Annotated in this window: 58 protein-coding genes, 2 tRNA genes, 3 pseudogenes and 1 riboswitch (1 of these 64 only partly in view); of the genes and pseudogenes, 25 read left to right on the top strand and 38 right to left on the bottom strand. The window is 58.4% G+C overall.

Annotation, left to right across the window (positions count from 1 at the left end; genetic code table 11):
* Positions 1–1,112, top strand: the final stretch of a protein-coding gene (gene mprF / locus AB5Y76_RS12030; RefSeq protein ID WP_201986830.1) for a bifunctional lysylphosphatidylglycerol flippase/synthetase MprF. It extends 1,438 nt beyond the left edge of the window; only the last 1,112 of its 2,550 coding nucleotides appear in the window; the start codon falls outside the window, past its left edge; its stop codon occupies positions 1,110–1,112.
* A gap of 11 nt (positions 1,113–1,123) precedes the next feature.
* Positions 1,124–1,846, top strand: coding sequence for an AcvB/VirJ family lysyl-phosphatidylglycerol hydrolase (locus tag AB5Y76_RS12025; RefSeq protein ID WP_201986828.1), 723 nt, complete (start codon positions 1,124–1,126; stop codon positions 1,844–1,846).
* Between the two features lie 291 nt (positions 1,847–2,137).
* Here the strand turns inward: AB5Y76_RS12025 and AB5Y76_RS12020 are convergent.
* Both AB5Y76_RS12020 and AB5Y76_RS12015 read right to left on the bottom strand, forming a co-directional pair.
* A tRNA-Ser gene (locus tag AB5Y76_RS12020) sits at positions 2,138–2,225 on the bottom strand.
* A gap of 141 nt (positions 2,226–2,366) precedes the next feature.
* Positions 2,367–2,822 (bottom strand): YbjN domain-containing protein, encoded by a 456-nt coding sequence (locus AB5Y76_RS12015; RefSeq protein ID WP_005337119.1) that lies wholly within the window; start codon positions 2,820–2,822, stop codon positions 2,367–2,369.
* Between the two features lie 158 nt (positions 2,823–2,980).
* On the opposite strand from AB5Y76_RS12015, the gene AB5Y76_RS12010 reads away from it, so the two are divergent.
* Entirely contained in the window at positions 2,981–4,318 is a 1,338-nt protein-coding gene (locus AB5Y76_RS12010) for a flavohemoglobin expression-modulating QEGLA motif protein (protein WP_201986824.1), read from the top strand.
* A gap of 80 nt (positions 4,319–4,398) precedes the next feature.
* Here AB5Y76_RS12010 and AB5Y76_RS12005 read toward each other — a convergent pair whose 3' ends face one another.
* The gene (locus AB5Y76_RS12005; RefSeq protein WP_005337121.1) at positions 4,399–4,980 is read right to left on the bottom strand and encodes a thymidine kinase; all 582 of its coding nucleotides are present in this window, start codon (positions 4,978–4,980) and stop codon (positions 4,399–4,401) included.
* A 91-nt stretch (positions 4,981–5,071) separates the two neighbouring features.
* Positions 5,072–6,652 carry a Na+/H+ antiporter NhaC family protein gene (locus AB5Y76_RS12000; protein ID WP_005351177.1) on the bottom strand — a complete coding sequence of 527 codons (1,581 nt, stop codon included), beginning with the start codon at positions 6,650–6,652 and terminating at the stop codon, positions 5,072–5,074.
* An 88-nt stretch (positions 6,653–6,740) separates the two neighbouring features.
* Positions 6,741–6,912, bottom strand: a riboswitch (Lysine riboswitch).
* A gap of 302 nt (positions 6,913–7,214) precedes the next feature.
* On the opposite strand from AB5Y76_RS12000, the gene AB5Y76_RS11995 reads away from it, so the two are divergent.
* The gene (locus AB5Y76_RS11995; protein WP_139732008.1) at positions 7,215–7,619 is read left to right on the top strand and encodes an H-NS family nucleoid-associated regulatory protein; all 405 of its coding nucleotides are present in this window, start codon (positions 7,215–7,217) and stop codon (positions 7,617–7,619) included.
* A 70-nt stretch (positions 7,620–7,689) separates the two neighbouring features.
* On the opposite strand, the gene AB5Y76_RS11990 is transcribed toward AB5Y76_RS11995, so the two are convergent.
* The 5 genes from AB5Y76_RS11990 to AB5Y76_RS11970 form a co-directional block, all read right to left on the bottom strand.
* On the bottom strand, positions 7,690–8,265 hold the full coding sequence (locus AB5Y76_RS11990; protein WP_181269421.1) for a cob(I)yrinic acid a,c-diamide adenosyltransferase: 576 nt from the start codon (positions 8,263–8,265) through the stop codon (positions 7,690–7,692).
* Complete coding sequence (locus tag AB5Y76_RS11985) at positions 8,262–8,492, bottom strand: DUF3820 family protein (protein WP_201986823.1); 231 nt, start codon at positions 8,490–8,492, stop codon at positions 8,262–8,264. The genes AB5Y76_RS11990 and AB5Y76_RS11985 overlap by 4 nt, the downstream gene beginning before the upstream one ends.
* Position 8,493: 1 nt before the next feature.
* On the bottom strand, positions 8,494–9,165 hold the full coding sequence (queE, locus tag AB5Y76_RS11980) for a 7-carboxy-7-deazaguanine synthase QueE (protein ID WP_201986821.1): 672 nt from the start codon (positions 9,163–9,165) through the stop codon (positions 8,494–8,496).
* A gap of 61 nt (positions 9,166–9,226) precedes the next feature.
* Positions 9,227–9,934, bottom strand: a complete 708-nt coding sequence (gene queC / locus AB5Y76_RS11975; RefSeq protein WP_042013218.1) for a 7-cyano-7-deazaguanine synthase QueC — start codon at positions 9,932–9,934, stop codon at positions 9,227–9,229.
* 20 nt (positions 9,935–9,954) lie between these two features.
* On the bottom strand, positions 9,955–10,578 hold the full coding sequence (locus tag AB5Y76_RS11970) for a tRNA-uridine aminocarboxypropyltransferase (protein ID WP_201986819.1): 624 nt from the start codon (positions 10,576–10,578) through the stop codon (positions 9,955–9,957).
* On the opposite strand from AB5Y76_RS11970, the gene rrtA reads away from it, so the two are divergent.
* Positions 10,577–11,170 (top strand): rhombosortase, encoded by a 594-nt coding sequence (rrtA, locus tag AB5Y76_RS11965; protein ID WP_074042643.1) that lies wholly within the window; start codon positions 10,577–10,579, stop codon positions 11,168–11,170. The two genes, AB5Y76_RS11970 and rrtA, sit on opposite strands and share 2 nt — an antisense overlap.
* Here rrtA and pyrF read toward each other — a convergent pair.
* From pyrF to cmk, 6 genes are all read right to left on the bottom strand, one after another.
* Entirely contained in the window at positions 11,145–11,846 is a 702-nt protein-coding gene (pyrF, locus tag AB5Y76_RS11960; protein WP_201986817.1) for an orotidine-5'-phosphate decarboxylase, read from the bottom strand. The genes rrtA and pyrF overlap by 26 nt on opposite strands.
* An 18-nt stretch (positions 11,847–11,864) precedes the next feature.
* Positions 11,865–13,031: a lipopolysaccharide assembly protein LapB gene (lapB, locus tag AB5Y76_RS11955; protein WP_139463884.1), complete on the bottom strand. Its 1,167-nt coding sequence runs from the start codon at positions 13,029–13,031 to the stop codon at positions 11,865–11,867.
* Between the two features lie 9 nt (positions 13,032–13,040).
* On the bottom strand, positions 13,041–13,325 hold the full coding sequence (locus tag AB5Y76_RS11950) for a LapA family protein (RefSeq protein WP_005337143.1): 285 nt from the start codon (positions 13,323–13,325) through the stop codon (positions 13,041–13,043).
* Positions 13,326–13,483: 158 nt separating this feature from the next.
* On the bottom strand, positions 13,484–13,768 hold the full coding sequence (gene ihfB, locus AB5Y76_RS11945) for an integration host factor subunit beta (protein ID WP_005299934.1): 285 nt from the start codon (positions 13,766–13,768) through the stop codon (positions 13,484–13,486).
* Between the two features lie 92 nt (positions 13,769–13,860).
* A complete protein-coding gene (gene rpsA / locus AB5Y76_RS11940; protein ID WP_005337148.1) occupies positions 13,861–15,531 on the bottom strand; it encodes a 30S ribosomal protein S1 in 1,671 nt (556 codons plus the stop codon).
* A 94-nt stretch (positions 15,532–15,625) separates the two neighbouring features.
* The gene (gene cmk / locus AB5Y76_RS11935) at positions 15,626–16,318 is read right to left on the bottom strand and encodes a (d)CMP kinase (RefSeq protein ID WP_111901343.1); all 693 of its coding nucleotides are present in this window, start codon (positions 16,316–16,318) and stop codon (positions 15,626–15,628) included.
* A 247-nt stretch (positions 16,319–16,565) separates the two neighbouring features.
* On the opposite strand from cmk, the gene ribA reads away from it, so the two are divergent.
* Positions 16,566–17,159, top strand: a complete 594-nt coding sequence (ribA, locus tag AB5Y76_RS11930; protein WP_005351157.1) for a GTP cyclohydrolase II — start codon at positions 16,566–16,568, stop codon at positions 17,157–17,159.
* A 70-nt stretch (positions 17,160–17,229) separates the two neighbouring features.
* Here ribA and AB5Y76_RS11925 read toward each other — a convergent pair whose 3' ends face one another.
* Both AB5Y76_RS11925 and AB5Y76_RS11920 read right to left on the bottom strand, forming a co-directional pair.
* Positions 17,230–18,186: a LysR substrate-binding domain-containing protein gene (locus AB5Y76_RS11925; RefSeq protein WP_201986816.1), complete on the bottom strand. Its 957-nt coding sequence runs from the start codon at positions 18,184–18,186 to the stop codon at positions 17,230–17,232.
* A 63-nt stretch (positions 18,187–18,249) separates the two neighbouring features.
* Complete coding sequence (locus tag AB5Y76_RS11920) at positions 18,250–19,125, bottom strand: LysR family transcriptional regulator (protein ID WP_058058411.1); 876 nt, start codon at positions 19,123–19,125, stop codon at positions 18,250–18,252.
* A gap of 95 nt (positions 19,126–19,220) precedes the next feature.
* Between AB5Y76_RS11920 and AB5Y76_RS11915 the strand changes: the two genes are divergently transcribed.
* Positions 19,221–20,444 carry an MFS transporter gene (locus AB5Y76_RS11915; RefSeq protein ID WP_201986814.1) on the top strand — a complete coding sequence of 408 codons (1,224 nt, stop codon included), beginning with the start codon at positions 19,221–19,223 and terminating at the stop codon, positions 20,442–20,444.
* Between the two features lie 145 nt (positions 20,445–20,589).
* On the opposite strand, the gene AB5Y76_RS11910 is transcribed toward AB5Y76_RS11915, so the two are convergent.
* From AB5Y76_RS11910 to AB5Y76_RS11890, 5 genes are all read right to left on the bottom strand, one after another.
* Positions 20,590–21,144: a VOC family protein gene (locus AB5Y76_RS11910; RefSeq protein WP_201986812.1), complete on the bottom strand. Its 555-nt coding sequence runs from the start codon at positions 21,142–21,144 to the stop codon at positions 20,590–20,592.
* Complete coding sequence (locus tag AB5Y76_RS11905) at positions 21,138–21,902, bottom strand: hypothetical protein (RefSeq protein WP_005337161.1); 765 nt, start codon at positions 21,900–21,902, stop codon at positions 21,138–21,140. Before AB5Y76_RS11905 ends, AB5Y76_RS11910 begins: the two co-directional genes overlap by 7 nt.
* A 191-nt stretch (positions 21,903–22,093) precedes the next feature.
* Positions 22,094–22,819 carry an oxygen-insensitive NADPH nitroreductase gene (nfsA, locus tag AB5Y76_RS11900; protein ID WP_005351148.1) on the bottom strand — a complete coding sequence of 242 codons (726 nt, stop codon included), beginning with the start codon at positions 22,817–22,819 and terminating at the stop codon, positions 22,094–22,096.
* Between the two features lie 71 nt (positions 22,820–22,890).
* On the bottom strand, positions 22,891–24,456 hold the full coding sequence (locus tag AB5Y76_RS11895; protein WP_005346513.1) for an AbgT family transporter: 1,566 nt from the start codon (positions 24,454–24,456) through the stop codon (positions 22,891–22,893).
* A 143-nt stretch (positions 24,457–24,599) separates the two neighbouring features.
* Positions 24,600–26,552, bottom strand: a complete 1,953-nt coding sequence (locus AB5Y76_RS11890) for a bifunctional diguanylate cyclase/phosphodiesterase (RefSeq protein ID WP_013723827.1) — start codon at positions 26,550–26,552, stop codon at positions 24,600–24,602.
* 861 nt (positions 26,553–27,413) lie between these two features.
* Between AB5Y76_RS11890 and AB5Y76_RS11885 the strand changes: the two genes are divergently transcribed.
* From AB5Y76_RS11885 to AB5Y76_RS11875, 3 genes are read left to right on the top strand one after another with little or no spacing between them, the layout of a single operon-like run.
* Positions 27,414–28,352, top strand: a complete 939-nt coding sequence (locus AB5Y76_RS11885) for a LysR family transcriptional regulator (protein WP_005337171.1) — start codon at positions 27,414–27,416, stop codon at positions 28,350–28,352.
* A 54-nt stretch (positions 28,353–28,406) separates the two neighbouring features.
* Positions 28,407–29,429: a response regulator gene (locus tag AB5Y76_RS11880; RefSeq protein ID WP_042081918.1), complete on the top strand. Its 1,023-nt coding sequence runs from the start codon at positions 28,407–28,409 to the stop codon at positions 29,427–29,429.
* Between the two features lie 8 nt (positions 29,430–29,437).
* The gene (locus AB5Y76_RS11875) at positions 29,438–29,869 is read left to right on the top strand and encodes a PAS domain-containing protein (protein ID WP_005337175.1); all 432 of its coding nucleotides are present in this window, start codon (positions 29,438–29,440) and stop codon (positions 29,867–29,869) included.
* An 89-nt stretch (positions 29,870–29,958) separates the two neighbouring features.
* Here the strand turns inward: AB5Y76_RS11875 and ltaE are convergent, their stop codons facing one another.
* From ltaE to AB5Y76_RS11860, 3 genes are all read right to left on the bottom strand, one after another.
* On the bottom strand, positions 29,959–30,978 hold the full coding sequence (gene ltaE, locus AB5Y76_RS11870; protein ID WP_201986810.1) for a low-specificity L-threonine aldolase: 1,020 nt from the start codon (positions 30,976–30,978) through the stop codon (positions 29,959–29,961).
* Between the two features lie 112 nt (positions 30,979–31,090).
* Positions 31,091–31,792, bottom strand: coding sequence for a short-chain dehydrogenase (locus AB5Y76_RS11865; protein ID WP_201986808.1), 702 nt, complete (start codon positions 31,790–31,792; stop codon positions 31,091–31,093).
* An 87-nt stretch (positions 31,793–31,879) separates the two neighbouring features.
* Positions 31,880–32,287 (bottom strand): helix-turn-helix transcriptional regulator, encoded by a 408-nt coding sequence (locus AB5Y76_RS11860; protein WP_033137628.1) that lies wholly within the window; start codon positions 32,285–32,287, stop codon positions 31,880–31,882.
* A 147-nt stretch (positions 32,288–32,434) separates the two neighbouring features.
* Between AB5Y76_RS11860 and AB5Y76_RS11855 the strand changes: the two genes are divergently transcribed.
* The gene (locus AB5Y76_RS11855; protein ID WP_069528019.1) at positions 32,435–33,334 is read left to right on the top strand and encodes an aldo/keto reductase family oxidoreductase; all 900 of its coding nucleotides are present in this window, start codon (positions 32,435–32,437) and stop codon (positions 33,332–33,334) included.
* Between the two features lie 71 nt (positions 33,335–33,405).
* On the opposite strand, the gene AB5Y76_RS11850 is transcribed toward AB5Y76_RS11855, so the two are convergent.
* Together AB5Y76_RS11850 and AB5Y76_RS11845 are read right to left on the bottom strand one after the other, a co-directional pair.
* On the bottom strand, positions 33,406–33,687 hold the full coding sequence (locus tag AB5Y76_RS11850; RefSeq protein ID WP_005337180.1) for an RNA-binding protein: 282 nt from the start codon (positions 33,685–33,687) through the stop codon (positions 33,406–33,408).
* Positions 33,688–33,903: 216 nt separating this feature from the next.
* Complete coding sequence (locus AB5Y76_RS11845; protein ID WP_201906588.1) at positions 33,904–34,446, bottom strand: hypothetical protein; 543 nt, start codon at positions 34,444–34,446, stop codon at positions 33,904–33,906.
* 106 nt (positions 34,447–34,552) lie between these two features.
* Between AB5Y76_RS11845 and AB5Y76_RS11840 the strand changes: the two genes are divergently transcribed.
* From AB5Y76_RS11840 to AB5Y76_RS11785, 12 genes are all read left to right on the top strand, one after another.
* A complete protein-coding gene (locus AB5Y76_RS11840; RefSeq protein WP_127006476.1) occupies positions 34,553–35,323 on the top strand; it encodes an amino acid ABC transporter ATP-binding protein in 771 nt (256 codons plus the stop codon).
* Positions 35,316–36,113, top strand: coding sequence for an amino acid ABC transporter permease (locus AB5Y76_RS11835; RefSeq protein WP_069527972.1), 798 nt, complete (start codon positions 35,316–35,318; stop codon positions 36,111–36,113). Before AB5Y76_RS11840 ends, AB5Y76_RS11835 begins: the two co-directional genes overlap by 8 nt.
* Before the next feature lie 2 nt (positions 36,114–36,115).
* Positions 36,116–36,937, top strand: coding sequence for a transporter substrate-binding domain-containing protein (locus AB5Y76_RS11830; protein ID WP_201986806.1), 822 nt, complete (start codon positions 36,116–36,118; stop codon positions 36,935–36,937).
* The gene (locus AB5Y76_RS11825) at positions 36,937–37,842 is read left to right on the top strand and encodes an amino acid ABC transporter permease (RefSeq protein ID WP_201986804.1); all 906 of its coding nucleotides are present in this window, start codon (positions 36,937–36,939) and stop codon (positions 37,840–37,842) included. The genes AB5Y76_RS11830 and AB5Y76_RS11825 overlap by 1 nt, the downstream gene beginning before the upstream one ends.
* Positions 37,836–38,573 (top strand): penicillin-insensitive murein endopeptidase, encoded by a 738-nt coding sequence (gene mepA, locus AB5Y76_RS11820; protein WP_201986802.1) that lies wholly within the window; start codon positions 37,836–37,838, stop codon positions 38,571–38,573. Before AB5Y76_RS11825 ends, mepA begins: the two co-directional genes overlap by 7 nt.
* An 85-nt stretch (positions 38,574–38,658) precedes the next feature.
* Positions 38,659–39,249, top strand: coding sequence for a LemA family protein (locus AB5Y76_RS11815; protein WP_005346564.1), 591 nt, complete (start codon positions 38,659–38,661; stop codon positions 39,247–39,249).
* Complete coding sequence (locus tag AB5Y76_RS11810) at positions 39,246–39,971, top strand: YgcG family protein (protein ID WP_201986800.1); 726 nt, start codon at positions 39,246–39,248, stop codon at positions 39,969–39,971. The genes AB5Y76_RS11815 and AB5Y76_RS11810 overlap by 4 nt, the downstream gene beginning before the upstream one ends.
* Before the next feature lie 20 nt (positions 39,972–39,991).
* A complete protein-coding gene (locus AB5Y76_RS11805; RefSeq protein WP_005337196.1) occupies positions 39,992–40,609 on the top strand; it encodes a TPM domain-containing protein in 618 nt (205 codons plus the stop codon).
* A 145-nt stretch (positions 40,610–40,754) separates the two neighbouring features.
* Positions 40,755–40,842: transfer RNA gene (locus AB5Y76_RS11800), tRNA-Ser, on the top strand.
* A gap of 388 nt (positions 40,843–41,230) precedes the next feature.
* Positions 41,231–41,989, top strand: coding sequence for a flagellar motor protein (locus AB5Y76_RS11795; RefSeq protein ID WP_005351127.1), 759 nt, complete (start codon positions 41,231–41,233; stop codon positions 41,987–41,989).
* Positions 41,967–42,842: a flagellar motor protein MotB gene (locus AB5Y76_RS11790; RefSeq protein ID WP_120414068.1), complete on the top strand. Its 876-nt coding sequence runs from the start codon at positions 41,967–41,969 to the stop codon at positions 42,840–42,842. The genes AB5Y76_RS11795 and AB5Y76_RS11790 overlap by 23 nt, the downstream gene beginning before the upstream one ends.
* Positions 42,843–42,998: 156 nt before the next feature.
* Entirely contained in the window at positions 42,999–43,472 is a 474-nt protein-coding gene (locus AB5Y76_RS11785; RefSeq protein WP_201986797.1) for a transposase, read from the top strand.
* Here the strand turns inward: AB5Y76_RS11785 and AB5Y76_RS11780 are convergent.
* The 11 genes and pseudogenes from AB5Y76_RS11780 to AB5Y76_RS11730 form a co-directional block, all read right to left on the bottom strand.
* Positions 43,435–43,926, bottom strand: a pseudogene (locus AB5Y76_RS11780) (IS3 family transposase); the annotation flags it as partial. The gene AB5Y76_RS11785 and the pseudogene AB5Y76_RS11780 overlap by 38 nt on opposite strands.
* A gap of 71 nt (positions 43,927–43,997) precedes the next feature.
* Positions 43,998–44,633, bottom strand: a complete 636-nt coding sequence (gene maiA / locus AB5Y76_RS11775; protein ID WP_005361400.1) for a maleylacetoacetate isomerase — start codon at positions 44,631–44,633, stop codon at positions 43,998–44,000.
* Positions 44,634–44,772: 139 nt separating this feature from the next.
* The gene (locus tag AB5Y76_RS11770; RefSeq protein WP_201986795.1) at positions 44,773–45,768 is read right to left on the bottom strand and encodes a fumarylacetoacetate hydrolase family protein; all 996 of its coding nucleotides are present in this window, start codon (positions 45,766–45,768) and stop codon (positions 44,773–44,775) included.
* Between the two features lie 10 nt (positions 45,769–45,778).
* Positions 45,779–46,930, bottom strand: a complete 1,152-nt coding sequence (locus AB5Y76_RS11765; RefSeq protein ID WP_201986793.1) for a homogentisate 1,2-dioxygenase — start codon at positions 46,928–46,930, stop codon at positions 45,779–45,781.
* The gene (hppD, locus tag AB5Y76_RS11760) at positions 46,923–48,059 is read right to left on the bottom strand and encodes a 4-hydroxyphenylpyruvate dioxygenase (RefSeq protein ID WP_201986791.1); all 1,137 of its coding nucleotides are present in this window, start codon (positions 48,057–48,059) and stop codon (positions 46,923–46,925) included. Before hppD ends, AB5Y76_RS11765 begins: the two co-directional genes overlap by 8 nt.
* A gap of 224 nt (positions 48,060–48,283) precedes the next feature.
* Positions 48,284–48,979 carry a haloacid dehalogenase-like hydrolase gene (locus AB5Y76_RS11755; RefSeq protein WP_019445069.1) on the bottom strand — a complete coding sequence of 232 codons (696 nt, stop codon included), beginning with the start codon at positions 48,977–48,979 and terminating at the stop codon, positions 48,284–48,286.
* The gene (locus AB5Y76_RS11750) at positions 48,979–49,638 is read right to left on the bottom strand and encodes a TIGR01621 family pseudouridine synthase (RefSeq protein ID WP_201986789.1); all 660 of its coding nucleotides are present in this window, start codon (positions 49,636–49,638) and stop codon (positions 48,979–48,981) included. The genes AB5Y76_RS11755 and AB5Y76_RS11750 overlap by 1 nt, the downstream gene beginning before the upstream one ends.
* Positions 49,639–49,814: 176 nt before the next feature.
* Positions 49,815–50,507 carry an ABC transporter permease gene (locus tag AB5Y76_RS11745; RefSeq protein WP_005337302.1) on the bottom strand — a complete coding sequence of 231 codons (693 nt, stop codon included), beginning with the start codon at positions 50,505–50,507 and terminating at the stop codon, positions 49,815–49,817.
* Between the two features lie 3 nt (positions 50,508–50,510).
* Entirely contained in the window at positions 50,511–51,251 is a 741-nt protein-coding gene (locus AB5Y76_RS11740) for an ABC transporter permease (RefSeq protein WP_005352911.1), read from the bottom strand.
* Between the two features lie 211 nt (positions 51,252–51,462).
* Positions 51,463–52,236 (bottom strand): ABC transporter substrate-binding protein, encoded by a 774-nt coding sequence (locus tag AB5Y76_RS11735; RefSeq protein ID WP_005337307.1) that lies wholly within the window; start codon positions 52,234–52,236, stop codon positions 51,463–51,465.
* A gap of 49 nt (positions 52,237–52,285) precedes the next feature.
* Complete coding sequence (locus tag AB5Y76_RS11730) at positions 52,286–53,056, bottom strand: ABC transporter ATP-binding protein (RefSeq protein WP_005337310.1); 771 nt, start codon at positions 53,054–53,056, stop codon at positions 52,286–52,288.
* A 533-nt stretch (positions 53,057–53,589) separates the two neighbouring features.
* On the opposite strand from AB5Y76_RS11730, the pseudogene AB5Y76_RS11725 reads away from it, so the two are divergent.
* Together AB5Y76_RS11725 and AB5Y76_RS11720 are read left to right on the top strand one after the other, a co-directional pair.
* Positions 53,590–54,492: pseudogene (locus tag AB5Y76_RS11725) on the top strand (lysine exporter LysO family protein).
* A 115-nt stretch (positions 54,493–54,607) separates the two neighbouring features.
* Positions 54,608–54,894, top strand: a pseudogene (locus tag AB5Y76_RS11720) (IS3 family transposase); the annotation flags it as partial.

Here is a 54,894-nt window from a genome sequence, read left to right as displayed (position 1 = left end):
TCTCGCCCCACGGCGGGGCTGCCCGCGGCCTGCGCGCCATGGGGAGCGTGGTGGCCGTGCTGGCCGTGGCCGGGGTTGCCCAATTGCTTGCACCGCTGCGCATGGTCGGTGAAAAGCCGGACAAGGAGACGCTGGCGCGCGCTCAGGAGCTGGTGGTGCGCGAAGGGGGGATCCACGGCTATCTGGCCCAGCTACAGGACAAGTCCCTGCTGTTCCATCCCGCCAGCGACGCTTTCCTGATGTATGGCATCGAGGGCAACAGCTGGATTGTGATGGGGGATCCGGTCGGCCGCCCCGAGCAGATCGAAGAGCTGCTCTGGCAATTTCGCGAGCGGTGCGACGAGCACGACGCCAACCCGGTCTTTTATCAGGTCTCGGCACGCTATCTTCCGCTCTATCTGGAGCTGGGGCTGATCCCCTTCAAGCTCGGTGAAGAGGCGATGGTCGATCTGGCCACCTTCGATCTGGCGGGCAGCCGGCTGCGCAACCTGCGCCAGAGCCACGCCAAGGGCAAACGGGAAGGACTGACCTTCGAGGTGGTCGAGGCAAGTGCCGTGGCCCCCCTGCTGCCCAGATTACAAACCGTCTCCGATGCCTGGCTGCAGAGCAAGATGGGCAAGGAGAAGGGCTTCTCGGTCGGCCGCTTCGAGCCTGACTACCTGACCCTAAGCCCGGCTGCGCTGGTATGGCACGAGGGGCAGATTGTCGGCTTTGCCAACCTCTGGGTGAGCGATAACAAGGAGATGCTCTCCATCGATCTGATGCGCTACAGCCTGGATACCGGCACCGCCCCCATCATGGATTTTCTCTTTGTCGAGCTGCTGCTGTGGGGTAAGGCGCAGGGGTACGCCAGCTTCAATCTGGGGATGGCCCCCATGTCCGGCTTCAACGATCATCCGCTCAACAGCTATTGGGCCCGCCTTGGCAATACCCTGTTTGTGCGTGGCAGCCGTTTTTACAACTTTCAGGGGCTCAGACGCTACAAGGAGAAATTTTCGCCCCGCTGGGAACCCCGCTACCTGCTCTGCAGCAGCAAGCTGGTACTGCCCAGAACCCTGACTCACCTGATCACCCTGATTAGCCGCGGCCCGCTGGGGCTGATCAAGAAATAGGAGCATGGCCAATGAGAGCCCTGATATTGCTGTTACTCAGTCTCGTACTGCCCGTTTCATCTTTTGCGGCGCATGCCGCCCCGGTCAAGGATGACCTGAGCCTGATTGAGCTGCCGGTCAAGCAGCCATCGGACGCCCCCATGGTGATCTTTCTCAGCGGCGATGGTGGCTGGGCAGCGCTCGACAAGGGGTTGAGCGCCCAGTTTCAGCTGCACGGCTTGCCGGTCGTAGGCTGGAGCTCCCTCACCTACTACTGGAAGAAGAAAACCCCGGAGCAGGTGACCGCCGATCTGGAGCGGATCCTCGATGATTACCAGACTCGCTGGCAGCGCCCCCGCTGGCTGCTGGTCGGCTTCTCGTTTGGTGCCGAGATTGTCCCCTTTGTCATCAACCGGTTGCCGGAGCACTATCGTCAGGGGCTGGTCGGGGCCGTGATGCTCTCCCCCTCCACCAGCTCGGATTTCGAGATCCACGTCAGCGACATGCTGACCCACAAGGCGCGGAGCTACCCGACCGAGCCGCAGGTGAAGACCATCCGCGACCTGCCGATGCTCTGCCTGCAAGGAGCCGATGACGATGACGGCGACCGCCTCTGCCCCCGTCTCAACCAACCCAACGTCACCAGCGTCACCCTGCCGGGAGGACACCATTTTGACGATAACTACCCCCAGCTCTATCAGGCCATCACCAAGCATCTGAACCTGTCCCCGGATCCGCTGACTGTGGAGCATTAATCCGTATCACTACGGAATGCCTTTTAAGTACCGAGCAGGGCAAATCAGCGAGCAATGAAAAGGGCCTCTCTTTCGAGAGGCCCTTTTACTGAATTGGGCGGAAACTTTAAAAGGATCGACCAATGGGTTGGCCGTGGCGTCAAGGTCACCGAGGCATTTCACTGCGATTGCCCAAGCGGCTCGCCAGATGCTGGGCTATCAACAATGAGGATTTGCAGTCCTATGCTGACAACCGCTCGGGATTGCGCCATAAAACAAAAGCCCCGATGTTTCCATCAGGGCTTTGCAATTTGGCGGTGAGGGAGGGATTCGAACCCTCGATACGTTGCCGTATACACACTTTCCAGGCGTGCTCCTTCAGCCACTCGGACACCTCACCAAATTTTGGTCTGTGGTTTAACGTGTTCAGCAACACGGTGCTCGCTGCGCTGTTGCGCTGTTGCGCTGGAACGGGGCGTAATTTAGGGGAAAGCCCCGCCCGCGTCAACGGCTTTTTTCACCTGGCGAACCGTTCGAACACTTAATGCACAGATTCCGGTGCGACCTGGATTTCCGGCAGGTTGAGGAAGCCGGAACGTTCGCATTCAGCAACCAGTTCGTGGGTAGCGGCGATGGTGCTTTGCACGAACAGCAGGAACTGCTCGACGCTGAGTCCGGCCTTGGTAAAGACGGTGTGGCCGACCACCAGCCGCGGCAGGTTGTCATCGATGATATCGAGGAACACCTTGAGGGAGGGGTACTGCATATTGAGCCGGCCCAGTTCGGCAACCAGCGGCAGCATTGCGGAGGGGCGCACTTCCAGCTCGGAGGAGAACAGCAGGCCTTCCTCTTCCACGAAGATCCGGCTCTCCTGAATACCATCGACCGACTGCAAAGAGACAATGTGGATACCGTGACACTGGTCGCAGACATAGTGCTCGATACGAGCCTGTTGCAACCAACGCATTATCATTTCGGAGCTGGGGATATTCATCATTTCCACGACAAGATTGGGATCAAGGGGCGCAGTCTAAACCAATTTGCTATCAACAAAAAGCACGCCAACCCGATAACCCTGCGGCTCGCTTCTTTTTGGCAAGCGCTATGCATATACTCAGCCAAATCCACGATGACGCTTGCCCCACAGGGGGCCCCATGACTATCCAAGAAAAGTATCGCCTTCATCTGAAATCACTCTCGGATGAGCTGCTCACCCTGCAAAAACCCATCCGCATTCTGGATGCCATCAAATGGCCACGCCATCTGCAGGATCGCTTTCAGGCAAGCGGTGGCAGGGAGCTGCCCGCTATCGACAGGCACTTCTATGATGCCCTCCCCCTCGGCTTCGATCCGCGCAACAAGTATCTGGAGCTCAAGGAGCTGCGGGACCGGATCCGCAGAAAACTGGGGCCACAGGACGATCTTGGCCGGATCCTGCAAGAGACGGTCGATCAGTACATGGTGGTGATCGAGATGCTGCGCCAGCGCGGCCAACCCGATTTTCAGCGTTACAGCCAGCTGCTTTATGGCTCTGCCAGCGATCACCTGCGTGGGGATCGCAAGACTCTCAAGGAGCTGGGCTCCCGCCTGTGCGATATCTTCTCCCTGCCCGGCGCCCGCCATCTGGTGCGCCCCTACCCCAAGGAGTTCGAAGGAGAAGCCGCGGTCGCCAAACTGCAGGGCAAGCTGTCGAGCTACTTCAGTGACGGCACTGTGCAGGTGAAGCTGAGCGATGGCATCGTCTCCGATGCCGCTGCCGGTGGCGACTACATCAAGCTCAACTCCCACGCCCGTTTCTCCGAGCTGGACTTGCAGGTGCTGGAGGTACATGAGGGCTGGGTCCATGTCGGCACCACCCTCAACGGTCGCCAGCAGCCTTATGCCACCTGGCTGAGCGCCGGTTCACCGCGGATCACCGCCTGTCAGGAGGGGCTGGCGGTCCTGATAGAGACCCTCACCTTCAGCTCTTTTCCGGATCGGGCCAAGCGTATCTCCGATCGGGTGATGGCCATCGACATGGCCGAGCGCGGCGCCGATTTTATCGAGGTGTTTCAGCACTTCGTGCAGCAGGGCACCAGCGAGCACGACGCCTACAAGATCACCCAGCGGGTCTTTCGTGGCGGCATGGTGGGCGGCGGCGCCTGTTTTACCAAGGATCTCTCCTACGTGCGTGGCTATGTGGAGACGGTCAACTTCATCCGCAGCGCCGTACTGGAAGGGGTGCCCGAAATCCTGCCGATGCTGTTTGTCGGCAAGGTGACACTGGATGACATTCCGGTGCTCTATCAGCACTATCTGGAGGGGCTGATTGCCGCTCCCCGCTATTTGCCGCCGATGTTTCGCGATCTCACCGGCCTCTATGTCTGGTTCGGCTTTGCCTCCGGCATGTCACTGGTCGATATAGGCCGGGTACAGCACCATTTTCGCCAGCTGTTTCAACGCCTGCCGGTGGCCGACCCCATCATTGCGCCGGTGGATATCGAGATCGACTGAACCACAGCGATACAAGTTGGGGAAAATAAAAAGGGCGCCAGATTGGCGCCCTTCTCGACGATTCAAATATCGCAGCCGAATTACTTGTAGGCCCGACCTTCAAGATAGTGTTTGCGACAGAGCGACACATAGCGATCGTTGCCGCCGATCTCCACCTGTTCGCCATCACGCATCACCTGCCCCGCTTCGTTGACCCGGGAGTTCATGTGAGCCTTGTTGCCACACCAGCAGATGCTCTTCAGCTCTTCAAACTTGTCGGCCAGACAGAGCAGATGGTAGGAGCCCGGGAACAGCTCGCCGCGAAAATCGGTCTTGAGGCCATAGGCCATCACCGGAATATCCTGCTCATCGACGATGCGGGCCAACTGGTAGACCTGCTCACGGGTCAGGAACTGGGCCTCGTCCACGATGAAAACATCGATATGTTTCTTCGCATGGCGCTCTTTCACCATTTCAAACAGATCACAGCTGTCGCTGAACACGTCCACCTTCAGCTCAAGGCCAACCCGGGCACTGATCACCCCGACCCCAAAACGGTCATCGATGGCTGGCGTCATCGCCAGAGGATGCATGCCCCGCTCCAGATAGTTGAAGTGCGCCTGAATGAGCTGGGTGGATTTGCCTGAATTCATGGTGGCAAATTTGTAGTGCAGTGAAGCCATGATACTGTTCCGAAACTGAATTTATGGGGCGCATGCTAACCAAAGCCCCTGACAAAACCAAGGGGCCCGCGGGCCCCTTGCTCTATAAATGTTACGCGGTGGCCAGCACTGGCCGCGCTTTGGCCTTTTTCAGGTGATAGCCGGTAAAGAGCACGAACCAGAGGGCACTGACACTGAAACCGGCCAGGCTGGAGTGCATCAAGCCCATCGCCAGGTAACCGATGGCCGCGCCGAAGGCGATGGCCAGTGCATAGGGCAGCTGGGTCATCACGTGATCGATGTGATGGCAACCGGCACCGGTGGCAGAGAGGATGCTGGTGCTGGAGATGGGTGAGCTGTGATCCCCGAACACCGAGCCAGCCAGTACCGCCGCCAGCATCGGCAACATCAGGCTGATGTCGCTGGCGGCGGCCATGTCACCGGCCAGCGGCAGCATGATGCCGAAGGTACCCCAGCTGGTACCGGTAGCAAACGCCATGGCACAGGAGAGGATAAAGACCACGGCAGGCAGCACTTCGATCGGCAGGTTGCCGTTAGCCAGCGAAGCCAGGTACTTGCCGGTCTCCACGTCGCGCACCACGGCACCTATGGTCCAGGCAAACAGCAGGATGTTGATGGCTGGCAGCATGGCCATGACGCCTTGCGGCGCGGCCTTGATCCAGTTCTTGGCTCCCAGCTTCAGGCGCATCGCCAGACCGATGGAGACCACCAGACTGCACAGGGCACCGTAGACCAGCGAAGAACCGACGTTGGTATTTTCGAACGAGCCGAGCACGCTGAATGGCAGCCCTTTCTCGCTCAGCACCGCAGCACCGGAATCGATCATGAAATAGATGGTGGCAGCGGTCAGAGTCAGGATCGGCAGTACCATGTCGATCATGCCGCCGTTGCTCTCCTCCGGGCTCTCCATATCCAGACCGATGGGGCGGCCCTTGGACTCATCCCACAGTTTGCCTTCCAGCGCCCACGCTTCGTGCTGACGCATCGGGCCGATATCGAGCTGACAGGCGATCACCACCAGCACCATGATGAGGGTGAAGACGGCGTAGAGGTTCATCGGGATCATCTCGACAAATGCCGCGATGGGGCTCTGTTCGGTCAGACCGTGGGCCGCCATGATGCCGCCCACCAGGGCGATGATATAGGCGCCCCAGGAGGAGATGGGCATCAGCACGCAGACCGGCGCCGCGGTGGAGTCCAGCAGATAGGCCAGTTTGGCACGGGAGATCTGGAAGCGGTCGGTCACCGGACGGCAGATTGCCCCCACCGACAGGCTGTGGAAGAAGTCATCGATAAAGAAGGCAAACACCATCATGCCGGTCAGGGCTTTGGCGCCCTTGCGGGTCTTGGCACGACGCTCGGCCCACTCGGCAAAGGCACGGGTCGCCCCGGAGACGCTCATCAGGCTGATGAGGCCACCCAGCAGCAGCATAAACAGGATCATGTTGACGTTGTCACGATTGAGCGCGCCATCGACCCAGAAGATCTTGAGCACGGTATTCAACATGTAATGCAGGGATTCGAGGGGTGAAAACTGATTGAGCAGCAAACTGCCGGTGACGATGCCCACACCAAGGGACAGCAGCACGCGGCGGGTCATGATCGCCAGCGCGACAGCCAACAGGGGGGGAAGAACGGACCAACCGGAGTCGGCGAAATGACTAATGTCCATGATCTCTTTGCACCTAAAGATTACAGGTGGAGATCTACCGAGAGGATCTAAAGAAACAAAACCTATGGGGAGGTCATACTCCTCAGCCCCTTCAGGTAGCGCTCCATAGTGGATGACTATGGCAGTCCTGCACCTATTAGATGCAGAACCAGCAGCCCGGTATGATGGCCTGGCCACTTCGGCGCTGACTCCTTTCCTTGTGCATCACAGGCATCACCCTCCGCACAAATACTCATAGGCAGCGCGCCTCTACTTAAAGGTATTCGCCGCACATTTTATCGAGATGGCAGCTTATAGCAAGTTTTTTGATTAAATAGTCATGACAAACATATCAAGGTCGAAAAATGGTAGTCAAATGATGCAACAACACCAGCTTTGACGCTATTTTCACCTACTGCGGTTTCATTGGCATCCAATCACCAAGCCTATTGCTGGCCATATTAAATATCTGTATTGATGTTCCCCACGGATATAATATTTAACCCGGCTTGACTTATTTAAATCACCAAGCAAGAATCAGCTGGAACATAATATTTTTCTCTGACTCGACGTGGTAACTCCTATGAATGAATTTTTAAAGGTACTGCTTAATATCCGCAGTCTGCGTGCGACCTGCCGCGAGCTTTCTCTGGAACAACTGGAAGAGGCACTGGAAAAACTCTCTACTATCGTTGCTGAACGTCAGCAGGATGAAGCTGCCGAGCGTCAGGCCCGTGAAGAGCATCTGCGGAAAATTAACGAATATAGCGAAATGCTGAAAGCCGCCGGTATTGACCCGGCAGAATTGGTAAGCGCTGTCGCTACCACCCCCGGCAAATCAGAAAAAGCCAAGCGGGCGCCACGTCCTGCCAAATATCGCTATCAGGATAATGGCGTAGAGAAAACCTGGACCGGCCAGGGCCGTATGCCTTCGGCTATTGCCAGCGCAGTGGCAGCAGGCAAATCGCTGGAAGATTTTGCTATCTGACAGCGCTTGCGTTACGAATAAAAAAACCTCGCTAGGGCGAGGTTTTTTATTGCCTCTTAAATGTGACATATCAGATAGCCGATTGCGGGCGATCTGCTGCCTTGACCCACAGCACTTCACGATCCCCTGCTACGCAGATGAGATAGCGGGCAACGGTAAAGAACCAGTCACTCATCCGGTTCAGATAGGGCAGCACCTCGGGATTGACCCGCTCTTCCCGGCTCAATGTCAGCAGCAAGCGCTCGCAATGACGCACCAGAGTACGCACCACATGTGCTTGCGCCGCGGCACGGGAACCACCGGGCAATATAAATTGGCGCAGCGGTAGCAATGGCTCACTATAACGATCTATCTGCTGTTCAAGGCGAGTGGTCCAAGCGGCATTAACCTGCCAAATCGATTCATTCTGGGCGTCACTGGAGAATGCCAACTCCCCCCCCAGATCAAACAACTCCTGTTGCAACAGCTGTAAATCAGCCAATAAACCGATCTCTTGCGACGGCACGTCACAAATCAGCAAGCCTATATGGGAGTTGAGCTCATCGATATAACCGTAGGTCTCGACCCGCAAATGATCCTTTGGCAACTGGATACCATCGGCCAGCCGGGTCATGCCCTTGTCGCCCTGCCTCGTATATATTCTCATACCGACATCCTGTTAATAATGGGAATAATCATGGATTCGAGTCCATTGAGTTTGATTTCGTAAGTCAACGCCAGCGTCTGGCCCAATTTACCCGCCGGAAAACCGCTGCGCGCCATCCACACCAGATAGGGCTCTGGAATATCGATGATACGCCGCCCCTGATATTTACCGTAAGGCATCTTGTTGGTCAGGGTCAGCAGCACCTGTTCGTCGGATAGCCAATCCATATTAATCGATATCCAGATATTTATGAGTCTGGATTGAGAGTCGCCAGTTACGCGCGATACAGGTATCCATCGCCAATTGGGTGGCCCTTGGCTTCTGGCTGATCGGCTGCAAGGCAATGACCACATCAGGGCGCAGAGTAGCAGTAGCGAGCAGAGTATCCAGCTCTTCAATATGGTGCTCGGTGGCCACCGGATGCTTGATCTCGTTGGCCCGCTCCAGCGCCGAGACCAGCACAGGCAGCCCCCCTTTCATGCCAATTTTGGGGGAGACGGTCACCCAGGTCTGCTCATGGGTCTTGATCTCGCTGGTGCCACTGGTTTCAATCTGCACCTGATAACCCGCCGCCAGCAGGGCAGACGAGAGTTCGTGCAGATCGTAGAGGCAGGGCTCGCCACCGGTGATCACCACATGGCGCGCCTGATAACCCAGTTCGGTAAAGCTCTTGATAATCTGCGCGGTGCTAAGTTGGCTCCAACAATCGGATTCGTTGGAGCGATCCAGCACCGCCGCCTTGCCCACTTCACGAGCCGGATCAACAACCCAGGTATGACGGGTATCGCACCAGGGGCAGCCCACCGGGCAACCCTGCAGGCGAACAAAGATGGCGGGCAGGCCGGTAAAGATACCCTCCCCCTGGATGGTCTGGAAAATCTCGTTGATTGGGTAGTGCATCTCGATCACGGCTTGTTGCAAAAGTCGCGGATTATACCCCAAGCCACGGCAAGACGCAGGCTCACTCTGCGCTTTTCTCACCCAGCCCGGTTTTCTCAAACAGTCTGGCCATGATGCCCGCCTTGTCGGCCAGATAGTTGTTCAGGCCGCGACTGCGCAGTTCACACGCAGGACACGTGCCGCAACCGTCACCGGCAATGCCGTTGTAGCAGGTCAGGGTCTGCTGGCGCACCGTGTCGAGGTGACCATAGTGATCCGCCAGTGCCCAGGTCTCGGCCTTGTCGAGCCACATCAAGGGAGTTTCAAAACGGATGCCGCGATCCAGCCCCAGCGACACCGCCTGATTGAGGGCCTTGACGAACTCGTCACGGCAATCGGGATAGCCGGAGAAGTCGGTCTCGCAGACACCGGTGATCACCGCTTCGGCGCCCACCTGATAGGCATAGATGGAAGCCAGGGTCAGGAACAGGATATTGCGACCCGGCACGAAGGTGTTGGGCAGCCCGTTATCCTGCAGCTCGCAACTGACAGGAATGTCGTCACGGGTCAGGGCAGAGACCGCCAGCTCATTGAGCAGCGTCACATCCATCACCTTGTGGGCGGCAATCCCCAGTGCACTGCCCAGACGGCGCGCGGTGTCGATCTCTTCCCGATGGCGCTGGCCATAGTCGAAGGTGATGGCGTGCACTTCATCATACTGGGCCAATGCCTGCACCAGACAAGTAGTGCTGTCCTGACCGCCGCTGAAAACCACGACTGCTTTTTTCATCTTGATAACTCCTTCAAATGTCACGCGCGGCGGCCTTCGGCAAAGTCCTGCCACTGGGTATTCAACCGGTTAAACAGGGTCAGCAAGGGCGCATAGTGCTCCGGCCTCCCCTCCCACCGGGACAAGAGGTGATAGCCCGCCTCTATGGTAGAGAGGGCATCGGGAAAGGGTTTCTTTCGAATGGCATATTGACCGGCAATGGCACCAATGCCGATGCGGGGCAAGCGGGCCAGTGCCGGGTTGCTCTGCAACATGCGATAGGCTTTGCGCCAGGTGCCGTCAAGCAAGATAAAGGCGACGGATGCGGAGCTAGAGGATTCACTCTCCCACTGTTGGCGAAGATCGGTCAGCGAAATGGCATCCTCATCCGGCCAGAGTAGATAGCAGCGACGGGAAGGATCTGCAAGCAACCCATTGAGCCACTCATCGCGGGAAAAGTCCTCCCCCACATGGATCTCGCACTGTTGCAAAGAGGCCGCCAGCAGCGCCGCAGTCCCCTTGGGATGTGCCACCTCGTTGGGGTGCTGCAAGATGTAGAGGGGCGTGTGATTGTCAACCGGCACAATATAATCGCACAGGCAGGCTTTGAGGGCTCGGGTGCAACGTGTACAGTATCGACTGTTCTTGTCGTTGGACTGTTTCATGTTGTCAGACAAATCTGGATTGCTCTGGGTTATCACGCTCTCTCTCACCAGCTTGCTACTCTTCTTTACCGTTCCCAATCTTCAGCTCTCCTTCGATCGGCCCTTGATCGCCGGGGGCGAAGGGTGGCGGATCATAACAGGCAATCTGGCTCATACCAATCTGTGGCACCTGCTGCTCAATCTGGGCGGCCTCGCCATCCTCTATAGCCTGTTTCGCGACTATCTGGGTGGGGCTCGCCTGCCTCTGCTGATGTTGCTGCTCTGGTTGGCAGTGGGCTTGGGGATCTGGTGGTGGTGCCCGCAGACTCAATGGTACATGGGGCTATCCGGCTCGCTGCATGGCCTGTTTGTCTGGGGGGCAATGCAGGATATCCGCCACGGACGCCGCACGTCGGGCTGGCTACTGTTGGCAGGGATGGGGCTCAAGCTGGCGATGGACTTCTACAACGCAGGAGAGAGCCCGATATCCACCCTGATCAATGCCCGGGTACACATCGGCTCTCATCTTATCGGGGCCGGTGCAGGCCTGTTACTCGGCCTGCACCGCGTATCACTGAGTGAGCCTGTTACGCACCAGCCAGCTCGGCATTGATGCTGGCCAGCATGGCGGCCGGATCGGCAGCCTGCGTAATGGGGCGACCGATAACCAGATAATCGGACCCCGCCTCGACCGCCGCTTTCGGTGTCATCACCCGGCGCTGATCCCCGGCCGCTGAACCGGTCGGGCGAATACCCGGGGTCACCAGCTTGAACTCATCACCCAGCAAGGCTTTAAGCTCATGGGCCTCGTTGGCAGAGCAGACAACCCCATCCAAGCCGGATGCCTTGGTCAAGGTAGCCAGCAGGATCACCTGCTCGGCAGGGCTCACATCCAGACCAAGAGGGATCATGTCGGACTGCTCCATGCTGGTCAGTACGGTCACCCCGATCAACAATGGCGCCTTGTCGCCATAAGGCAGCAGCGCCTCTTTGGCGGCACGCATCATCCGCTCACCACCACTGGCATGCACGTTGACCATCCAGACACCGAGCTCGGCACTGGCTGCCACGGCTTTGGCAACGGTATTGGGAATATCGTGAAATTTCAGATCCAGAAAGACATCGAATCCCTTGGCCACCAGCTGGCGTACAAACTGCGGGCCAAACAGGGTAAACATCTCCTTGCCTACCTTGAGACGGCACTGGGCCGGAGAGATACGTTCAACGAACGCTAAGGCATCTGCCTCGTGCTGATAATCCAGCGCTACCAGTACTTTGGGATCTTGCATCTCACATCCTATTGCTTGTTATTCACCGTCCAGACCACGGATCGGCTTGATGGAACCCCACTGGCGACAAGACGGGCACTGCCAGAACAGCGAGTGAGTGGCAAAGCCGCATTGCCGACACTTGTGGGTTGACTTGATTTTTATCTGCTCGCCGACCAGCTGTTGCAGCAGCTCGAGGCTCTCCTTGGCAGGCCCCTCCTCCGCACTGGCCAGTTGAAAACCCACCAACTGGTAAAAACCTTTCATCGACGGATGACGACGCAGCTGACGCAGCACCAGCGAACGGGCCTGACTCAGGCCATCACGCTCTTCAACCAGCTTGGCAAGGGCCAGGGTCACGCTGACACCGGCGTGATCTTCCACCGCCTTCTCAAGCAGCGGGATCAACGCAGGCGTGCGCCCCAACTGCTGATAGCACTCGAGCAATTTGGGCATTGCCTCGGAGGCAAAGTCGATATCCTGCTCGAACACCCGCAGCAGCTCCTTGCTGGCCTGCTCATACTCCCCCTCTGCCATGGCGAGCTCAGCGAGGCGCAAACTGGCCCGGGCACATGCCGGATTGATATTGAGCGCCCGTTTGAGCTTGGCCAGCCCCTCCCCTTTATTGCCCTCACGAAGCGCGGTTTCGGCCTGTTCGCAATAGAAATGGGAGATGGGGTCGGCCAGCTTCTTGCCCTGGAATTTTTGCAGACGCACCGCCACATCGATGGCCTTGTCCCAATCCCGCAACTGCTGATGGATAATCAACAACTGTGCCAGCGCCGTCTCTTCAAAATCGCTGTCGTCACACAACTCGTTCCAGAGCGCTTCCGCCCGGTCGAGCAGACCGGCAGCAAGAAAGTCGCGAGCCAGCTCCTGCAGAGCAAGCTGGCGCTGCTCCCGGGTCAGTTGGCGGGTTACCAGATTCTGGTGGATCTTGATGGCACGATCGACCTCCCCACGCTGGCGAAACAGGTTGCCGAGGGAGAGGTGTGTTTCGATGGTTTCACTGTCCACCTCAAGCAGTTGGATAAAGAGATCCACCGCCTTGTCGGATTCATCGGACAGCAAATAGTTGAGGCCCGCCACATACTGGCGGGAAAACTGGTTACTCTGTTTTTGGGTGTCCTGGCGAACACTCCTGCGGCCCATGTACCAACCATAACCGGCGGCGATGGGCAACAGCAGGAAAAGCAGTTCAAGCATTGAGGAACATTATTCCTTACCCGGTGACCGGGCCAGCTCCAACTCGCGGGATTGACGACGCATGGTGCGGTTGAGGGTGCGGTTTTGCATTTTCAGGCGCAGGAACAGCAGGCCGAATACCAGCCAGCCCAGCAAAAAACCGCCAGCGAAGAAGAAGCCCAACAGCATGGCAAGCGAAAACTCACCCTGAGCGATCAGGTAATTGAACTGAACCAGCTGGCCATTTTGTGAGCCCAGCGCCAGGGTCAGAACAAACACCAGCACCAGCGGAATGAGGGCCAAAATACGCTTCATAAGAGCTCCCTGTCAGTATCTAATGAGAGGCTGATTATCCTTAAAATCGCAGGCAGACTCTAGAGTGAATGGGAAAAGAGTTTAAGAAACAAGACGATTGGCACAGGAATCGGTGCCAAAAAGAAAAAAGGCATACCCGAGGTATGCCCATTTCTGCATTATTCAATGATGTTGACGCGCTCGCGCAACTCTTTACCTGGTTTGAAGTGCGGGACATATTTCCCGGTCAGTTCAACCTTGTCCCCAGTCTTGGGGTTGCGGCCCACACGGGGCGCACGATAGTGCAGTGAAAAACTGCCAAATCCGCGGATTTCAATCCGGTCGCCGTTTTGCAAGGTCGACGCCATCTGCTCAAGGATCTCCTTGATGGCGGCTTCGACATCCTTGGCCGGCATATGCATGCGGCTGGCTGCCAGTTGTTCGATGAGATCTGATTTGGTCATAACGTTAAATCTCCTTCCCCGATCACATGCAATATTCATTTTGCCAGGATAAAAAAGGGCGGCGCAATGCCGCCCTTTTCTTGCATCAAGGATTACTCACCCTTGGCGGCTTTGAACGCTTCCATCATAGCATTGCTGAACACAACTTCTTCTTGTTGGTTCAGGTTATCGATAGCAACACGCTCATCAGCCTCGTCCTTAGCACGGACAGACAGGCTTACGGTGCGGTTCTTACGATCAACGCCCATGAATTTAGCTTCAACTTCGTCACCAACAGACAGCACCAGAGTGGCGTCTTCTACACGGTCACGAGCAGCGTCGGAGGCACGCAGGTAGCCTTCTACGCCATCAGCCAGTTCGATAACGGCACCTTTGGCATCAACCTCGGTAACCTTACCCTTCACGATAGCACCTTTCTTGTTGTCAGCCAGGTACTTGTTGAACGGGTCTTCTTCGATCTGCTTGACACCCAGGGAGATGCGCTCACGCTCCGGATCCACTTGCAGAACAACGGCTTCGATCTCGTCGCCTTTCTTGAATTCACGCACGGCTTCTTCGCCCTGGTTGTTCCAGGAGATGTCAGACAGGTGAACCAGGCCGTCGATGCCGCCATCCAGACCGATGAAGATACCGAAGTCAGTGATGGACTTGATCTTGCCGGAAACACGGTCGCCTTTGGCGTGAGTTTCGGCAAACAGCTGCCACGGGTTGGATTTGCACTGCTTCAGACCCAGGGAGATACGACGACGCTCTTCGTCGATGTCCAGAACCATCACGTCAACCACGTCGCCAACGTTAACAACTTTGGACGGGTGGATGTTCTTGTTGGTCCAATCCATCTCGGATACGTGTACCAGGCCTTCAACGCCTTCTTCGATTTCAACGAAGCAGCCGTAGTCGGTCAGGTTGGTCACGCGGCCAGACAGACGGGTGGTCTCCGGGTAACGCTTGGCGATAGCAACCCAGGGATCTTCGCCCAGCTGCTTCAGACCCAGGGATACACGGGTACGCTCGCGGTCGAACTTCAGAACCTTGACAGCGATCTCGTCGCCAACGTTGACGATTTCGGAAGGATGCTTAACGCGCTTCCACGCCATGTCGGTGATGTGCAGCAGGCCGTCAACACCGCCCAGATCTACGAATGCACCGTAGTCGGTCAGGTTCTTGACGATACCCTTAACTTCTTGACCTTCTTGCAGGTTAGCCAGCAGGCTTTCGCGCTCGGAGGTGTTCTCGGTCTCGATCACGGCACGACGAGAAACAACAACGTTGTTGCGCTTCTGGTCCAGCTTGATGACTTTGAACTCGAGTTCTTTGTTTTCCAGGTGAGCGGTGTCACGGATCGGACGCACGTCAACCAGAGAACCCGGCAGGAAGGCACGGATGCCGTTCAGTTCAACGGTGAAACCACCCTTGACCTTGCCGTTGATGATACCGATAACGGTAGCTTGCTCTTCGTAAGCCTTCTCAAGCTGCAGCCAGGCTTCGTGGCGCTTGGCTTTTTCGCGGGACAGCTTGGTTTCGCCGAAACCATCTTCGATAGAGTCCAGAGCCACGTCAACGGTGTCGCCGACGTTGATTTCCAGCTCGCCCATGGCGTTCTTGAATTCTTCAGCCGGGATAGCGGACTCGGATTTCAGACCGGCGTCAACCAGTACGAAACCGTTCTCGATAGCAACGACAGTACCCTTGACGATGGAACCTTGACGGGTTTCAACGGCGTTCAGGGACTCTTCAAAGAGTTGAGCAAAAGATTCGATCATTGTTTATGTCACAAATGAAACATCCACTTGCAATCCGGCACAAGCGGGGCTGTTTTAAATAATCTGCGCCATCCTTGGTGCAGACGACCGGATGTCAGCTTGCGCTGGCATCACCAAGTTGTTGCTCTGCATAGGCGAGTACTGTTGCCAGCACTTCATCTATGGTCATGGAGGTAGAATCTACCACCAGAGCATCTTCTGCCGGTTTCAGGGGTGCAGTAGCGCGATTTCTGTCGCGATCGTCACGTTCCCGAATCTCGGTTAAAAGACGCTCAAAGTTAACATCAAAGCCCTTATCTTGCAACTGCTTATAGCGACGTTGGGCCCGTTCTTCGGCACTGGCGTCGAGGAAAATCTTCACCTCGGCCTCGGGGAAAACAACTGTACCCATGTCACGACCATCGGCAATCAGACCCGGGGCCTGACGAAATGCCCGCTGACGGCGCAGCAAGGCTTCGCGCACACGGGGGAAGGCGGCGATTTTACTGGCAGCATTACCCACTTCTTCGGTGCGGATGGTGCGGGAGACATCTTCCCCTTCCAGGATGACCTTGACAAGATCGCCTTCTACCTGAAATTGCACATCCAGATTGGCAGCCAGCGGCACCAGTGAGGCTTCACTGTCCAGCTCTACATCGTGATGCAGGGCGGCCAGGGACAACACCCGATAGATGGCGCCCGAGTCCAGCAAGTGCCAACCCAGCTTCTCAGCAAGCAGCTGACACAAGGTGCCTTTACCTGCACCACTGGGGCCATCAATTGTCATTACGGGGGCCATCTGAGGCATAACTTTCTCCTGCACTGTGTTGCTCCCATCCCGAAAGGGTGGGTTAATGGGCGCCGATTATACCCGAATGTGGTGAGCCTGGCAGTCATCAATCCGCACAAAGGGCCAAAACCCCGACGGACAGCTGTGCTTGTATCTCATTTGGAAATTTCATTAAGCAATGCAGGGACTTGTTCTTATGGTCGTTCCTGACAAGGCGCGCTAAACTGGCCCCCTTTTTTGAGCCGTTAGTAGTAAGGAGCAACCTATGAGCAGCGTTACCCTCGTGGCCAAATCCAAATTGCCAACCCCCTGGGGCACCTTCACGCTGGTAGGTTTTCAGGAAACCGGCACAGGCAAAGATCACGCCGCACTGGTGATGGGCGACATTACCGGTGACGAGCCCGTGCTGGGCCGGATCCACTCAGAGTGCCTGACCGGCGACGCCCTGTTCAGCCTGCGTTGTGACTGCGGTTTCCAGTTGCAGGCGGCCATGGAGAATATCGCCAAAGCCGGTCGTGGCGTGTTGCTGTATGTGCGTCAAGAGGGCCGTGGCATCGGCTTGCTCAACAAGATCCGCGCCTATCACCTGCAGGATCAGGGGGCCGATACCGTGGAAGCCAACGTGGCCCTTGGTTTCGCCGCCGATATGCGCGACTACACCATCTGCGCCGATATGCTCAAGCAGCTTGAGGTCAAGTCTCTCAAACTGATGACCAACAACCCGCGCAAGATGAAAGCCATGGAATCCTTCGGTATTCCGGTGGCCGAACGGGTACCGTTGCAGGAAGGGCGCAATCCCCACAACGAGTTCTATCTGTCGACCAAGGCCAACAAGCTGGATCATATGCTGAAGAAGTGAGCCTGCATTGACGAATGCCAGATAGTCAAACGCCTCCCATTGGGAGGCGTTTTTCTTGGGACGACCCTAGCTATCGCTGTGGTACGGTCAGATTGGCCAGCAGAGCTTCAAGCTCTTCGCCAGTGCGGGCAGCACAGTATTGTTCGACCCGCTCGCGGGTCAATTGCGGCGCGAGACGTTCAATCAGATCGTAGAGATAGCCGCATAAAAATGCCCCTCTGCGCAACCCGATAGTGGCCACACCGCCTGGTAGCCAGGGCGCCGTTTTGAGCACCAGATCCCCATCGCGCTGGGGCTCCCAGGCAAAGGTTGCCATCACCCCAATGCCCATCCCTTGTCTGACATAGGTCTTGAGCACATCGCTGTCGCTCGCACAGCAGGCGATCCGGCTCTCGGCATGAGCGCAATCAGTGCCATGAGCGGCAGAGAGCGCCCTTCCATCGGTCACCAATGCAAACTCCACCAGCTCGGCCGAGGTCAGCGATGTTGCTTTGGCCAACGGATGATCCTTGGGTAGCACCAAGCCCCGTTGCCACTGAAAAGAGGGGAGCATGAGCAGATCGCTCCCCTCCTCCGGTTCATCCGCCAGCAGCAGATCGGCCGCGCCATCATGCACGGCTGCGCGACACTGCGCAGCACTCCCTTGCATCACAGTTACGGCAACTTTGGGAAAGCGGGCCATGAACCCCTTGAGGATGGCGGGCAGAATATAACGGGCTTGCAGATGAGTGGCGGCAATGGTGAGGGTTCCCTGCTCCGGATGCACATGCTGCCTGGCCATTACCTTGATGGTGGCGACCTTGTCCAGCACCTCCGCGGCCACTTTGATCACATCCCGACCGATGGGAGTGATTTGGGTCAAGTGTTTGCCGCTGCGCTCGAAGATCTGGATCCCCAGCTCATCCTCCAGCATCCGCACCTGTTTGCTGATCCCGGGCTGGGAGGTAAAGAGGCTCTCGGCGGTGGCCGACAGATTCAGCCTGTGGTTCGCCACCTCGACGATATAGCGCAATTGCTGCAATTTCATGGTGTAGCCCTCAAGCGAACTCACCGTTAATAGTAACAAACTTTCAGCAATGGCCCGCCGCCATCAGGCCGGGCGCTCCTTGAGTAGGAAATCACGCAAGGCACGGTTGGCCATGGAGAGTGGATCGCCACGCCGCCACGCCACGCAGAGATCGAGATAGATAGGCGGGGCGAAGGGCACGCCACTCAGATCCGGCTCCTCTTCCAGCACCATCCGCAAGAAGGTGGTCACCGCAAAACCTTGCCGCACCACCGCCTTGAGCAAGGGGATGAGATTGCTCTCGAAGGCGATGTCGGGCTCGACTCCGAGGCTCTGCGCCAGCGCCTCCATATGCTCCCGGTGATAAAAGCCACGGCGAAACAGCGCCAGCTCCTGAGCGAAAAACTGCGAGAGGGTGACGGCTGATGCGCCACGCAAGGGGTGATCGTCCCCCACCACCATCAACATCTCTTCGCTCAGCAGATGCGCTCCCTCGATGGCGGGGGGGAGATCACTGGTGATGAGAATGGCCAGATCGAGGGAGCCATCCACCATCCGGCTGAGCAGCTCGCGGGTACCGGCCTCCTCAACACGGATCTTGAGGCCGGGGTAGCGGTGCTTGAAGGCCATCAGACGAGGGGGGAAATAGTAGGAGCCCATCATATAGGGGATCCCGATCCGCACCTCCCCCCGCTCCAGCCCCTTGAGCTCGGCCATCTCGGCCTCGGCCTGATGCATCTGCAGCAACAGACGCTCGGCATGGCGACAGAGCACCTCCCCCTCAGGGGTGAGCCGTACCGCCCGGTCCTGTCGATCAAACAGCCGCAATTCGAGCTGCTGCTCCAGCTTGGCGATGGCCATGCTGATGGCCGGTTGTGCCACATGCAGACTGTTGGCTGCCTTGGTAAATGAGCCGGCATCCCTGACCGCCAGCAGATAAGTGAGCTGTTTCAGATCCATGTATCAATTCATCTTATGAGATGGATAACTTAAATATATTATATTTATAACCGCAAGGACTCTACCCTGACCAAAAGTAGTCAGGACAATACGCAATGATTGAAGTTGGAAGTCGCGAGTGGATACGTGCAACCCTGGCCCTCAGCCTGGGCTCTTTTCTGGTGTTTCTGAACCTCTACCAGACCCATCCCCTGTTACCCCTGATCGCCGAGGTCTTCTCGGTCAACTCCCTCTCGGCCAGCTGGACCCTGGCAGGATGCACTGCAGGCCTCGCCGCCTCCCTGCTGATCTGCGCCAGACTGGCGGATCGCCATGGCCGTCGGCAAGTCATGCTGGGTACCCTCACCCTGGCGATCCTGCTCTCACTGTTGATCCCGCTGGTTGAGCAGTTTGGTTCCCTGCTGTTGCTGCGCATCCTGCAGGGCGCGCTGCTGGCAGGGCTGCCCGCGACCGCGATTGCCTATATGGGGGAAGAGTTCAGCAAACGGGCGCTGCTCTCGGCGGTGGGGGTCTATATTGCCGCCAACTCCCTCGGTGGCATTGCCGGTCGGGTGGTCGGCGGTCTGTTGGCGGGCTGGTTTGGCGACTGGCAGCATACCTTTCTGGGGATTGGTGTAATCAGCCTGTTACTGCTGCCGCTGGTCTTCTGGCTGCTGCCCCATCAGACCCGCTTTGTGGCGAGCGCCCCCGTTCGCGGCCAATTTGCTCACGCCTTGCAACAACACCTGACCAATCCCTTGCTGGTAGGGGCCTATCTGATTGGCGGCCTCAACTTTATGGTGTTTCTGAACCAGTTCAGCTACCTCACCTTCTTGCTGGCCAAGCCCCCCTTCTCCCTGCCCACCCAGTGGCTCGGCATGCTATTTCTCACCTATCTCTCGGGAACGGTGGCCTCCTCCTTGAGCGGCCGCTTTGCCAACCGCTGGGGGGCACAACGCATGCTGCTGGTCGGGATCGCCCTGATGGCTATCGGCAGTCTGTGGCTGCTGCAGGGCAGTCTGCTCGGGATCCTGAGCGGCTTGCTGGTCTCCAGCTTCGGTTTTTTCCTGGCACACGCCTGCGCCAGTGCCTGGGTGGGTCATCATGTCGAACACAACCGGGCCCTCGCCTCCTCCCTCTATCTGGTGGCCTACTATCTGGGAGCCAGTCTGGGTGGGCTTTACCTGCACCCCTTCTGGGAGCAAGGCGAGCTGGGCGGTCTGGTCATGGGGATTGAACTGGTCCTCATCCTGACGGCGGGCTTGAGCCTCTGGCTCGGCCGTCTCAAGCAGCGAAACCAATCGCCACTGCCCGCCCAGCAACCCCACCGACACGGGTAACAGGCTCAGCGCAAACAGGGTCACCCACGAGCAGATGGCACTCTCGCAACCCAGCACCGCCAGATAACAAAAGGGGTCACACCGGTGACCCCTTTTGCTGCATTATTCAAGAGCCTGTCAGGCTCGCACCGCATTGAGCGCAGGATCATTCCTGATCGAAATAATCCGCAGGCACCGCGACCACAGCACCAGTCGCCACCTCTTCGGCGATCACCTCAGCCAGCGAGCGCAGATGAAACTTGATCTGGCCGGAAGGCAACATCAGGCCAATATCGGGGTTGCGGGTATCCTGCATGTTGCCGGTTTTGAATGGCAGCTCGGGATAGCGCGCTACCAGATCTTGCAGTGAAGTGACCACCAGCTCGATATGTTCCAGCCCCGCCTGATGGACGCGCCCCGGTTTCGGTGCAGCCAGCTCGATACAGGGTACCTGTACCTCACCAGCCAACAGAGGCTGATGCAACTGATAAGTGGCGATGGGACGTCCGCCAATCATACCCTCCACCAGCAAGGTGCCCGACTCAGCCAGCACAGCACATAGCGCGCGGTACTCCTGCAGGGTAGCCGCCCGATAACAGAGGTGATCGACCGTTGGCCAGGAAATTGTGACGCCAGTGGCGGCCAGTTCGGCCAACAGCTGAGAAACAAATGGGGCCATTGGCCCCAGTGTGGAATCGAGTGGGTGGGACATGCTTACCATTTCTTCTTGGGTTGAAACAGGACATCGAGCTCGTCGGCTTCCTTGTCCTTGATGTTTTGCAGATCCTGCGCGCTATTTTGCTGCTGCAGCTCTTCAAGCTCCTTGAGCCCCTGACGCATATCTTCTTCACGGGCCAGCAGATAGGGATCCTTGTCGCCCACGCTCGCCATGGCCGACAGCCCCTTGGTATAGAGCTGGCGGCATGTACCATATTGGCCCTGAATGCGGGCATCCATCGCCCGCTTGACCAGATTGGAGATGTTGATCTTGAGCTGCATCAGCTCGAGGCGGCGCTCTTCCTGGGCAAACCCCTGAGGGTCAATCTTGCCCTTGTTGTGCTCAACCCGCAGCACGGCACGCATCTTCTTGACCAACTGCAGCATCTGGATCGCCTGACGATCGGACTCCGGGGTCTTGAACTGACCCTCATCCTGCACGCTGTAGTTCTCCTGCACATTCTTGATCTGGGTCTGCACATCGACGATGCGCTGCTTGATCTGATTGTTCGGCATCACCTGGGCGATGGCGCGATAGGCATCGAGGATCCGGTGCTGCAACAGCAACACCATGTTCTTGGAGAAAGGCACCAGATTGACGTTCAGCAACACCTCTTCGGTCTCGTCAGCCACCGTCTTGTGTCTGGCAACGGCGTGACGCTTGTCCGCCTCTGCCTTCTGCTTATATTGCTGCACCACGTTATAGGCGATAACCAAAAACAGGAGTGCGCCAATAGACAGCAATACCAAAGTTAAAATCATAGGATGTCCAAACCCCTGTTCCTATCCAATTGCGTGATCCTACAACAGCTTACCCACTTAAGGTAGCCTGCAGATCCCCCCTTGCCCACGATTTGTCACCAAGCTGTGCCCCCGGTCTCAGGGAGAGATTGCAGGATCAGGGGATGATGACCATGACGGTCACCTCCCCATAGTATCGCCCATCAGCGCCATTACTTGAGGTTAAAGCCCCGCGATTGCAGGAATCCCAGCATGAAAGGGCGGGACTCCTTGCCCAGAATGGCGCGGATCTGGCCGCTCCAGGTCTGCTGCTTGTTGTTGCTGCTGCGGGCCTGATAGTAGTCCGCGATCTGCTGATCGTACCGGGCCAGCAGGTCGCGATCCAGCTCGTGCTGGTAGCGCTCCTGATGCACCACCAATCCCCTGGGCAGACGGGGTTTCTGCTCCGGCTGCTGGGCAGGATGACCAAGGCAGAGGCCAAACAGCGGGATCACCTGATGGGGCAAGCCGAGCAGTTCGCTCACCTCGGCCGGATGGTTGCGAATGCCGCCGATATAGACCCCGCCCAACCCCAGCGACTGCGCCGCCAGCAAGGCGTTTTGCGCCATCAGAGCGCCGTCGATGGCTCCGATCAGCAACTGCTCCGCATAGCCGGTCTGGGCCTCGGGCACGATCTGGGTGTGGCGGTGGTAATCGGCGCAGAACACCAGAAACTCGGCCGCCTGCACCACATAGGGTTGATTGCCCGCCAGCATGGCCAACTGCTGACGCGCCTCGGGCTCGCAGACTCGCACAATACTGGTCACCTGCAAAAAGCTCGAGGTTGAGGCAGACTGGGCGGCGGCGAGAATGGCATCCAGCTGCTGCGGGGCGATCGGCTCGGCAGTGAACTGACGAATGGAGCGATGGGAAAGGATAAGATCGATGGTCTGATTCATGGCACCTCCAAAATGAGGTAACACCATAGCGAAAAAAACGAGGGAGCCCAAGGCTCCCTCGCACACCCAGCTTAAGGGGCCGGATAGACGTAAGGGGCTTGCAACCCGAGCGGGAAGCCGAGCGCCCAGTAGAGCAGCAGGAAAATCGTCCAGCTCACCAGGAAGGCAAGCGAGTACGGCAGCATCATGGAGACCAGGGTACCGATCCCGGTGCTCTTCACATACTGCTGGCAATAGACCACCACCAGCGGGAAGAAGACCATCAGCGGGGTGATGATGTTGGAGGCGGAATCCCCTACCCGATAGGCCGCCTGGGTCAGCTCGGGGGAGATCCCCACCGCCATCAACATGGGTACCAGGATCGGGCTGATCAGCGCCCACTTGGCGGAGGCCGAGCCGACTACCAGATTGACGGTGGCGGTGAGCAGGATCATCCCGACGATAGTCACCTCACCGGGCAGCGCCAGCGCATGGAGCACTTCGGCACCGGAGAGGGCCAGCAGGGTGCCCAGATTGGAGTCACCAAACGCCTTGATAAAGAGCGCGCAGAAGAAGGCCATCACCATGTAGGAGCCCATCTTGTTCATGGTGGCCGACATGGCATCGATCACATCCTTGCCACTCTTGAAGCTGCCTGCGACAAAGCCGTAGACAATCCCGGGCAGGATAAAGAGCAGGAAGATGAGCGGCACTATGGACTTCATCACCGGCGCGGCGAAGGTGGTCAGGGAGCCATCGGCAGCACGCAGCGGTGAATCGCTCGGGGAGAGCGCCAGCGCCAGCAGCACGATAGCCGCCAGCATGGCAAACCCGGCCCAGTTGAAGGCCCGACTCTCTTGCGCGCTGTAGCGCCCCATCTCGTCGGCACTCTCCAGATCCTCGTTGAGCGCCACGTGCTTGAGGCGCGGCTCCACCACCTTTTCGGTGATGAACCAGCCGACACAGATGATCAGCAGCGAAGAGGCACCGGTAAAGATGATGTTGCACAGGGTGTTGACCATGTAGTCAGGATCGAGCAACTGAGCGGCGGACTGGGTAAAGCCCTGCAGCAGCGCATCCCCGCCGGAGGGCAGGAAGTTGGCGGCAAAACCGCCGGAAACACCGGCAAAGGCAGCGGCGATCCCCGCCAGCGGATGGCGTCCGGCAGCGTGGAAGATGATGCCACCGATGGGGATCACCAGCACATAACCCGCATCTGCGGCGGTGTGGCTGACGATCGCCACCAGGATCAGCATGGGAGTGAGAAAACGGGCAGGCGTCACTTTCAGCAACTTTTTCAGACCGGTATTGATAAAACCGGACTGCTCGGCCACCCCGACCCCGAGCATGGCCACCAGCACGATCCCCAGCGGGGCAAAGCCGGTAAAGGTGGTCACCATGGTGGAGAGAAACTCGGCCAGACCGGCACCGGTCAGCAGGTTGTTGACCACTACCGCCTCCCCGGTACGGGGATTGACCAGATCAAACTGGAATTGTGACAACACCCAGGAGCCGACCCAGACGATCAACAAGGCGTAGAGGAACAGCATGGCGGGGTCGGGTAATTTGTTCCCGGCTTTCTCGACGCCATTGAGGAAACGGTTCAGCCAACCTTTGGGAGGGCTGGCCGGACGGTCATTGACAGCAGCATGACTCATTATTGCGATACTCCTTTCCCTAGAAACGAGGTCGCATGCTAGCAATTCCAGCCAATCCGTCTCATGACCGATCGCAAAAGAATGATTAATTTTGATTAAATATTGCGGAATAAAATTCCAAGTTGTGGCCTAACGCACACTTGTTACTCTGCCATCACGGCATCTAGCAGTGGATAACGCCCGACCTGGCACTCCACCACAAAACCGCTCGCCTCGACTTGCGCCACAGTCAGCGGCTTGCTGAACAGATATCCCTGGAACACATGGCACCCCTGGGTCTGCAGTGCGGCCAGCTCGTGAGGCTCCTCCACCCCTTCCGCCATGATCCCCAACCCCAGATTGGTAGCCATGGCCGCAGTCGCCCGGATCACCGGCAAGTTGAGACCGACCACGAAGGAGCGATCCAGCTTGATGTTATTGATCGGCAACCGGTTGAGATAGGCCAGCGAGGAGTAGCCGGTACCGAAATCGTCGATGGCAATCTTGATCCCCTGCTCGCTCAAATCGTCGAGAATGCCGAGGCACCCCTTCATATCGAGCATCAGCACGGTTTCGGTCAGCTCCAGCGTCAACAGGGAGGCATCCACCCCGTGCAGCTCCAGCTGCTGGCGAACTTGCCCGGGCAACGCCGACGATAGCTGGAAACCGGAGAGGTTGACGGAGACCGGCACCCGCTGATGGAAGCGCTTCTGCCAGCTGGCGACTTGTGCCAGCGCAGTGGAAAGCACCCAGCTGCCGATCTCGCGGATCAGCCCCATCTCTTCGGCCAGCGGAATAAATTCCACCGGCGACACATGGCCGAGCACCGGGTTGTACCAGCGCAGCAGCGCCTCGTAACCGATCAGACGCCGTTTGGCGGCATCGACCTGCGGCTGGTAACAGAGGCTCAGCTCCTGGCGGCCGATGGCCTTGGCCAGAAACTGTTTGAGATTGAGCTTGCGCTGCAGGGTCTGCTGCATGCTGGGGGTGAAACGCTGCCAGCGCAGCCGCCCCATCTGCTTGGCCTGATACATGGCCATGTCGGCACGGGTGATGAGGTTGTCCCCGTCATCCGCATCATCGGGATAGATGGCGATACCGATACTGCCGCCGATGGTCACCTCCGGCAGCCCGCTCAGTTGCAGCGGCTTGGTCATCTGGGAGAGCATCTGATCGGCCACCTCTTGCGCCCGATCCCCCTGATTGCCCAGCGGCACCAGTGCTGTGAATTCATCGCCACCGAGGCGAGCCAGCTCCACATCCCGCGGGCAAATCTGTTTGAGGCGACCGGCGACGCGCTCCAGCAGGCGATCTCCCGCCTTGTGGCCGTAGTTGTCGTTGACCAGCTTGAAGTTGTCCAGATCCATGAACACCAGCGCGAAACGCTCCCCCAGCCCACAATAGGCCTCAAGGGATTTCATCAAGCCATACCGATTGAGCAGGCCGGTCAGGGAGTCGTGCCAGGCGAGGTGGCGATGCTCCAGCTCTTCGAGTTTGCGATCGGTAATATCCCGCATGGTGAGCAGAATGCGGGCCCCCTGCTGGATATAGCGGAACTGATACTGGAACCAGCGCATCCCCTTGAGGGTTCGGCACTCCCCCTCGGTCACCACTTCATCGAGACGGGAGAGCTTCTGGTAGAAGCTGTCATCATTGCCGGAGAAAACCTGGGAGAGCTTGGCGATCTGGTGGCCGAAACACATTTCGAAGTGATAGTTGCCACTCTCGAACACACCATGGCTATCGAACAGGCAGGCAAGGGTATCGCCGGTTGCCAGCGAGGACTCCTGATAGAGGGTATCGGAGTCGAGCACAGCTTCGGTCATCATCATCAGCCGGCCAGCCAGTTGAATACCGGAGAGGCGCAGATAGATCTGCTTCTTGACCCCCTTTGGGGAGAGGGTCCACCACTCGTTGTAACTGCGCCCCTGCTGAAAATCACCCAGATAGCGCTGCAGCAGCAGATCAATGGCGGTTGCCATATCGGCAGAGAAGTCGCGGGAGCAGAGTTCGTCGAGAGACGTCGCCTCCCACACGGAGAGCGCGGCGCTGTTTGCCCAGAAAATATGGTGATGCTCGATGTCATAAACCCAGATCGGGGTATGCAGAACATCCATTGTCTTCAGTAACCGTTCGTCAAGCGTATTCATCTGGTCAAGGTCATTCATGCTGGATGGTCACTGGTTAACCGGAAAACAGATCTGGCAAACCGCTAGCTGCAGAATGCAAGGTGCAAACACCTCTCGGCCATTATCCCTTTTCACATAGCCAAGAGCGGACAAAACTATTTCAGATATCAACAACAGGGCAGCCTGTACGGCAATACTACAAAGGACTCAGCCAAGGACCCTGTTAATCCAGGCAAATCATATAGTCGATTTTTAACTTTTTTCCCCAGTAAAAACAAGCACTAAGAGCTATCCACTCGAGACCTTGAAAGAGCAATTGCATATTTGCTGCGACAAATTTGTTATTAACATTTAAATCAATGGTGGAAATAGTCATCACTCTCTGTCACAAAGCTTCCATTAATTAACCAAGCGGATGGATAAACAGCCAAAAAAACGCCAAAACGGACAAAAATAGTTCACTAAGGCGGAATTGATATACCCCAAATTCATTTTTCAACAGGCAATGAGCAAAACCCGAATATATGATCTGCATCACATTGGCTGTAGATGGCAAACCATCCCGGCTGAGTACGCAGAGCAACCCGGCGCCCTTCCATCAGGTTGCAATATCGGCCTTCGACTGCGGTTATAGCGGAACAAATCAGGGAATATGGCAAACATCACTGCCGCAGTACCATTTGGCATCGTGCCGGAATAATCACCAGCTCGGGGAAACTGAGATGACGGGCGGGTGGATAACTGGTATCAACAGAAATCGAATCCAGATCAATTAAACGCTGAATTAACCTTGCCAACCCGGAACGCTCTTTTTATGGTTGCCCCCTTGTTACACCCAGAACAGCGTTTATGAAGCACATCGAAGAGTTCTACCTGTTCGTCAAGGTGGTGCAAGAGGGAGGATTCTCCCACGCTGCAGCCGCACTGGGCATGCCAACAGGCACCATCAGTCGACGCATTTCCCAGCTGGAAGAGCAACTGGGTTGCTCCCTGCTACATCGCTCTACCCGCAAGCTCCGCCTTACCGATGATGGCCTCAGATACTACGAACGTCTCTGCACGCCACTCGCACAAATCGAGCAGGCCACCAGCGAGATCCAGGGTCAAGAGGCCGACATCACCGGGCTTATCCGGATAGCTGCGCCCATCGCGCTCTCCAACACCATCCTCATCGATATGCTGGCCGAATTCGGGCTGCACTATCCCGAGGTACAGTTCGATATCACCCAGACCAATGATCACCAGCACCTGTTCGACAATGATCGGGATCTGGTGTTCTTCAACGGTGAGCTACCCCAGTCGCTGCCAAATGCGATCTGTCTCGGCCATATCGAGTACGGCCTGTTTGCCTCACCACTCTATTTGACCAAAAAGGGCACCCCCTCCCATCCCAACCAGCTGGAAGAGCACGATCTCATCTACTGCTGGCCTCACCAGCACTGGCAGCTGACCGACAAGGATGGCCAGAGCGTCTGCATCAAACGCAGCGCCAAACTGACCGTCAACCAGACCCAGGCCGCGGTACGTGCAGCCCGGCGTCATCTGGGGATCGTCAACGCCCCGCTGCACTATCTGAGCAGCTTCCTCCATGACGAGCAGCTGGTGCCGGTACTGACCGACTGGCAAACCGGCAATCGCCCCTTCTACATGTTGTGTTGCCAGCACCAGTTCGCTCCGTTGCGTGTTAAGATGTTCGTTGAATTTGTTGAAAAATACTCAGCACGCTATCGCAATCGGCAGTGGGACAACCAATTTTCACAAGGTGATAGCCTCACCCATTGCATCTGACCGTTAGCGGGCCACACTTATAGCATCCCTTGCCAACAGAGCCTGCCTAACGCCATGAATGTATTGATATGTGATGACTCCGGGTTCGCCCGCAAACAGCTGGCGCGGGCGCTCCCGGCCGACTGGAAAGTCGATTTGCACTACGCAGCCAATGGTCTCGAAGGGATCGAACAGGTGCTGATGGGTCATGGCGATCTCATCTTCCTCGACCTGACCATGCCGGAAATGGACGGTTACGGCGTGCTGGAGACCCTCCAACGGGAGGGGCTGCGCAACAAGGTGATCGTGGTCTCCGGGGATATCCAACCAGAGGCCTATCAACGGGTCATGGGGCTGGGGGCGCTCGATTTCATCAAGAAACCCGCCGCCCCAGAAACCCTGCTCGCCCTGCTCAAACAACACGGTTTCTGGAGTGCCGCCCCGAGTGGTCAACCAAGCGCCCCCGAGCAGCTGACAAGCGGCGTGGTAGCCGATGCAGGCGTCAAGATCACCCCCGAAATCCGCGATGTCTATCAGGAGCTGGCCAACGTCTCCATGGGTCAGGCCGCCGACTTGCTGGCTCGTCTGCTCAACGCCTTCGTGGTACTGCCTATCCCCAACGTCAACGTGCTGGAAGTATCAGAGTTGCATATGGCCCTCTCGGCCGCTGCGGATTCGGATACCCTCTCCGCCGTCTGTCAGGGGTTTATCGGAGCGGGGATCGCCGGTGAAGCGCTGATCCTGTTCCATGACTCCAGCTTCAAAGATTTGGCCAAGCTGATGAACCATCAGGGGACGCTGGATCGCACCGCCGAACTGGAGCTGCTGATGGATACCGCCAACGTGCTGATCGGCGCCTTCCTGCGCGGCTACGCCAACCAGCTCGACACCCCCTTCAGTCAGGGGCACCCGGTGGTGCTCGGCCAGCACAGACCCATCAACGAGCTGATCAACACTAACAAGAGTCGCTGGCGCCGCACGCTCGCCATCGAGATCAACTACCGGATCCAGGATTACGCGGTGCAGTGTGATCTGCTGCTGCTGTTTACCGAAGATTCCATCGCCACCATGAACAACAAAATCATGCACATGCTCTAGGAGTGACTATGGAAATCCGTGAATTTCATTGGCTGATGAACATAGTCCAGAACCTGGACGTAGGCTTGGTGGTGCTCGACAAGGAGTACAAGGTTCAGGTGTGGAACGGCTTTATGGAGAGCCACAGCGGCCGACTGGCCAGTGATGTGCGCGATGGCGTACTGTTCGAGCTCTTCCCCGATGTGGACAGAGCCTGGTTCGAACGCAAGGCCAACATGGTCTTCAAACTCAACAACCGCGCCTTCAGCACCTGGGAGCAGAAGCCCTATCTGCTGCGTTTCTCCAACTACCGCCCCATTACCGGCTCGGCCCCCCACATGTTCCAGAACCTGACCCTGGTGCCACTGGCCGATTTCGGCGGTCAGGTGACCCACATCGCGGTGATGATCTACGATGCCACCGATGAGGCCATGCTGATGAGCGGCCAGCGGCAGGCTTGAGCTTGCAGCAAATAACAGAGGGCGCCGCGGCGCCCTCTGTTATTTCGGTATAAACAGGTCTCGGTATAACCTCTACCTCACCAGCCGTCTCAACGCGCTCCGAGATACTCGGTGAAGGCGTCGATCACCTCTTCAATATCGTCATCGTTGATTTGCAGATGGGTCACCAGCCGCAGCTCGCCGTAACCGGAGAAGAGGATCCCCCGCTCCTTCATAAAGGCCAGCAGAGGGGCTGATTCCCCCTCATGCAGCCGCAGGAACACCATGTTGCTCTGCACCAGCGAGAGGTCGAGCTCGATGCCCGGCAGTGCAGCCAACCCTTCGGCCAGCCGTTTGGCACGGCGGTGATCATCGGCCAGACGGGTCACGTGCTGCTCGAGGGCAAACAGACCGGCTTGCGCCAGAATGCCCGCCTGGCGCATGCCACCTCCCAGCATCTTGCGTAGGCGGCGCGCACGAGCGATGAAATCGTGGCTGCCCACCAGCAGCGAGCCCACCGGTGCCCCCAACCCCTTGGAGAGACAAATCGAGATACTGTCAAACGGTGCAGCGATCACCGCGGCCGCTGTCTCGCTGGCCACGGCGGCGTTAAAGAGCCGGGCGCCATCGAGATGAAGCTTCAAGCCGCGCTCGGCAACGAATGCCCCCATCTCCTGCAGATAGGAGAGCGGCAGCACCTTGCCGTTGTGGGTGTTCTCAAGGCAGATCAGGCGAGTCTGGACGAAGTGGGCATCATCAGGGGCCAGCGCGGCCCTGATATCATCGAATGCCAGCGTGCCATCGCGCTGCATCGGCAAGGGTTGCAGGGCTACGGAGCCCAGCACGGCACTCCCCTGCGCTTCATAGCGATAGATGTGAGCGGCGTTGCCGAGGATGGCCCCCTCACCGCGCTGACAGTGGCTCATCACCGCCAACAGATTGGACATGGTGCCGGACGGCACAAACAGCGCCGCCTGTTTGCCCAGCAATCTGGCCCCAAAGGCCTCCAGCGCGTTGACGCCCGGATCTTCACCATAGACATCGTCACCGACTTCGGCGTGGAGCATGGCTTGACGCATGGCGTCAGTAGGCTGGGTGACGGTGTCACTTCGTAAATCGATATAGCGCATGAGATCCCTCCTGAAACAGGAGAGTGACGTTAGCCATGCGCCCCTCGCTTGGCAAGGGGCGCATGAGCAGAATGTGAAGCTAATAGACGTCCGCAGAACCCGCAGGCGGGATTTACCAGGGCAGCGGCTGACCGTTGAGATCTAGTAGCTGACCCGATTGGGTCAACGATAACCCCTTGATGAGATTGAGCAGTTTCACCGCCACCTCGGCAGGCTCCTGCAATTGCTCCGCAGGTAACTCGCTCAGAAAGGGGGTGTTCATCGGGGAGTCCATCAAGCCGGGCACAACGGCCACCACCCCTGCTTGCGGGAAACGCTGCGTCCACTCAAGGGCCAGGGTTTTCACCCCCATGTCGAGGGCCGCCTTGCTCATCCGGTAGCTGTAACGCCCCCCCTCCAGATTGGAGGTGATGGAGCCCGCCAGATCAGAGATGGCACAGAGCCACAGCGGATGGTCATTGCCCATCAACCGGCTGAAACGGGCAGCCAGCGCCAGTGTTGGCCAGGCATTGGCCAGCAGGCTGTCGCACAGCCACTTGGGGTGCACCTCTTCGACCCGCCGCTCTGGCATAAAGCTGACATCGTGCAACAGGCCGATGGTGTTGATCACCACAGTGGGAAGCGGATCGGTGTCGTAGAGGGTAAACAGGGCGTCGAACGAGATGGCGTCCACCTCTTGCAGCGGGAAGAAAGCCCCCATCTCGATCCCTTTTGGATAGGTGCGCCCAGCCAGAAGGAAGGACTCCCCCCTTGCCATCAGCTCTCTTGCCAGCGCCGAGCCCAGCGCACCACTTCCGAGGATCAAGTAGCTCATCGCCCATTCCATGGAGAGTTATCTTGCTTAGAGCGTATCAGAATAATCAACCGACCGTGACACGACCAAAGGGTAATATGCCCCTCATCACGCTTCCCCCAGATGGCGACCAAACTCCCGCGCCAGCGCCAAGTCGAGAAAACCGTCCGCTTTCTTGTGGGTGCGCAAAAACTGGTAATAGGCGAGCAGGGTGACCAGTGCCTCCTCATCGGGCAGCCCCACCCCGGGTTGCTGCTCGCCCAGCAGTTGCTGCGCCGCTGCCAGCGCCTCCCTGTCGACCACTTCCGCCTGACGGTAGAGATAACCGCAGCCGGTTGCCAGCCACTCCAGCGAGCAGTTGGCCCCCATGGCGATCTGGTTGGCCCGCGCCAGGCCAGGCTCGGCTCCCTTCAAATATTTGCGGATCAGCGCTTCACTGAGCCCCACCTTGCGGGCAAACGCGCTCACGCTCATCTCCCCGATCAGGCTCTGCAAGCGCTCGGCAAATCCTTCCATCCAACTCTCTCTCCTACTCTGCGATCAGAACCAAAGTTCGAATCATGCCACTGCCCATTATTGCTTTGCCAGCCACATGAGGCCAAGATGCCCGCGGTCATCTATGTTGCACATCGTTTTCGCATCGTGTTTTTCAAGGAGTCAACCATGTCTGTATCCCGTGTCGCCCTGCATCCGCAAGGCCCCACCTTCTCTCGCCTCATCATGGGTTACTGGCGCCTGATGGAGTGGCAGCTCTCTCCGGCCGCTCTGCTCGATCTGATGAAATATCATCTGGATCTGGGGGTCACCACCATAGATCACGCCGATATCTATGGTGGCTACCAGTGCGAAGAGGCCTTTGGTCACGCCCTACGCCTCGAGCCTTCCCTGCGCAGCCGGATGGAGATCGTCACCAAGTGCGGTATCGCCCTCACCGCCAAGCCGGAGCATGCTCTCAACCACTACAACACCGGCAAGGACCATATCATCGCCAGCGCCGAGGCCTCGCTGCGCAAGCTCGGCACCGACCATCTGGACCTGCTGCTGATCCACCGCCCTGACCCCCTGATGAACGCAGATGAAGTGGCCGACGCCTTTATCACCCTGAAACAGGCGGGCAAGATCAAGCACGCCGGGGTATCCAACTTCACCGCCCGTCAGTTCGAGCTACTGCAATCGCGCCTCCCCTTCCCGCTGGTCACCAACCAGCTGGAGATCTCGCCGCTTCATCAGGAAGGGACCCTCGATGGTACCCTGGATCAGTGCCAGCAGCTTGGCATCAAGCCGATGGCCTGGTCATGTCTCGGCGGCGGCCGACTGTTCAGCGATGACGCCTATGCCCCGCTGCGTGCCGAACTGGAGCAGATCCGTCAGGAAGTGGGCGCCCAGACTATCGAGCAGGTGGTCTACGCCTGGGTAATGATGCTGCCAAGCCAGCCGCTGCCATTGATTGGCTCCGGCAAACGGGAGCGGATTGCTGCCGCCGTAGCCGCCGAATCTGTCGAGCTGAACCGCCAGCAGTGGTTCCGCATCCGCAAGGCGGCGCTCGGTTACGACGTCCCCTGATAACAGCAAAACGTCCAGAAACAAAAACGGCATGGGGGAAACCCATGCCGTTTTTTTATTGCCGAGGCACCTTAGCGGTGGCGCTGTTGCGGGCGACCACGGGGAGCATCTGTCTTCGGTTTGGCCTGGTTGACGGTGATGGTACGGCCACCGACTTCAGTGCCATGCAGACCAGCGATGGCCTTTTCGGCATCACCATTGACCGGCATTTCAATAAAACCAAACCCCTTTGACTGGCCGGTATCGCGGTCGATGATGATATCAACCTTGTCGACCTGTCCAAACTGGCTGAACAGGGTTTTCAGTTCGTCGGCCGTCATCCGGTACGACAGATTTCCTACGTAAATCTTCATGCCATCCACTCTCGATTCAAGGTGCCTTCTCTATGCAATTCCCAGCATAACGGTAAGGGCACAACCCCTATGCCGGACCTGCCATGGCTTCATGCCGTGGCCTTCTCCACACTGTCGTCAAGTGATTGATCTCTTGGGTTAACAGTGCAGACAAGATCAATTCGAGTCACTGGCAGTATCTGAGCTTTGCCGGGAATTGTCGAGAAAATAGTCGACTCAGGCCGATTGCAGATCTGACAACCGTTGCGCCAGCATCCGGCGACCGTGCCAGGCCCGTTTAAAGCCGAAGCGATAGACCGACGGGCTCACCAGATGGAGCTCCCCCGCCTTGAGATCCAGCAAGGCCATGGCCGCCGCCAGCTCCTCTTCACTCAGTTGCAGATCGAGGCTGAAGTCGAGCCACTGGCCGTCGTGACCCACTCGCCGCTCCCGTTCAAGCGCCACCAGCTGGTTGCGGGGCAGCGCCAGCGCCTCATCCTTGTTGCCATTGAGCAAATAGATATGCTGTTCATCCCACCCCAGCTCCGCCAGGCGCCAGGGCTGCCAGCTGCGGGGCAGCGACACCATGATCCCGGTGATGCCACCAAAGACCACGCCCACCCAGTTGAGCAGCGCCATGGCGCCCCAGCCATCCCACAAGGAGACCGCCACCACGCCCCAACTCACCAGCAACAACAGAAAAATGACGCAGCGATAGCGAACCGCTGGCGGCATCAACAGCTGCACCTGAGAACCGGCAAGCAAGGATGTAATACGCATGAAAAGCTCCTGTCATCACGAAATGGCGCCATTGTGAATAGGCATCAGGATGCTGACAAGGGGGTTTTCTTTGTCATCCCCCTATAAAATCAATACCATGGCGTAAATGATTCTCAGTGGAACCCGCTTCTTGACCAGCTCGCAACCCTGTGTGCGCTTTTGTGGCGTCGACAAATTCTATGGCGACTTTCAGGCACTTCATCACATCGATCTCACCATTGAACGGGGAGAGAAGTGGGTCATCTGTGGCCCGTCAGGCTCGGGAAAATCGACCCTGATCCGCACCATCAACGGGCTGGAGGGGATCGACGGCGGCCAGCTGTTCCTGTTTGGCGAGCCGGTGACCCCTTCCTACCTGCGTCGCCTGCAAGGTCGGGTTGGCATGGTGTTTCAGCAGTTCAACCTCTTCCCCCATATGACGGTGCTGGAAAACCTGATGGTGGCACCGGTGCATACCCTGGGGTTGCGCCCCCAGGAGGCCAAAGCCCGGGCGCTCGGTCTGCTCGAGCGGGTGCGCATTCAGGCTCAGGCCGACAAGTACCCTCACCAGCTCTCCGGCGGCCAGCAGCAGCGGGTCGCCATCGCCCGCTCCCTCTGCATGCAACCCGAGCTGATGCTGTTTGACGAGCCCACCTCCGCCCTCGACCCCGAGATGATCCGCGAAGTGCTCGATGTGATCCGCGAGCTGGCTGACGAGGGGATGACCCTGATCTGCGTTACCCACGAGATGGGCTTTGCCCGTCAGGTGGCGGATCGGGTGCTCTTTATGGATGAAGGGAAGATTATCGAGTCGGCCCCGCCCGCCCAACTGTTCAACGCCCCTCGTCACCCGCGTACCCGGGCCTTCCTCGAACAGGTGCTCAGCTATCATGGCTAGGCTCAATCGCCCCCGCCTGCTCGGCTGGTTGTCAGGCACTGTGATGCTCTCTGTACTACTGGGCTGGGCGCTTTATAGCGGCGCTCGCCAGATGGGCTATGAGTGGCAGTGGCCGCGGGTGTTGCCCTTTCTCGGCGAATGGGATGAGGGAACCTTTTATGCCGGCCCCCTGCTAAACGGCCTGCTGGTCACTTTGCAGGTGGCGCTGCTCAGCCTGTTGGGCACTCTGGCGGTCGGGGTGTGCGTGGTCAGCCTGCGGCTGCTCCCCTCCCGGCTCGGCCCCTGGCTCGCCATCGCCTATCTGGCGCTGGTGCGCACCACGCCCCAGTTGGTGCAGCTCTATATTCTCTATTTCTTGCTGGGCCCCATGCTGGGATTGGCCCCCCTTGCCTGCGCCGTGTTGAGCCTCTCCCTCTATCAGGGGGCCTTCACCGCCGAAGTGCTGCGTGCAGGTGTACAGGCCATTCCCAAAGGACAGTGGGAGGCAGCCCAGTCGCTTGGCTTGTCACGGGCCATCACCCTGCGCAAGGTGATCCTGCCCCAGCTGGTGCGCATCACCTTGCCGCCGCTGACCAACGAGCTGGTCTCCCTTATCAAACATTCGGCGCTGGTGAGTGTGATCGCCATCTTCGATCTGACCAACGAAGGGCGTACTCTGGTTGCCGATACGTTTCTGACCTTTGAGGTGTGGTTTACCGTAGCTGCCCTCTATTTGCTGTTAACCCTGACGCTGTCAGCCTGTTCGCGGGCGCTGGCCCGTCACCTGAATCCGGATCAACAAGGACGCTAACCATGAATCTGTCATTCAAGACCACCCTGTCGGGCGCAACCCTGCTACTGACAAGCCTGCTCACTCCGGCACTGGCACAAACTGCCCCCTCCGACACCCAGGCGCAGATCGAGCAGAGCGGTACCCTGCGGGTCGGCATGTCCACCTTCGCCCCCTGGGCGATGCGCGACAAGCAGGGGGCCCTGATCGGTTTCGAGATTGACGTGGCCCGTCGCCTCGCCACAGATAACGGCTGGCAAGTAGAGTTCGTGCCTACCGCCTGGGATGGCATCATCCCCTCCCTGTTGGCGAAAAAATATGACGTCATCATCGGCGGCCTCACCATCACCCCCGAGCGGGAGAAGAGCGTGCGCTTCACCCAGGCCTACTCCCACTCCGGGGTGCAGCTGGCCGCCTCCAGCACCATGGCCAAAGAGAAGAAAACCGCGGCGGACTTCAACCAGCGCGGGGTGATCCTGGCGGTACGTCGTGGCGCATCACCGGTACAGGTGGCAAAAGAACACTTCCCCAAGGCCACCCTGCGCCAGTTTGATGACGAGTCACAGGTATTTCAGGAGGTGCTGAACGGCCGCGCCCACGGCGCCCTCTCCTCTTCCCCGAAACCCGAGCAAGAGGCGCTGCGCTACCCGGATGCCCTCTTTATGCCGTTTGCCGAGCCGTTGGCACAAGGCGATGAAGGCTTTGCCCTGCGCAAGGGGGATGATGCCCTGGCTGAGCAGTTCAACGAGTGGATCGCCGCCCGTCAGGCCGATGGCTGGCTCAAGGCGCGCCATGACTACTGGTTCAAGTCGCTGGCGTGGGAAGCGCAGGTCGCCAATCCCTGATGCTGATTGCTCTAAAAGAGACCGTCCGGCGTATCGTCCGGAAGCCATGTCGGAATATCAACTGGCTGGATGGGGCGATCGCCCTGATCCTGCTGCTGGCTGGCCTCTGGCTGGCCAGCCGCCTGCACATCGGGGTGGCCTATCAGTGGCGCTGGAATGAAGCTTTCGATCTGCTGTTCACCCCTGGCCCTCACGGCGAGTTGCCCTACTTTTTCAGCGGTCTGCTCACCACCTTGCGCATCGCCCTGCTCGGCATGGTGCTGGCGCTGCTGCTCGGCACTGCGCTGGGGGTAGCCGCCTTCAGCCGCCGCCCCTGGCTGGTGATGCCCGCGACCCTGTTTATCCAGCTGATCCGCAATCTGCCGCCGCTGGTCTTTATCTTCATCTTCTACTTCTTTATCGCCAACCAGCTGCTGCCTGCGAGCGGCCTCTCCCGCTGGCTCGGCACCGTATCACTCTCCCCGTGGCAAGAGGCGCTGTTTGGCCCACCTGCCCGCTGGGAGAACCTCATCTCAGGCACCCTCTGCGTTGGCATGATCAGCGCCGCCTTCGTCGCCGAGATCGTCCGCGCCGGGCTGGCCGCCATCCCCCGTGGCCAGTGGGAGGCGGCGCAGAGCCTCGGGCTCTCCCCCTGGGTGCGGCTGCGCCATGTGATCCTGCCGCAGGCCATGCTGCTGATGTTGCCCCCCCTCACCGGTCAGCTCATCGCGCTGGTGAAGGATACCGCCATCGTTTCCCTTATCTCGGTGCAGGAGCTCACCTTCGTCGGCACCGAGATGGCCAACTCCAGCGGACTGGTCTACGAGATCTGGCTGCTGGTGGCCGCGGCCTATTTATTTATATGTTTGAGTCTGTTCGTATTGCTGAGCCGACTCGAAGCAAGACAAGGAGCACGCACATGCTGATGTCCCTGTTGCTGGCGACCGTATTGCAAGCGGAAGCCATCGGCGGTTATGCCGCCGGTTGCCTGAAAAACGGCGTATCCCTGCCCCTCGAAGGGCCGGGTTATCAGGTGATCCGCACCAAGCGGCTGCGCTACTACGGCCACCCCGACCTCATCCACTACCTGCAAGCGCTGGCCAACCAGACCCGCATGGCCGGGCTGCCGGATCTCTATATCGCCGATCTGGCGATGGCCCGGGGCGGCCCCTTTACCTCTGGCCATCGCAGCCATCAGACCGGACTTGATGCCGATATCTGGTTTCGCATGGCCAACCGTCCCATCAGCAAGTGGGAGCAGGATGCCCCCAAGGAGTGGGCACTGATCGACGAACCCAGCTACAAAATGTTACCGGGCCGCTTTGGCCCACAGCAGCTCACCCTGCTGCGGCTTGCGGCCAGCAAACCCGAGGTGGCCCGCATCTTCGTCAATCCGGTGATCAAATCCGCGGTCTGCCAACAAGCTGGTAACGAACCCTGGGTCGCCAAGCTACGCCCCTGGGTGGGCCACTTCAGCCACTTCCACGTGCGGCTGCGCTGCCCGGTGGGCAGCCCCGATTGTGAACCCCAGGCTCCCATTCCGCCCGGCAATGGCTGTGGGGAAGAGCTGGCATCCTGGCTAAAAGACAAGCCCCAGCTGCCCAAGGTATCCGGCATCAACAAGCGACCTGAGCTACCTGCGCGTTGTGGCAACTGACCCCAAGCTGGTATGGTTATGCACTCTTGGTCGTACACCATCCATGGCGCACTATCGACTCGAAATATCAAAGGAGAACAACAAGATGGCCACATCACTCTGGCGCAGAACCACGCAGAGCCTGTTGACCCTGACCCTGCTGCTCGGCCTGACCGGCTGCGGCATGAACAATATTCCGACCCTGGATGAGCAGGTCAAGGCGAGCTGGGGGCAGGTGGAGAACCAGTATCAGCGCCGTGCCGATCTCATTCCCAATCTGGTGGCAACCGTCAAGGGCTACGCCAGCCATGAGCAGGAGACCCTAAAGGCGGTCACCGATGCTCGTGCCCGGGTCGGCAGCGTACAGGTGAGCGATCCTGCCCAGCTCAAGGAGTTTGAAGCGGCGCAGAACCAGCTCTCCAGCGCCCTCTCTCGCCTGATGGTGGTGGTAGAGCGCTACCCCGAGCTGAAAGCGGATCAGCAGTTCCTTGCCCTGCAGGCCCAGCTGGAAGGAACCGAGAACCGCATCTCGGTGGCTCGCCGCGACTATATCGAGGCGGTGCGCCAGTTCAATACCGAGATCCGCACCTTCCCCGGCGTTATCTGGTCCAAGCTGCTCTACTCGGATCTGGAGGCCAAACCCAGTTTCAGTGCCAAACCCGGTGCCGATGAGGCGCCCAAGGTCAGCTTCCAATGAAGATGATGCTACGCTGGTTTCTTCCCTGTCTACTGCTCTGGGCCAGTGCCCTGCAAGCGGCACCGGACTTCCCGACGCTGAGCGGACGGGTGGTGGATGAAGCCAGTCTGATGTCCCGCAAACAGGCCCATCAACTGACCCAGCAGCTGGCGGCCTTTGAAAAACGCAGCGGCATCCAGCTGGTGGTGGTCTCTGTCGACAGCCTCGGTGGGGAGACCATCGAGGAGTACGGCTACCAACTCGGTCGCCACTGGGGGATCGGCCAGAAAGGCAAAAACAATGGCGTGTTGTTGCTGATCGCCCAGGATGAGCGCAAGGTGCGGATCGAGGTAGGCTATGGATTGGAAGGCGCCCTGCCCGACGCCATCGCAGCCAACATCATCCATGGCCGCATCCTGCCCGCCTTCAAGCGCGGCGATATGGTGGCCGGGATCATGGCAGGCAGCCAGAGCATTATGAAGGCACTCGCCGGAGAGTATCAGCCGGTCGAGCAGCCAAAGAGTGACAACGGTGACGGCCCCTGGCTGTTTATTCTGGTGGTCATTGCGATGATCGTGCTCCACAACCTGCGCGGGGGTGGTGGCGGTGGGCCGGGAGGACGACGTCGGTCGACCTACATGGCCGGTGGATTGGGTGCCGGCTCCTTTGGTGGTCGCTCCGGCGGCGGATTCAGCGGTGGCGGCGGCAGTTTTGGCGGCGGCGGAGCCTCCGGTGGCTGGTAACAGGAGTAAAGAGACAAATCATGATTTCTAAACAGTTCTTCCACACGCTTCAGGCCAAGGTGCGCGAAGCGGAGCTAGAGACTGATGCTGAACTGGTCACCGTGCTGGCCCCGGCCAGCGATGGCTATCGCTACATTCCCACCCTCTGGGCGGCGCTGCTGGCGATGCTCACCCCGCTGCTGGTGTTCCAGCTCGGCTTCTGGCTCGGCTGGTACGAAATCCTGCTGGTGCAGTGGTCGGTCTGGCTGCTGCTGAGCCTGCTGTTCCACTGGACCCCCATCAAGATGCGGCTCATCCCGAAGAAGGTTCGCCAGCACCGGGCGGCCCTGATGGCTCGCCTGCAATTTGTCGAGCAGGGGCTGCACCGCACCCGCGACCGGCTCGGGGTGCTGATCTTCGTCTCGGCCGCCGAGCACTATGTAGAAATACTGGTGGATGACGGCATCGCCCAACATATCGACAACGGCCAGTGGCAGGAGATCATCGACGACTTCGTGGCGCGAGTGCGCAACAAGGAGATCGAACAGGGTTTTCTGGAGTGCGTAGAGCGCGTTAGCGCCATTCTGACCGATGCCTTCCCGGCCACCCGGGATCAAAACGAGTTACCGGACAGTCTGATCATCCTCGACAAGCCCTGATCCGGTTTAAAAAACCGGCATTCTGCGCAAGGGTTAGGCATTCGGAAAAGATTATGAAAAATAAGGGGAAAAGAGGTTGACCCACACAGCCCTTTCCCCTAAATTACGCCCCGTTCCAGCGCAACAGCGCAGCGAACGAAAATTTGGTGAGGTGTCCGAGTGGCTGAAGGAGCACGCCTGGAAAGTGTGTATACGGCAACGTATCGAGGGTTCGAATCCCTCCCTCACCGCCAAATTTAAAAAAACCGACCTCAGGGTCGGTTTTTTGCTTTCCGGCAAACGCAAACACCTATGCCGACAAGTGAGCCAGAGCCACGCAGTGGCAGATCATCCACGCACTCATCCCCCAGTTTGCAAAGCTCTGATGGAACATCACCGCTTTTCGTATTGCCAGCTCCCGCCCCCTACCTTGCTTTTGTGATTGCCCCACCCGACAAGCGCTCCTTCCTGTCACAACAGGAACAACAAGATGATTGCAATGCCATCTTATGGCCGCAACACGCCTTCTTTTATGGACGTTACCCAGCGCCCATTAATTGCTCAGCGATTGGATTTCATTTTGAAAAACTGATACTTAAGTAGCTACACTAGCCATTATCAACATGCAGGGACGTGTAAAAAATGAGCTTGATTGGCTTGGTACTGGCGTTGATCGCCATCCTTGGCGGCAACATGATCGAGGGTGGTCATCCCAGTGCACTGCTCGATCTGCCCGCATTTCTTATCGTGATCGGCGGTACCATAGGTGCTGCGCTGACCCAGTTCCCGTTCTCCGTTGTCGGCAGCACCATGAGGCGTTTCAAATGGCTGCTCTCCCCCCTCAAACTCGACCTGCTGGAACAGGCACAGTTGCTGGAGACCCTGGCAGGCAACGCCCGCCGCAGCGGTATGCTGGCGCTGGAAGGGATGATCGAGGAGATCAAGGATCCCTTCCTGAAGAAAGGGGTGCAGATGATGGTCGATGGCTACGAGAAGGCCAAAATCCACGAGGTGCTGGAGAACGAGATCGAATTTGAACAGGAAGATCTCGAACAGACGGTCAAATTCTATGAAGCCATGGGCGGCTACTGCCCGACCATGGGGATCGTCGGGGCGGTATTTGGCCTGATCCACGCCATGGGTCTGCTGGATGCCCCCGACAAGCTGGGCGGCGCCATCGCGGTGGCCTTTATCGCCACCATCTACGGGGTATCCGCCGCCAACCTGATCTTCTTGCCGTTCGGCAACCGCTACAAAGGGTTTGCCCACCAGATCCGCCACTACAAGGAGATGACCCTGACCGGCATTCTCTGCATCGTGGATGGCGAATCCCAAGCGCGCCTGCAAGTTACCCTCGAACCTTATCTGGGAGGTCACGGTGGCCAAAAAGAAAAAGGCTGAAGCACCGGAGAACCACGAACGCTGGCTGGTCTCCTATGCCGACTTCATGACCCTGCTGTTCGCCCTGTTTGTGGTGCTCTACTCCTTTGCCATGGCAAAGCAGTCCGAAACCCGGGTGCTTATCCAGGGCTTTATCGAGTCGCTGGGTAAAATCGGCCTCATCTCCCCGCCTGCCGGCTCACCTTTGATGCAGGGAGGCACAGGGATTCTCGAGCCAGAATCAAAAACTACGCCGAGCAGCCCGAAAGAGGAGACTGTGCTGGAGAAAGATGCCCCCATGGCGGCATCGGACCCCTTCAACGAGACCATAGGTGCCTCGGAAAAACCGAGCGCCACCGAAGCCTGGCCCCACAAGACCCAGGAGCAGGAGTGGGTGCAGGTGACCAAGCAGAAGCTGGAGCAGCAGCTAAAGGCCCAGATTGAATCGAAGGATCTGGAGGTCGAGCAGCTTGGCAGTCAGCTGGTGATCCGCATCGGCGAGAAGGCGCTGTTTCCCGCCGATTCGGCGTTCCTGCAGCCCCAGTTCATCCCGCTGGTCAACAAGATCGCCGGAATTTTGGCCAACATCCCGGGGCAGGTAGTGGTCACCGGTCATACCGACAACTCCCAAGCGCCGGTGGAGCTCTATCGCAACAACTGGGAGCTCTCTGTGCTGCGGGCCTCCTCCATCGTGCAGACCATGCTGACCAATCCCCAGCTGGATGCCAGACGAATCATCGCTCAGGGTGTTGCCGACACTCAACCCCGCTTTGCCAATGACACCCCCGAACATCGCCAGGCAAATCGCCGGGTCGATATCACCCTCTCCCAGGGCAAGGCCGCAGAAGAGTCGCTGCAACTGCTCAAGCCCTGATCCCCCCGCTCCCGCTTCGCGCGGGAGCCTCTTTTGAACACAGAATCCTGTTATGTCTATTTGTGTTATTGCCCAAATCGGGCGTTGTTGCCCAAATCAAGGAACTAACTGAGGACTTGGTGATCTGATCACCACCATCCTCTTCAAGTCTGCATCATGGGCATCTCGCTTCATCCCATCACCAACTGGCCTAAATACAACAAGTCTTTGATTAACCGTGGTTCACTCACCTTCTGGATTGATGCCGAGGCCATGAGCAACTGGTTTCACCACGACCATCATGGGCGGCGGGGCCGCAGCCAGTTTTACTTGACCACAACACAGATAGCGTGCAAAGGGGCGACAGCCTGCATCCCGCCCCGCAAGAACGCGGGGTTATGGAAAAAGGGGCACCCAAGAAATAAGGCCGTGCTGGTAATGCGCAAGGAAGGGCTGGCACACTGGAAGAAGATATCGGGGTATCACCGTCGCTCGCTGGCAGAGACGGCGATGTATCGGTTCAAACAGTTGCTGGCGGGGAAAATCAGTCTGCGTAACTACAACGGACAAGTGGGAGAAATGAGGTGTCCTGATAAGATCGGACAGTCCCGGATCAAGCAGCCTGAGCAGTTCTCCAATACCTCTTGTTAAACTCCGTCGGGCTGACATTGCCAAGTCGTGAATGCCAACGTTGGCGGTTGTAAAAAATCTCTATGTATTCCTGGATCGCTGCCTTGGCCTCCGCTCTCGTCTTGAATCTATGGTGGTGAAACAGTTCATTTTTAAGAGTCCCCCAGAAGCTTTCTATCGGGGCATTGTCGAAGCAGTTCCCCTTGCGTGACATGGAGGTCTGCATGCCAAATTGTACCTGGAGAGCCCGGTAAGCCTTGGCACAGTACTGACTGCCCCAGTCTGTTTGATGGATAAGCCCTACGGGCGGCCTCTTCTGCTGCACAGCCCGAAACAGCGCCTGACTGACCAACCCGGTGGTCATTCGCTCTCCCATCACATAACCCACTATCTCACAGGTAAACACATCCTTGAGACCAGCCAGATAAAGCCAACCTTCGTCGGTGGCGATATAGGTGATATCACAGGTCCAGACTGAGATGACGGAAAAATAGCGCACGGAATGGCGTGCTGACGCCATCCTGCGCTTTTCGTCAAATGAGCTTGTCACTGCGCGTCCGGCTGGTTGGCAGGGGCCGCCTTGATAAAGGCTTGCAACTGTTCGCAGTTGGCGACGATGCGGCGGATGGTAGGGTAATCGTCCAGGGTCATGTCGTAGCGGCGGGCGTTGTAGACCTGGGGCACTAGCATGCAGTCGGCCAGAGTCACTTCGTTGCCGACGCAGTAGACACCGGCGGTGGTCATCAACAGCTGTTCGAGGGCGGTGAAGGTCTCGTCAATCCAGTGACGATACCAGCGAGCCTCCTGCTCGTTGTTGGCCCTGAAGTGCTCTTCCAGATAGTTGAGCACCCGCAGATTGTTGAGCGGGTGGATATCGCAAGCGATCATATTGACGATCTGGCGCACCCGGGCCCGCGCGTCGGGGGAAGAGGGCATCAGTGAGTAGGCGGGATAGGTCTCGTCGAGGTACTCCATGATGGCGACCGACTGACCGATCTGCACATCGCCATCCACCAGAAACGGCACCAGCCCTTGTGGGTTGATCCGGCGATAAGCCTTCTCGCTCTGCTCGCCTTGCCGCAAATTGATGGGATGCTGCTCGTAGGCGAGCCCCTTGAGCTGCAACACGATCCGCACCCGAAAACTTGCCGACGAACGCCAATAGCCAAACAACTGCAACATAATCTGTCCCTGCATCTTATCTGGGCCCGAAGCCCGGCAGGTGCTCGCCACCTGCCTCCTTGTGTATCCGGCACCGGTTGAGGGCTCGTCGTGATCCGGACATATCCCGAATATCCTTGCCGCCAACCGGCGCTGACCATCAACCTCCCTGACCGCTCGCTGGCACCACCTGTTGAGAGATAGTGCCAAACAGGTTTTGGCCAGAGCGATCTTCCATCGCGATCGACACTCTATCACCAAACTGCAAATAGGAGGTTGTAGCTTGATCACAATCAAGAATTTCCAGCATGCGGCGCTCGGCGATGCAGGATGAACCGGCGCTGCGATCGTAGTTGGAGACAGTGCCCGAGCCGATGATGCAGCCCGCCCCGAGCGGTCGTGTCTTGGCGGCGTGGGCAATCAGCTCGAAGAAGCTGAAGGTCATATCCACCCCGGCATCCGGTGCACCGAACAGGGCGCCATTCAGATGGGTGCGCAGGGGCAGCAGCACCTTGCCATCACGCCAGTCATCGCCGAGCTCGTCCGGGGTGATCGCCACCGGCGAGAAGGCGCTGGACGGTTTGGACTGGAAGAAACCAAAGCCCTTGGCCAGCTCCCCCGGGATCAGGTTGCGCAGACTCACGTCGTTGACCAGCACCAGCAGTTTGACGTGGCTGGCGGCCCCCTGCGGGCTCACCCCCATCGGCACATCGTCGGTGATGATGGCCACCTCCGACTCGAAATCGATCCCCCACTCCTCAGAACCCATCACAATCGGCCCGCGGGGAGCCAAAAAGCTGTCGGAGCCCCCCTGATACATCAACGGATCGTGCCAGAAGCTTTCCGGCATCTCGGCGCCGCGGGCCTTGCGCACCAGCTCCACATGGTTGACGTAGGCGCTGCCATCGGCCCACTGATAGGCACGCGGCAGCGGAGAGAGGCAAGACGCTTCATCAAAGGGGAACGCCTCTACCGCACGGCCCTCGTTAAGCTGCTGATAGACAGCCTCGAGCCTGGGGGCAACCTCGGCCCACTCATCAAGGGCGGCCTGCAACGTCGGGGCAATCTCGCTCACCCGTACCGCACGGGTCAGATCCCGGCTCACCACCACCAAAGCGCCATCGCGCTTGCCATTATTCAATGTTGCCAATTTCATAAGCGATTCCTTATTTGCCGGCAGCCGCGCCCGGGCGCTGCCAGCTGGAGACATACCGGGTGTTCTCGATCCCTTCGCACAGACTGCCAACGTTCAGCGCATCGCGGGTATCGAGCATCACCGCCACCTCGTCGGTGAACTTCTTGGCATAGGCCTGCCCTGCCGCAAACGCCTTGGGATGGGGGCCGTGGGTGAAACCGGCGGGATGGAAGGTGACCATGCCCCGCTCGATATTGTCCCGGCTGAAGAAGTCCCCGGCATGGTAGAAGAGCACCTCGTCGTAATCATCGTTGCTGTGATAGAAGGGCACCTTGAGGGCGCCGGGATCGCTTTCGATGGGGCGCGGCACGAAGGTACAAATCACGAAGCGACTCGCCACAAAGGTCGAATGAGCCGACGGCGGCAGATGGTAGCGATGGCTCATCAGCGGGCGGATATCCCGCCAGTTTAGGCGCACCACGCACAAATCCCCGTGCCACCCTTGTGCATCCAGCGGGTTGAAGGGCCAAGTGATGACCGATACCTGATCGTGGCGCTTCACCTGCAGCGACCAGGGATTCTCATCCTGCTGGGCTAAAAAGCGTTCGTTGATGGCGGGCACATCGAGCGCCGCCGGGTCGAAGATGGCGTGATTGCCCACCAGCCCCTTATCCGGCAGCTGGTAGCTGTCGTTGGTCGCCTCGATCATCAGGATGAACATGGGCGCGCCGGGTTCGATGCGCCACATGGTGCCACGGGGGATCACCACGTAGTCGCCATCGCGAAGAGTCAGGTGGCCGTAGTCGCAGAAGAACTCGCCGCCCCCCTCGTGGATAAAGAGCAGCTCGTCGCCGTCGGCGTTGCGCACCAGAAACGGCATCGCCTCGGAGAGCCGCCAGATGCGATAGCGGCAGTGGGGGTTGCTGAGAATGTCGGGGGCCACCCAGGGGGAAAGCGAGCTCACCTCTTCCTGGAGGGCATTGAGGTCAAACAGCCGTGGCCGCAGTGGCCCCTCCCAACTGCTCCAGTCGGTGGGGGCATGCTTGTGGTGCATGTGGGTGGCGGGGCCGAAAAAGCCGCTGCGCCCCAGCTCGCGCTCATAGATGGCCTGTTCCGGCAGGTCGGCATGGGCTTGCCGGGAGTGGGTCCCCTCCCGATGGGGGAAGTTAATCCAGTTACGCATCGCTCGCTCCCTCTTTGCGGGCACCCTTCTCATCCTCGGCGCCATCCAGCACGCCGCGGCGGATCTGGTCCAGCTCGATCGATTCAAACAGCGCCTTGAAATTGCCCTCACCAAACCCTTCGTTGCCCTTGCGCTGGATGATCTCGAAGAAGACCGGCCCTATCACGGTATCGGTGAAGATCTGCAACAGGATGCCATCCTTGGTGGGGGAACCGTCGATGAGGATGCGCAGCTCTTTGAGGGCCGCCAAATCCTCCTGATGCCCCTCGACCCGGTTGTTCACCTTCTCGTAGTAGGTATCGGGCGTCGGCATAAAGCCGGTACCGCGGCTGCGCAGGGTGCGGATGGTCTGGTAGATATCGCTGGAGGCCATGGCGATGTGCTGGATCCCCTCCCCCTTGTACTGGCGCAGGTACTCCTCGATCTGGGACTTGTCATCCGCCGACTCGTTGATGGGGATGCGGATCTTGCCGCAGGGGGCGGTCATGGCGCGTGAATGCAGCCCGGTCAGCTTGCCCTCGATATCGAAGTAGCGAATTTCGCGGAAGTTGCCAATCCGCTCGTAGAAATTGGACCAGACATCCATATTGCCGCGATGCACGTTATGGGTCAGGTGATCGATCTCCATAAGACCGGCATCTACCTCTGCCATCCGGGCCTGCCAGTCGGGGTAGAAGACAAAATCCACGTCATAGATGGAGCCCTTGTCGCCATAACGGTCGACAAAGGAGAGCGTACTCTCGCCGATACCGTAGATGGCGGGAATATTGAGCTCCATCGGGCCAATCTTGCCGACAAAGGGCTTGGCCCCCTTGGCGATGGCGTACTGCTGGGCTTTGCCCGCATCGCTCACCCGAAATGCCATGCCGCAAACGCTCGGCCCGTGCAGGCTGGCAAACTGCTCCGCCTGGGAGTGAGGCTCGGCATTGACCACAAAATTGATATCCCCCTGCCGGTAGAGCCAGCACTGCTTGTGTTTGTGCTTGGCGACCTCGGCAAACCCGAGCGAAACAAACAGGCTCTTGAGGGCGGCAATCCCCTTGGCATCGGGGGCTGTGTACTCGACAAACTCGAAACCGTCTGTGCCTAACGGATTGATGGTATGGGTGGCGGAAGAGGTGGCATTCATCGGGCGCTCCTTGCTCTTGATTCGGTTAAAACGGATTGCGGCACCCAGCGGCGCGGCAAGTGTTAACAACTTGTTTCATTAGAAGCAGGGCGTAGCAGGAAGAGAAGAGGCGGGTTGCAGATAGTTTTTCGCAGCTGGCAGCAAAAGATGTAAATGAATTGTGACATCCAAGCCGCAGCCCTGCGGATCAAACGGTGACGACCAGTATGGCTGTCAGCTTTGCATTACAGTTGCCAGTTTTTGACCATCAGATGGGGCAAGCAGGCCCGGGCCTTTTGCAGTCGCACAGGCGTCGGATTGATCAACCACGCCTCTTTCCCCAACTCCAGCAGCGGCAGATCGTGCAGGCTGTCGCTCAAGGCCAGCTCGGCATCGAGGGCGCAAATCTCTGGCAACAGCTTGTGCTGGCCGTGGCAATAGAAGCGGGGCATCAGGCCGCCAAAACGGTAGTGCATCTGCGAGCCAATGATCCGGTGGGGCAACTGGCCGGGCAGTTGCTGATAGAGCTGGGCCCGCACCAGCGCGCAGGGGCTGGCGGAGATCACCCAGCAACGCGCCCCCTCGCTTTGCAGCAATTCGCGAGCCTGACGATACAGCCCCGGCCTGGTGCGGCAATAGGCGCGCACCAGCTTGCGCCAGCCGAGGGGAGAGAGCCAAAGCGTGATGGCCCACCAGATCAGGGAGATACCGCGCCGCCGCTGGCTGGGCAGCAAATAGACCAACCCACCCAGCGCAATCACCGGCAACAGCAGCAGCGGCCAGATCCGACGGCGCAGGATATAGCACAGCAGACCGGCGTGGCTGTCGCCGGGGGCCAGGGTGTCGTCAAAGTCGGCCAGGATCCAGCGCGGAGTGCCCCCGTCAGGATCACGATCTATCGCTGAATGGATAATGGTGTCAGACGCTGGGCGCATAAGCATCAGGGCGCAAGGGCAGCGATGGCTGCCGTGAGCTCGGGAGTGACAAATTCACTCCCCACATCGGGCGGGCAGACAAAATCGAACGACTCGCCCGAAAGGGTAAAGCTGAGCCGCCAGGCATGCAGATAGCCGCGCTCGGCTGGCGTGCCGCCATAGCGTTCATCCCCGAGGATGGGGGCACCGATACTTTTGAGGGCAACCCGGATCTGGTGGGTCTTGCCGGTCTGGGGCTTGATGCGATAGAGCCGCAGCCCCTCGCGCACCGACACCGAATCGAACCAGCTGATGGCGGGGTTTTCCAGCGTACGCGCCAGCATCCAGCTACCGCCGCGCCCCTTTTGCATATCCCCTTTCACCCAACCCTGCTTCTTCTTCGGTTTACGATCGGAGAGCGCCAGATACTGTTTGCTCACCTCGCGGGCCGCAAAGGCCATGCTCAGCTCGCGATTCGCCTCTGTGGTGCGGGCCAGCAGCACCAAGCCGGAGGTCATCTTGTCGAGCCGGTGTACCGGATAGAGAGTGAGCCCGGTATCGGCCTTCACGCGATTGACCAGCCCCGAATTGACCGACTCACCGTCACCCTTCTCGTCGTGCATGCCGATACCGGGCTGCTTGTCGATAACCAGGAAAGCGGGATGCTCAAACAATATCCGGTACATAAAACCTCGGGAACTGGGGAATAAGGCATGCAGCCAACGACTGGCGGCGCTCGGGAGTGCTGCATTCTCCCTGCTCGGCCGCCATTTGGCAAACCGGGCGGGCAGAGGATGAAGATGAAAAATGACCCCGCCTGCAACAGGCGGGGTCATTTTCGCTCATCTTGGCAGATCACACCTTACACATTGCGCGGGCGCAGGTGGGCGTGCCAGCGCGCTTCCCACTTCTTGAACAGCCAGACGATGACAAAGGTGAGCAGCATATAGAGCAGTCCTGCGGTCAAAAACGCCTCGAACGGACTGTAGTAGCGAGAGTTGATGATCCGCGCCGCGCCGGTCAGATCGACGATGGTGATGATGCCCGCCACCGCCGAGCCCTGCAGCATGAAGATCACCTCGTTGCTGTAAGCCGGCAGTGCCCGACGAAACGAGTTGGGCAAAATGATCCGGGTCAGGGTCTGCCAGCGTGTCATGCCAAAGGCGTTGGCTGCCTCAATCTGGCCGCGCGGCATATTGTGTACCGCCCCGCGCACGATCTCGGCGGTATAGGCGGCGGTATTGAGGGTGAAGGCCAGCAGAGCACAGAACCAGGCTTCGGAGAAGAGCGACCAGGCGGCACTGTTCTTCAGCCACTCCCACTGGGCGGCGCCGTAGTAGATGATAAAGAGCTGCACCAGCAGCGGGGTGCCGCGAAAGAAGTAGATATAGGCCCAGATCGGCCCCTTGATCAGCCAGTTGCGGCTGTTGCGCAGGATGCCCATGGGTACCGCCAGCATCAACCCAAGGATCAAAGAGAGGGCCACCAGCCAGACGGTGGTATAGAGCCCCTCCCAGTAGGTGGGCCACTCTTTGAGAATGATTGAGAAATCCATGGCTTACCTCGTCTTGATGGCGTAATGACGCTCGGCCCACTTGAGCGCCGAGGTGGAGACTGCGGTGAAGATCAGGAAGATCAACGCCACCGCCATGTAGAAGGTGAAGGGTTGCTGGGTCGAGCCCGCCGCCAGCGAGGCTTTGCGCACCATGTCATCGAGGCCGATGATGGAGACCAGCGCGGTGGTTTTCAGCAGCACCAGCCAGTTGTTGCCAAACCCCGGCAGGGCGTGGCGCATCATCTGGGGGAAGAGGATCCGCACAAACACCTGGGTTGCCCGCATGCCAAAGGCCCGTGCGGCCTCCAGCTCACCTTTGTCCACCGCCAGAATGGCGCCGCGAAAGGTCTCGGTCATGTAGGCGCCGAAGATAAAGCCGATGGTCGCGACACCGGCCACAAAGGGGCTGATGTCGATATAGTCCGGAAGCAGGGAGACCCACTCCTGATTGGGATTACTCTCCAGTAACCAGCTGTTGTAAGTCTCGTTGACCCAGGTGCAGATACCGTTGATCAGCACCTGGCCGCCAAAGAAGAGCAGCATCATCAGCACCAGATCGGGGATGCCGCGAATGATGGTGGTGTAGCCGGTGGCGATGGCCCGGGCCCACTTGTAGGGAGAGAGTTTGGCCAGCGCCCCCAGCATCCCCAGCAGCAACGCCAGCAGCAGGGAGGCCAGCGCCACTTCCAGGGTGACCCAGGCGCCCTCCAGCAGCGAGGCTTCGTATCCTTTCAAATCAAACATATGCAGCTCCATCGCCACTGAATCTTCACGCACCTGCTAACCAGAAGGCTCCATAGCAGTCCGAATGAAATATGTGCAGCTCCATTGCAATCAATGCGGGCCCGTAAACTCCCTCAGGGAGGTGACGGGCCCGATGACTACTGACGGGATCAACCTGTCGTTACTTGCCGTAGACGTCTTTGGACTTACTCGCCGTAAACGTCTCTTTGTTTTACTCTCCGTAAACGTCGAACTCGAAGTACTTGTCGTTGATTTCCTTGTACTTGCCATTGGCACGCAGCGCCAGAATAGCGGCATTGAATTTCTCTTTCAGATCCTTGTCAGCCTTGCGCACCGCAATACCGGCACCCTCGCCAAACCACTTGGGATCGGTCAGTTTCGGGCCGACGAATTCAAAGGCATCACCGCCCTCTTTCTTCAACAGACCGTCGGTGATGGCGGCAGAGTCGGCCAGCACATAGTCCACACGACCGGATTTCAGATCGAGATACGCTTCATCGGCGGTGCCGTAACGCTTGATGGTGGCGTTGGGGAAGTTGTCGGTAATAAAGGTATCCATGGAGGTCGCACGCTGCACCGCGACGGACTTGCCTTCCATAAAGGCTTTGTCGAGCTGCACGTCAGTGCCCTTCTTGGCGGCGAAGCGGGCCGGAATGTGCTGGTACTTCTGGGTGAAGTCCACTTTCTTCTTGCGCTCTTCGGTGATGTCCATGGTAGCGATGATGGCGTCAAACTTGCGCGACAGCAGCGCCGGAATGATGCCGTCCCAGTCCTGCTTGACCAGGGTGCACTTCACTTTCATCTCTTCGCACAGGGCGTTGGCGATGTCGATATCAAAACCTTTCACCTCGCCACTGGGCTCGGTCCAGGAGAAGGGGGGATAGGCACCCTCAACCCCGATCCGGACCTCTTTCCACTCCTTGGCCATCAGGCTACCGGACGCGAGGGCAGTAACTACGGCTGTCGCCAGCATCAGCTTGTTCATGTATCTCTCCTTGATAAAACAGTTGATTGGGTAACCAGGCATCCCGCCATCAGTAGATGGAGGAGATGAATTGCTTGAACCGCTCGGATTTGGGATGGGCGAAAATCTCCTTGGGGTTGCCCTCCTCTTCCACCCGCCCCTGATGCAGAAACATCACCTTGTTAGATACATCCCGGGCAAACGACATCTCGTGGGTCACCACCAGCATGGTGCGCCCCTCTTCGGCCAGCTCGCGCATCAGGCCGAGCACCTCCCCCACCAGCTCGGGATCCAGCGCCGAGGTGGGTTCGTCAAACAGCATCACCTCGGGCTCTACCGCCAGCGCACGGGCAATGGCGGCCCGCTGCTGCTGACCACCGGAGAGGTGGCCGGGATAGTAGTCACGCCGCTCCCAGAGTCCAACCCGGTTGAGCAGTTGCTCTGCCTTGGCCAGTGCTTCGGCGCGAGGTACCTTGAGCACCTGGATCGGCACTTCGATGATGTTCTGCATGATGGTCATGTGTGACCAGAGATTGAAACTTTGAAACACCATGGCCAGTCGGCTGCGGATCCGCTCCACCTGACGCATATCCTCGGGCAACCGCTCGCCGGCGCGGCTGGTTTTCATCCGGATCAGCTCGCCATGGAGCGAGACGGTGCCGGATGAGGGGGTTTCGAGCAGATTGATACAGCGAAGAAAGGTCGACTTCCCCGAGCCGGAGGAGCCGATAAGGGAGATCACATCCCCCTTGTGGGCGGTCATGTCGATGCCCTTGAGCACTTCGTGGGTGCCAAAATATTTGTGCAGATCACGTACTTCCAGTGCGGCAACGTCGCTCATCCTTTACAACCTTGTCTGTCCCTAGACGCCGCAGGGGGCGTGACTCAACCATCGTCCATTTAACAAAAAGTTAACCGATGGCAACCTTCAGCGAAAATATCACCCGGATAGTGAAAAAACAATACAGAACGAGGGTCTTCAGGGGATTCGCTCTATTTTTATTCGCTCTTTGCGTATTTTTCAGCACTTTGTTTGCATAAACAGCCGTTTCAATGGCTATTCCGATACCGCCTTTTTATACCCCAATCATATCAGTGGCAAGAGAAAAGCGTGATGTGTGCCAAACCGGCACCAAAATGGCTTTATGCACCCCCTTGCCGAGCGAAATATCGGCCCCCCGATCGGATCGACTTGATTTCATTGGTGCACTCGGGCTCGCACAGAACCTTATCAAACAGAGAGGTTGTGGCAAAAAAGTAACAATCCGCCCCCAAAAGGGCTGTTTTCAGCCATGAAAGCGATAGATATGTGACACAGAGCCAATAAGTAATGATAAGGTGGTGTTTTTATCAGTTTTTGTGATCGAGGCCTCGATGCTGCTCAATGTGTTGCTGATCCTGTTGCCACTGGCAATCGGCTATCTGGTTCCCCTCTCCTCTGCCCGGCTGATCAAGCTGGTCAACCAGAGTCTGGGCAAGATGGTCTACCTCATTCTGTTTCTGATGGGGCTCGGGCTTGCCTATGTGGAGAACCTGGGCAGCAATCTGGCGGTGATCTTCAAGGTCTCCGGAGTGATGCTCACCGCGATCACGCTCTGCAACCTGCTGGCCCTCTGGTGGCTCGACAAGCGCACACCGCCGACCCATGAGGCGAGCGATGCAAAGATGCCGGGCAAGCTGCACCTGTTGTGGGAATCCCTGCAGCTCTGCTTTGTGGTGCTCGGCGGTGTGCTGCTGGGTCTACTGGTGGATCTGCGCGCCCTGCCCATCGACAAGTGGAGTGAGTGGGCCCTGATGCTGCTGCTGTTTCTCATCGGGGTGCAGATGCGCAACTCCGGCATGCGGCTGCGCCAGATCCTGCTCAACCCCTGGGGGATGAAAATCGCCGCCACCGTCATCCTCAGCAGCTGGCTTGGCAGCCTGCTGGCGGCCCAATTGCTGGGCATGCCCTTTGCCCATGGTCTGGCGATGAGCTCGAGCTTCGGCTGGTATTCGCTCTCCGGCATTCTGGTGGCCGACAAACTGGGCCCGGTGCTCGGTTCTGCTGCCTTTATCAACGATCTGGGGCGCGAGCTTATCGCCATTCTGATCATCCCGGTCCTGATGCGTCGCCACCCCTCGGCGGCCATCGGTTACGGTGGCGCCACGGCGCTGGACTTCACCCTGCCGGTTATACAGAAATAAGGGGGCATTCAGGTGGTGCCGGTGGCCATTGTCTCCGGCTTTATCCTGAGCCTGCTCGGCCCCATCCTGATCCTCGGGTTTCTGGCGATCTAAGCCTGATTTCCACATTGCAGATAAAAAAGCCCGACCTTGTTGTCGGGCTTTTGCTGTTTGGATGTCCCGTCCTGAATATGGTTTACACCTTTCCCCCCAATAAATGGAGAACCCGATGGGACAAGGTGTGAAACGGACACAGCGCGATTACTCGCTGACTTTTAAACTGGCACTGGTCGAGCAGATTGAAAAAGGCGAGCTCACCTACAAACAGGCTCAGGTGCGTTATGGCATTCAGGGCCGCTCCACCGTTCTGGTATGGTTGCGTAAACATGGTCGGCAAGATTGGAGCCAGGGGGCTTCTGTACGCGCCGGCAGGAGCATCACCATGCCTGACCCCGACAACCAGACGCCCGAACAGCGCATCAAGGAACTCGAGCAGCAGCTGGCGCTGATGAGTCA

Source organism: Aeromonas sp. R1-2 (genome assembly GCF_040908505.1).
GTDB lineage: Bacteria > Pseudomonadota > Gammaproteobacteria > Enterobacterales > Aeromonadaceae > Aeromonas > Aeromonas veronii.
Note: the sequence above shows the minus strand (reverse complement) of the source record. Positions and strands in the feature narration are given on the sequence as shown.

Coding starts and splice junctions, on each gene's coding strand:
- ihfB (WP_005299934.1), bottom strand. CDS start 13,768: ATGACCAAATCAGATCTCATCGAACAACTGGCAGCCAGCCGCATGCAT.
- rrtA (WP_074042643.1), top strand. CDS start 10,577: ATGTTGTCAGACAAATCTGGATTGCTCTGGGTTATCACGCTCTCTCTC.
- AB5Y76_RS11770 (WP_201986795.1), bottom strand. CDS start 45,768: ATGAAATTGGCAACATTGAATAATGGCAAGCGCGATGGCGCTTTGGTG.
- AB5Y76_RS12000 (WP_005351177.1), bottom strand. CDS start 6,652: ATGGACATTAGTCATTTCGCCGACTCCGGTTGGTCCGTTCTTCCCCCC.
- AB5Y76_RS12015 (WP_005337119.1), bottom strand. CDS start 2,822: ATGATGAATATCCCCAGCTCCGAAATGATAATGCGTTGGTTGCAACAG.
- AB5Y76_RS11995 (WP_139732008.1), top strand. CDS start 7,215: ATGAATGAATTTTTAAAGGTACTGCTTAATATCCGCAGTCTGCGTGCG.
- AB5Y76_RS11795 (WP_005351127.1), top strand. CDS start 41,231: ATGAGCTTGATTGGCTTGGTACTGGCGTTGATCGCCATCCTTGGCGGC.
- AB5Y76_RS11850 (WP_005337180.1), bottom strand. CDS start 33,687: ATGAAGATTTACGTAGGAAATCTGTCGTACCGGATGACGGCCGACGAA.
- AB5Y76_RS11765 (WP_201986793.1), bottom strand. CDS start 46,930: ATGCGTAACTGGATTAACTTCCCCCATCGGGAGGGGACCCACTCCCGG.
- ltaE (WP_201986810.1), bottom strand. CDS start 30,978: ATGCGCTATATCGATTTACGAAGTGACACCGTCACCCAGCCTACTGAC.
- queE (WP_201986821.1), bottom strand. CDS start 9,165: ATGCACTACCCAATCAACGAGATTTTCCAGACCATCCAGGGGGAGGGT.
- AB5Y76_RS11840 (WP_127006476.1), top strand. CDS start 34,553: ATGATTCTCAGTGGAACCCGCTTCTTGACCAGCTCGCAACCCTGTGTG.
- AB5Y76_RS11875 (WP_005337175.1), top strand. CDS start 29,438: ATGGAAATCCGTGAATTTCATTGGCTGATGAACATAGTCCAGAACCTG.
- maiA (WP_005361400.1), bottom strand. CDS start 44,633: ATGTTGCAGTTGTTTGGCTATTGGCGTTCGTCGGCAAGTTTTCGGGTG.
- AB5Y76_RS11890 (WP_013723827.1), bottom strand. CDS start 26,552: ATGGATGTTCTGCATACCCCGATCTGGGTTTATGACATCGAGCATCAC.
- AB5Y76_RS12025 (WP_201986828.1), top strand. CDS start 1,124: ATGAGAGCCCTGATATTGCTGTTACTCAGTCTCGTACTGCCCGTTTCA.
- hppD (WP_201986791.1), bottom strand. CDS start 48,059: ATGAATGCCACCTCTTCCGCCACCCATACCATCAATCCGTTAGGCACA.
- AB5Y76_RS11860 (WP_033137628.1), bottom strand. CDS start 32,287: ATGGAAGGATTTGCCGAGCGCTTGCAGAGCCTGATCGGGGAGATGAGC.
- AB5Y76_RS11865 (WP_201986808.1), bottom strand. CDS start 31,792: ATGAGCTACTTGATCCTCGGAAGTGGTGCGCTGGGCTCGGCGCTGGCA.
- AB5Y76_RS11785 (WP_201986797.1), top strand. CDS start 42,999: ATGGGCATCTCGCTTCATCCCATCACCAACTGGCCTAAATACAACAAG.
- AB5Y76_RS11920 (WP_058058411.1), bottom strand. CDS start 19,125: ATGGATCTGAAACAGCTCACTTATCTGCTGGCGGTCAGGGATGCCGGC.
- ribA (WP_005351157.1), top strand. CDS start 16,566: ATGAGCAGCGTTACCCTCGTGGCCAAATCCAAATTGCCAACCCCCTGG.
- AB5Y76_RS11950 (WP_005337143.1), bottom strand. CDS start 13,325: ATGAAGCGTATTTTGGCCCTCATTCCGCTGGTGCTGGTGTTTGTTCTG.
- AB5Y76_RS11970 (WP_201986819.1), bottom strand. CDS start 10,578: ATGAAACAGTCCAACGACAAGAACAGTCGATACTGTACACGTTGCACC.
- cmk (WP_111901343.1), bottom strand. CDS start 16,318: ATGCCTCAGATGGCCCCCGTAATGACAATTGATGGCCCCAGTGGTGCA.
- AB5Y76_RS11835 (WP_069527972.1), top strand. CDS start 35,316: ATGGCTAGGCTCAATCGCCCCCGCCTGCTCGGCTGGTTGTCAGGCACT.
- AB5Y76_RS11745 (WP_005337302.1), bottom strand. CDS start 50,507: ATGGATTTCTCAATCATTCTCAAAGAGTGGCCCACCTACTGGGAGGGG.
- AB5Y76_RS11825 (WP_201986804.1), top strand. CDS start 36,937: ATGCTGATTGCTCTAAAAGAGACCGTCCGGCGTATCGTCCGGAAGCCA.
- AB5Y76_RS12010 (WP_201986824.1), top strand. CDS start 2,981: ATGACTATCCAAGAAAAGTATCGCCTTCATCTGAAATCACTCTCGGAT.
- AB5Y76_RS11740 (WP_005352911.1), bottom strand. CDS start 51,251: ATGTTTGATTTGAAAGGATACGAAGCCTCGCTGCTGGAGGGCGCCTGG.
- AB5Y76_RS11895 (WP_005346513.1), bottom strand. CDS start 24,456: ATGAGTCATGCTGCTGTCAATGACCGTCCGGCCAGCCCTCCCAAAGGT.
- AB5Y76_RS11990 (WP_181269421.1), bottom strand. CDS start 8,265: ATGAGAATATATACGAGGCAGGGCGACAAGGGCATGACCCGGCTGGCC.
- nfsA (WP_005351148.1), bottom strand. CDS start 22,819: ATGAATCAGACCATCGATCTTATCCTTTCCCATCGCTCCATTCGTCAG.
- AB5Y76_RS12005 (WP_005337121.1), bottom strand. CDS start 4,980: ATGGCTTCACTGCACTACAAATTTGCCACCATGAATTCAGGCAAATCC.
- AB5Y76_RS11925 (WP_201986816.1), bottom strand. CDS start 18,186: ATGAAATTGCAGCAATTGCGCTATATCGTCGAGGTGGCGAACCACAGG.
- AB5Y76_RS11750 (WP_201986789.1), bottom strand. CDS start 49,638: ATGTACCGGATATTGTTTGAGCATCCCGCTTTCCTGGTTATCGACAAG.
- AB5Y76_RS11815 (WP_005346564.1), top strand. CDS start 38,659: ATGGCCACATCACTCTGGCGCAGAACCACGCAGAGCCTGTTGACCCTG.
- AB5Y76_RS11885 (WP_005337171.1), top strand. CDS start 27,414: ATGAAGCACATCGAAGAGTTCTACCTGTTCGTCAAGGTGGTGCAAGAG.
- AB5Y76_RS11880 (WP_042081918.1), top strand. CDS start 28,407: ATGAATGTATTGATATGTGATGACTCCGGGTTCGCCCGCAAACAGCTG.
- pyrF (WP_201986817.1), bottom strand. CDS start 11,846: ATGCAAGATCCCAAAGTACTGGTAGCGCTGGATTATCAGCACGAGGCA.
- AB5Y76_RS11910 (WP_201986812.1), bottom strand. CDS start 21,144: ATGGTAAGCATGTCCCACCCACTCGATTCCACACTGGGGCCAATGGCC.
- AB5Y76_RS11855 (WP_069528019.1), top strand. CDS start 32,435: ATGTCTGTATCCCGTGTCGCCCTGCATCCGCAAGGCCCCACCTTCTCT.
- lapB (WP_139463884.1), bottom strand. CDS start 13,031: ATGCTTGAACTGCTTTTCCTGCTGTTGCCCATCGCCGCCGGTTATGGT.
- AB5Y76_RS11985 (WP_201986823.1), bottom strand. CDS start 8,492: ATGGATTGGCTATCCGACGAACAGGTGCTGCTGACCCTGACCAACAAG.
- AB5Y76_RS11810 (WP_201986800.1), top strand. CDS start 39,246: ATGAAGATGATGCTACGCTGGTTTCTTCCCTGTCTACTGCTCTGGGCC.
- AB5Y76_RS11805 (WP_005337196.1), top strand. CDS start 39,992: ATGATTTCTAAACAGTTCTTCCACACGCTTCAGGCCAAGGTGCGCGAA.
- AB5Y76_RS11755 (WP_019445069.1), bottom strand. CDS start 48,979: ATGCTTATGCGCCCAGCGTCTGACACCATTATCCATTCAGCGATAGAT.
- AB5Y76_RS11730 (WP_005337310.1), bottom strand. CDS start 53,056: ATGAGCGACGTTGCCGCACTGGAAGTACGTGATCTGCACAAATATTTT.
- AB5Y76_RS11845 (WP_201906588.1), bottom strand. CDS start 34,446: ATGCGTATTACATCCTTGCTTGCCGGTTCTCAGGTGCAGCTGTTGATG.
- AB5Y76_RS11735 (WP_005337307.1), bottom strand. CDS start 52,236: ATGAACAAGCTGATGCTGGCGACAGCCGTAGTTACTGCCCTCGCGTCC.
- AB5Y76_RS11905 (WP_005337161.1), bottom strand. CDS start 21,902: ATGATTTTAACTTTGGTATTGCTGTCTATTGGCGCACTCCTGTTTTTG.
- mepA (WP_201986802.1), top strand. CDS start 37,836: ATGCTGATGTCCCTGTTGCTGGCGACCGTATTGCAAGCGGAAGCCATC.
- queC (WP_042013218.1), bottom strand. CDS start 9,934: ATGAAAAAAGCAGTCGTGGTTTTCAGCGGCGGTCAGGACAGCACTACT.
- AB5Y76_RS11830 (WP_201986806.1), top strand. CDS start 36,116: ATGAATCTGTCATTCAAGACCACCCTGTCGGGCGCAACCCTGCTACTG.
- rpsA (WP_005337148.1), bottom strand. CDS start 15,531: ATGATCGAATCTTTTGCTCAACTCTTTGAAGAGTCCCTGAACGCCGTT.
- AB5Y76_RS11915 (WP_201986814.1), top strand. CDS start 19,221: ATGATTGAAGTTGGAAGTCGCGAGTGGATACGTGCAACCCTGGCCCTC.